Genomic DNA, 57,671 nt, shown 5'->3' on the forward strand with positions numbered 1-57,671 from the left:
ACCGTGATCTCGCCGGTGGCGAACGGTGCGAGGTCCGGTTCGCCAGTGCCTCCGTCAACGGGCACATCGAAGGCATCGACCAGCGCTGGGAAAGTTCGACGTTCGAGCCCTGCCCCGACGGTCAGGTGATCGGCTTCAGCGAGATCGCCGCGATCCGCATCCGGCTGGCCGAACCGGTCGCGGCCGACAGCCTGGTCGACTGCCCGCCGGTCGGCCGGTTCATGCTCTGCGACGCGGCGGGCGAAGCGGTCGGCCTCGGGGTCATCGACCGGGTCGCCGGTGGCGCACCGGTCACCGCAGAGGCACGGGTGCCGCGATGACCGGCCGAGCGGACGACATGCTGGTGATCGGGCTCGACGGCGTACCGCACTGGTTGTTGCGCCAGCTCGCCGACCGGGCGGTCATGCCCCACCTCGCCAAGCTCCTGCCACAGGCGACACTGCGACCGCTGCGGGCGCCGATCCCGGACATCAGCTCCACCTCCTGGGCCAGCTTCCTGACCGGTGCCGACTGCGGGACGCACGGCATCTACGGCTTCGTCGACCTGCGACCCGGCAGCTACCAGACCTACTTCCCGAACCTGCGGGACCTCAGGGCCACCCCCGTCTGGCAGCCCGTGGGCGCCAGCGGCCGGCGCAGCGTGGTGCTCAACGTGCCCGGCACCTACCCGGCACCGCCGATGCGGGGGGTGCTGCTGTCCGGCTTCGTGGCACCCGACTTCGACCGGGCGGTCTACCCGCCCGAGGTGCGCGGACCGTTGCGGGACATCGGGTACCAGCTCGACGTGACCGTCGGCGACGTGCACGCCGACCCGTTCGCCTTCATGGACCGCGTCGACGCGGCACTCGCCGCCCGCCGGGAGGCATTCCGTCACATCCTCGACACCGCCGGCCCGACCGGCGGAGCGGACGCCCAGCTCGCGGTCTGCGTCTACACCGAGACCGACCGGGTGCACCACTTCCTGTGGCGTGACCTGATGGACGAGAACTCGCCGGTCCACGGGCGGATCCTCGAGTTCTACGGCCGGCTCGACACGGCGGTGCAGGAACTCGCCGAACGGGCCGGCGACGGCGCCCTGATGATCGTGAGTGACCACGGGTTCGGCCCAGTGACCACGCAGTTCCACATCAACGCCTGGCTGCGCCAGGCCGGGTACCTCGCCCTGCCACGCGACGCGGGATCGCTGACCGAGATCGACGAGACCACCACCGCCTTCGCCCTCGACCCGGGCCGGATCTTCCTCAACCGCGCCGACCGGTTCCCGCGCGGGCGCGAGCTGCCCGTCGACGAACTCGTCGAGGAGATCACCGCCGGGCTGCTGGCGCTGCGGCGCACCCCCGACGGCGCGGTCACCGACGCCCGGGTCGGCGAGCCGGTCGTCGCCGAGGTGCTGCGCGGCGTCGATCTCTACCAGGGCCCGTGTCGGGAGGCCGCCGCCGACCTCGTCATCGTTCCGGCCCCCGACGTACAGGTACGGGGAAGCTGGGCGGTCGACGAGCTGACCGTCGACGGCCCGCTCACCGGAACCCACACTCGCGAGGACGCGCTGTTCTGGCTCCGTGGCGATCACGGCGCCGGGACGGTGGAGATGCGCGACGTCGCCCCGACGGTGCTCGGCCACCTCAGGATAGCGCCTCCGCCGAGCATGGAGGGCCGCGACGTGTCGAGCCGCGGACGCAGACAGCCCCATCGGACATAGGAGTGGATATGACCGTGGATCTTCCCCTCGTGCCGCGTCGGGCCAAGCCGGGCGAGTTCACCATCGGGTTGGACGAACGGATCACCGACCCCGCGTCGATCCGGGTCAGTTTCATCATCCTGCTCGACGGCGACCTGGTGATGTCGCCCGAGCACCTCGGTGTCGGCTACATGGCCGCGGTACTGCGTCAGGTCGGGGTGACCTGCGACATCCGCGAAGTCGAACACGGTGACTACAGCGCGATCGTCGCCGAGATCGCCGAGGCCCGACCGCAGATCATCTGCTTCACGCTGATGAGCCTCAACGTGCCTAGCTGCGTCGAGTTCAGCCGCCAGCTACGGCTCGCGTACCCCGAGGGTCTGATCGTCTGCGGCGGCCCCGCCGGGACCTTCACCGGGACCGAGGTGCTCCGCGTCAACGCCGACGCGGACCTGGTCGCCATCGGCGAGGGCGAACCGGTCATTCTCGACATCGTCGAGCGCGTCGCGCTCGACGGCGACCTCACCACGATTCCCGGCATCGCCTACCGGGCCGGGGACGGGTCGCTGCGCCAGAATCCCCCTCGACCGCTCATCCACAACCTCGACGTGCTGCCCTACCCGGCCCGCGACCAGCTCGTCGACCACGGCAACAAACTCGAGTACGTCCGGGTCAGCACCAGCCGGGGCTGCGTGGCGCAATGCACCTTCTGCTCGGCACCCAACCTCGGCAACCGGGTGCAGGCCGGCAAGGCGTGGCGGGGCCGCCCGGCATCCTCGGTCGTCGACGAGGTCGAGTTGCTGGTCAACACCCACCGCTTCCGGACGCTCGATTTCGTCGACTCGACCTTCGAGGACCCCGACGGTGGGCGGGTCGGCAAGAAGCGGGTCCGTGAGATCGCCGAGGGCATCCTCGACCGGGGTCTGGACATCTACTACAACATCTGCATGCGGGCCGAGAACTGGGCCGACACCGCCGACGACCACGACCTGATGGACCTGCTGGTCAGAAGCGGACTGGAGAAGGTCAACGTCGGTATCGAGTCGGGCGTCGCGTCCGAGCTGGTGCTCTGGGAGAAGCGCGCCACCGTCGACGACAACGTACGCATCATCCGGATGCTTCGCGAGCACGGCATCTACCTGGCCATGGGCTTCATCCCGTTCCACCCGTACGCCACCGTCGAGACCCTGGTCGAGAACGCCGACTTCCTGCGCGCCCACTCCGGGCACAACCTGCGCCGGCTCACCGAACGTCTGGAGGTCTACCCGGGCACCGGGATCCTGGCCCGGATGACGGAGGACGGCCTGGTCGGGGAGAAGTACGCCGCGACCCTGGACCCCTACGACTACCGGTACGCCGACGAGCGCGTGCAGCGCCTCGGCATCCATTTTGCCTCGCTCTACAACAACGACGACTACCACCAGCGTGGCGTGATCACCGGGCAGTCCGCGGTCTTCGAGTTCGAGACCTTCAACGTGGTCGTGCAGACCTTCGTGTCCCGCCTCTACCGCCGCTTCCACACCAACCCCGCGGCCGTGGAGGTGCTGGAGCGGTTCAAGGACTTCCTGCACACCAAGCGCCAGGCGATGGGGCAGGCCAACTACGAGTTCTTCATGGAGAACCTCACCGATGTCCTCGACGACCGGCTCGACGAGGCCAAGCGCCACCGTCAGGTCGCCGCGATCGAGACGCGGTTCCGCGAGGCCATCGACCGCATCCGGGGCGAACAACTGCGGGTCGGCATGGCGCTGCACCGCCTCGGGCTCGACGTCTCGTCGATCAGCTCGACCATGCCAGAGGTGACCCCGGGCGGAGCGCCACGAAGTTACAACGGCGGCGCCCCGACATGGTGACCGAACCAACCCCACCCGACCACGGGCCAGCGGACGTCGCCGTCTGTACGCTGACCTCGGTGGCGCTCGCCGCCAGGCTGGAATCGGCGTCGAGGGTTGCCATCGCGGCGTCGATGGCAACCGCCAACCTCGGCATCGAACAGCTCGTCATCGGTGCGCTGAGCACGCCGTACCTGCGCCACCTCGTCGTCTGCGGGAGCGACTCGCCGCTCTTCCGCCAGGGGCAGAGCCTGCTCGCCCTCGCCGCGAACGGGTGCGACCGAGACGGGACCATCATCGGGGCGGTCGGCTACCGGGCCCGGGTCGCGGGGCTTCGGCCGACCGTCGTCGGCGAGTTCCGGCGGCGAATCACGGTCCACGACCTGATCGGCACCGACGACCCGGCAACGCTCGTCGGCCGGATCGGGCGACTACCCCGGCTGCGCGCCATCGCGCTGCCCGACGGGCTGGAGGCGGAGCTCGCCGCCAGCGGGAGCCGGCTGCGGCAGGTCACCGGGATGCGACCGCGGGTGCCGATCGCGGCGGCGGGGGAGGGATTCTTCGTGATCGACGTCGACCATTCCACCCGCCGGATCAGGGTGCGCCACTATCGGGACGACCTCGCTTCCGGGCACGAGATGACCGGGCGAAGTGCGGAGGCGCTTCTGCTGCGGATCCTCGGGCTCGGCCTGGTCCGGGAGAACACCCACGCCGGATACCTGGGCGCGGAGTTGACAAAGGCGGAGACGGCGGCCCGGCTGGGGTTGTCCTACCACCAGGATCGGCCGCTGCGCCCGGCCACCGGCCGAGAACCCGACCGGCTCTCCTCGACGGTCTCGCCGCAGACGCCGGCCCGGCACACCGACACGAACCTGTCAGAGCACTTGCGGGCACATCGACGCCCGTGACACCGGATGTTGATCGCGAAATCCTGGATCTACGTCGAACCGATACCCGAAGGCCAGCCGAAGGGAATGGACGTCATGGCTCGCACGCGCGCAAAGACGGTGTTCAGCGGCCTCGAATGGGGATGAACCCAGGGAAAAGGGCGCGGCACACCCGAGAAGGGCAGGCCTTTGCGAACAAGCATCGTGATACCCACCCGGAACAAGGCGGCGGCCCTTCGCACGACCCTGGCCGGGGTCCAGCGTCAGTCCCACACCGACTTTGAGGTTGTTGTCGTCGTGGACGGCGCGACCGACGACACCCTGGCCGTCATCGCCGGGGCCGCCGAGCAGGGCCTCGGTCCTCGGGTCGTCCAGCTCACCGGGGTCGGCCGGGCCGGTGCCCGCAATGCCGGTGCCCAGGCCGCTGACGCTGACCTGCTGATCTTCATCGACGACGACATCGTCGTCCCGCCGCATTTTGTCGCGGCACACATCGCGGCCCACCTGGAGGGCACCGATCAGCCGATCGGGAGCGCGCAACCCGGTGCGGAAGTCGTCGTGCACGGCCCGCTGCGGGAGCTGCCCGGCGCCGCCCGGCTGATCGACGCCGCACCCGACGACCCGTACCCGGCGGCGGTCGGGGGTGGCTTCGGGCGTACCTTCGTCAATGCCCTGGAACGCCTCGTGGTCGACATGGCCGTGGGCAGGGCGCCTGCGGTGGCCCCGTGGCTGGCCTGTGTGGGAGCCAACGTGTCGATGCTCAGGTCGACCTGGCAGCGCCTCGGTGGATTCGACGAGTCGTACGGTCAGCTCTGGGGTTGCGAGGACCTCGAGCTGGGCTACCGGCTGATGCTCGACGGCGCCACCTTCCACCTCGCCGACCGGGCCGACGGCATCCACCTCTCCCACCCGCGCCCCCACCGGTGGGAGGAGCACGACCTCAATCTGCGGCGGTTCATCACCCAGCACCGCGACCCGGCAGTCATCGCCCTACCCGAACTGCTCTCCGGCGACGGCAGCACGGCCGGATACCTGCGGGCCGTTCGCGCGGACCGGTGGCTTCAGTCGAGCAATCGAGGAGAATCATCATGACGCTGGCCATCGACGGTGGCACCCCGGTCCGGCGAGAGCCCTTTCCGGCCTGGCCCTACCACGACGACACCGAACGTGCGGCGCTGATCCGCGCCCTCGAACAGGGACAGTGGTGGCGAGCCGGCGGTAGTGAGGTCAACGAGTTCGAGCGCGAGTTCGCCGACTTCCACGGCGCGCCCGCCGCGCTCGCGGTCAGCAACGGCACGCACGCACTCGAACTCGCCCTGGAACTCATCGGCCTCGCCCCGGGCGAAGAGGTCATCGTGCCCGCGTTCACCTTCATCGCGACATCCAACGCGGTCGCCCGCCTCGGTGGCGTCGCCGTGCCGGTCGACGTGGACATCGACACCTACTGCCTGGACGCCGCGCGGTTGGAGGCCGTGCGCACCCCGCGTACCAAGGCCGTCATCCCCGTCCACATGGCGGGCCAGGTCGCCGACATGGCCGCCATCGGCGACTGGGCCAACCGCCACGGCGTCACCATCATCCAGGACGCCGCGCACGCCCACGGCGCCACTTGGGAAGGCAAGCGGCTCGGCGAACTCGGCAGCGTCGCCTGCTTCAGCTTCCAGAACGGCAAGCTGATGACCGCCGGCGAGGGCGGCGCGGTGCTACTGCCCGACGAGGCATGGTACGAGGAGGCGTTCGTCCGCCACAGCTGCGGGCGCCCGATCGGTGACCGGGTCTACGCCCACCGCACCCCGTCGTCGAACTTCCGGCTCAACGAATTCAGCGCGGCCGTCCTGCGCGCCCAGCTCGCCCGCGTCGCCGAGCAGACCGCGCGTCGCGAGGCCCGGTGGAGGGAGCTTTCCGTGGCGCTGTCGGGCATCGACGGGGTCCGCGCGCAGGGGCGCGACGCCCGCTGTGACCTCAACCCGCACTACATGGCCATGTTCACCCTGGAACACGAGGACGTGGACCGCGCGCTGGTGGTGGAGGCACTGCTGGCCGAGGGCATCCCGGCCTTCGTCAACTATCCACCCGTCTACCGTACGCCCGCGTTCTGGGCCGGACCGGTCCACGGGCTGCCCGGCGTCGAGGACCTCGCCGAACGCTGTCCGGCCAGCGAGAAGATCGGCACGCGGGGCATCTGGCTGCACCACCGTACGCTGCTCGGCTCCTCGGAGGACACCGCCCAGGTCGCCACGGCACTGGCCAAGGTGCTCGCGGGGATCTCGACCCGACAGCCCACGGGGGCCCGATGAGGACCGTGGTCGTCGGGCTGGGCTGGGTGGCCACCGAGGTGTGGCTGCCCCGCCTGCTGGCCCACCCCGCGATCACCGTGGTCGGGGCGGTCGAACCGACCGTCGCCGCGGCCGGGCGCGCGGCCGGTCTCCTCGGCGACCTACCGGTCCATGCCGACTACCGGGACGTGCCCGTCGACGAGGTCGACCTGGTCTTCGTACTCACTCCCAACCACACGCACGCCGAGATCGCCGAGTGGTTCCTGCGGCGGGGGCGCCGGGTCGTCCTGGAGAAGCCGAACTGCACCCGGGTCGACGAGATCGACCGGATCGCGGCCGCTGCGGCTGACGGCGGCGGATCGCTGGCCCTGTCGGCCGCCGCACGCCACCGGACCGACGTGTCCGCGCTGCGCGACGTCGTCGCCTCCGGCCGGCTGGGCACACCGCGACTCGCCGAACTGAGCTGGGTACGCGGCCGAGGAATCCCGCAACGTCACTGGTTCACCGACAGCGCCAGCGCCGGTGGGGGAGCACTCGTCGACCTCGGCTGGCACGTGCTCGACGTGGCCCACGACCTCTGGGGCCCGGTCCGGGTACGCGCCGCCGTCGCCACCGCCACCGCGGACTTCCTGCGCCGACGGGATGGAGCCGCGCTCTGGCAGCCCTCCTCGGCCGCTGCTCCCGCCGGTGCTCGGGCCTGTGCGGGCGATGTCGAGGATCAGCTCACCGGGCTGGTGACCACCGACAGCTACGCGCTCGGGCTACGGTTCGCCTGGGCGTCACACGAAGAGGTCGACCGGACGACGATCACCCTGCACGGCACGGACGCGTCGGCGCGGCTGCGTACCACGTTCGGCTTCAGCCCGCACCGGCTGCCGAGGGCGTCCCTGCGTGTCCGCAGCGCGGGGGAGGTCGAGGAGGTGGCGCTGCCGGACACCACGGTCGGCGCCGAGTACGACCGGCTCCTCGACGACCTCGTGACCGCCGACGACGACACGACAACCAAGCGGTCGCTGGACTGCGTACGCGACGTACTGTCGATCGTGGAAGCCTGCTACTCGTCGGCCGCGCCCGTACCCTGAGCGCAGATCCTGGACCTGCGGGTCGACGGCGGTCCTCGGTCGGTGGCCGGCGCGGTCGGGGTGGCGCGGCGATCCTGGGCCCGACCCGACCGCGCCGGCCGCCGGCCCGTGTCTCGGCCAGGTCGCTACGCCACCCGCCGGGGTTCAGCGATAGTTGTCACGGTGTGGGTGCTTGAAGAGCCGGTCACCGATGACGATGTAGTCGAGCCGCATCGACACGAAGGCGGTGACCGCGTCCTCCGGGGTCTCCACGATCGGCTGACCGGCCACGTTGAAGGACGTGTTGAGCACCACGGGAACGCCGGTACGGGCGGCGAAGCGGGAGATCACCGCGTACAGGCGGGGGTTGGTGGTCTCACCGAGGGTCTGCACCCGGGCCGTACCGTCGACGTGTGTGACCGCGGGGATCGCGTCCGGCTGTAGCACGTTGGCGACGATCAGCATGTAGGGCGATTCCTGCGTGAGATCGAAATACCGCGTCGTCTGCTCGGCCAGGACGATGGGCGCGTACGGGCGGAACCACTCCCGGAACTTCACCTGGTCGTTGAGCCGGTCCTTGACGTCGGCCGGGTACGGCGCGGCCAGGATGCTGCGGTGCCCGAGTGACCTCGGACCGAACTCCGATCCGCCGTCGAACCACGCGACGAAGGCTCCCGCTTCGAGAAGCCCGGCGACCCGGTCGGGCAGGTCGGCGCACTCCTCGGCGACCAGGCCGCCCTTGCTGATCGCCTCGTCGATCCGCGACTGCGGGTAGACCGGGCCGAGATAGGCGTCGGTCAGCCGGGGCAGGTCGGCGATGGCCCGACCCTGGAGCCGGTGCGCGGCGTAGTAGGCGCAGCCCAGGGAGATGCCGTTGTCACCGGCGGCGGGCACCACGAAGACGTGCTCGAACGGCGTCTCGCGCAGGATGCGCCCATTGGCGACGCTGTTGAGCGCCACCCCACCGGCGAGGCAGAGTCTCGTCGCCCCGGTACGAGCGTGCAGCGCGCGGGCGCAGTGCAACAGCGCCCGCTCCAGCGCCTCCTGGGCCGCACGGGCCAGAGCGGCCTTGACCTCGAAGTCACCATCCGCGACAAGCTTGGCGAAGGTACGGTCGACCTCGTCCGCGGAGATCTGCAACTGCCCTTCGGGCAGGAACGAGATGAGCCCGACAACCTCGTCCACGAACCGGGTGTCGCCGTAGGGGGCAAGCCCCATGGTCTTGCCGTCCTCGCTGACCGGGTAGGTCTGCGAGTCGTCGACGCTGTAGGAGAGCCCGATCGCCAGGCTCGCGCTGCGGTAGAACTGCCCGAGGGAGTTGTCGGTCGACCCCGGCTGGTAGTACGCGGACTCGCTCGTCGCCTCCACCTGGTGCGCACCGCTGACCTTGTCGAGCAGCGTGATCCCCTCGGAGTTGCCCTGGTAGTAGCTGATCGTCTCGGCGACCCGGTCTGACCCGCCGACCCGCTGGCCGGAGAGCAGGCTGCCGGAGTTGTCACAGACGAGAATCGCCGCGTCGGGATAGCCGGACGCGACAAACGTGCTGTAGGCGTGGGCCAGGTGGTGGTTGATCCGGACGAGCCGGTCCCGGTAGGCGTGGGTGAACGTACGCGGCACCAGGTCGCAGGCGACCACGTGCCGGACATCGCCGGGCACCTCGCCCAGCGCGTCCAGTACGGTGCGCCGGCTGGCCCCGGCGAGCAGGTCGGAGCCGACGCCGTACTTGTGCCGGGTCAGCCGTTCCTCGTCGATCGCGACGACCCTGTCGTCGCGAATCGCGCATGCCGACCAGTCATGGCCTGAACCGCCTAGACCGAGGACCGTCGTCATCGAAGACTCCCTTGGTATGTCCGCGCGTTCGTGGGTGCGCTGATCGCGTGAGACGTCGCCTCATCAGGTGGGTGGGCTGTGACTTGGATGCTATGAGCTGCGTCGATCGGGTTCAAAGGCTCCGCCTTGAGCGCTTCCACTCACGGCCACAAGCGTCGCGACGAGTCTCGGGCGACAGGCCCGTCGATCGGGGCGTCCCGACGCGGTCACGCAACGACCCGTCCGTACGCGGCGGCGACGGCGCGGGAGAGGACTCCCACGCCGCCGCCGGGTGCCGCCCAGGGTCAGTTGAGCCGGAAGACGGTGAGGACCGCCGCGTGGTCCGAGGTCCAGGCGTTGGCGGACGGGTTGGACTGGGAGGGGCTGCCTTCCCACACGGCGTCGGAGGACAGGACGGTGAGCGGCCCCTTGTAGTGGATGAAGTCGATGCGGTCCTGGGGTTCGGGCTCGCCGGCGTGGGAGTCGTAGCCGTAGCCACCGGTGAAGGTCTTGTAGACGGGGGACCAGGTGGCGCCCGGATCGGTCGAGGGGTTGGGGCGGGCCTGGCGGTAGGAGTCGACGAGGCCGGCGTTGGCGGGGACCGTGGAGGTGGGCCACGGGACGGCTCCGTAGCCGCAGCGGGAGTTCGTCGACGTCCAGTCGAGGTGGGACGGGGCGTTGAAGTCACCGGTCAGCAGCACGGGCGTGGCCGAGGAGCCGCTGAGGTCGGCCGACATCGCGGCGATGATGCTGTTGATCTGACCGGTCCGGCCCGAGGCCGACTCCCGGTTCAGGAGCTGCTGGGTGCTCATGCGTCCGAAGCAGGCGTCGTACGGGCCGTACGGGGTGTAGCCGAGGTGGGCGCTCCAGAGCCGCAGCGAACGGGAGCCCAGGTCGATCCTGGCGGCGACGGCCGAGCCGGCGACGGTGGGCGTCGTGGCGGTGATCGGGTAGCGGCTGAGCACGGCGGTGTCGGAGTTCTGGAAGTACGACCAGCCCAGCGACGCGGCGAGGGTCTGGGCGGCGCTGCCCTGGTTCTCCTGGATGCCGACGACGTCGATGTCCCGTTCGAGCAGGAACTTCAGCTCCTTCTCCAGGCCGCCGGAGACCGCGGTGCCGCCGTGCCAGAGGTTCCAGCTCAGCGCGTTGAACTGCGGGACGAGCGCACCGGACTGCACGCGGATCGTCACCGTCGCGTCGGCGGTGCCGGACGCGGTGGTGGCGCGGATGCCGAGCGTGGCACTGCCCGCCGTGGTCGGGGTGCCGGTGACGGCACCGCTGGAGGAGACCGTGGCCCACGCCGGCCCGGAGGTCTTGGCGAAGCTCAGACGGGTGCTGTCTCCCTGCACGAGCCCCTGCACCGTCGCCGAATAGGCGGCGCCGACCTTGGCGTTGCGCAGGGTGAACACCGAGGTCGGGAAGCGCGGGGCGGCATTGCTGGTCAGCCGTAGCGTGGCGGGCTGGGCGAGCCAGGTGTACCCGTCGTTGAACAGGTAGTAGACGATGTAGTCACCGGCCGCGAGACCCGATGTGGACAGCGCGGCCGATCCGCTGGAGCCCGTGGTGTAGGTCCAGCTCAGCGACGGTCCAACGTACGTCTGGTCAACCGGCCCGTTGCCGGGGTTCCGGTAGAGCCCGACCCAGTTCTTGGCGTTCGGCTTCGACGTCGTGTAAGTGAGCGGGATCGGCGTGCCCGCGGCGACCGTGGTCGAGCCGAGGGTCAGGGTGCCGGGAAGCGCGGCGGTCAGGCGTACCCGAACCGGCTGCGCGAGCCAGGTGTACCCGTCGTCGTAGAGGAGGTACAGGACGTAGGCGCCCGGGGCGAGCCCCGTGGTGGGCAGGGTGCCGGAACCGTTGGCCGAAGGCGCGTACGCCCACCTGGTCGACGGCCCGGCGTTTGTCTCGTTGACGGGTCCGTTGCCCGGATCGGTGTACAGCCCCACCCAGTTCTTCGCGTCGGGTCGGGGCGTGGAGTAGCTGAACGAGAGGTCGGTGCCGACCGCGACGGACGGCGACGTCACCGTCAGCGTCCCGTCGGCGGCGGCCCGGGCGGGCTGGGCCGGCACGGCGACGGAGAGGGCGACGGAGAGGACGGACAGCGCCAAGGGGAGCAGTCTGCGCATCTGGGCTCCTGAGGATCGAACAACGGCAATTACCGTGATCGTCAGCAGCCGGCATGCATGTGGCGTGACATCCCGGCCACACCCGGCCAAACCACAACCCAACGGTGCCGGACGTCCCCACTGACGTTCGCCAACGTCCACCGCCGGTTCGGCCGGCGAACGAAATTCCTGGGCGAACCTGAAAAAGGGCAAACCTCGCTCGGCGGGCACTGGGTGACGTGGCCGACTCTCTGGTCCGGCGAGCCGTGCCGGCGACGGCCACGCGGCTACGATTGCGCACGTCATGCTGCTGCGGGTGCTGGGACCGTTCGAGGTCGAGTTCGACGGGAGCGATCCGGTCGACCTCGGCGGGCCCCGCCAGCGGGCCGTGCTCGCGCTGCTGCTGTCGGCCCGGGGCGAGGTTGTCTCCGTCGACCGGATGATCGAGGACCTGTGGCGGGGCGAGGCGCCGCCCCGGGCGATCGGCTCCCTCCAGGCGTACGTCTCCAACCTGCGCCGACTCCTGGAACCGGCCCGCGAACGCCGGGCGCCGGCGCGCCTGCTGGTGACCACGCCCCCCGGCTACGCGCTCAGGGTGCCCACCGACGCCGTCGACGCCTGGCGGTTCGAGAACCTGCTCGCCCAGGCCCGGTCGATCGGCGCCGCCGACCCGGGGCGCGCCCGCCCTCTGCTCGAAGCCGGCCTGGAACTGTGGCGCGGTGGCGCGTACGGGGAGTTCGCGGCAGAGTCGTGGGCGCGGACGGAGGTGACGCGGCTGGCGGAACTGCGCCTGGTCGCCCGGGAACTGCTCGTCGAGGTGAGCATCCGGACCGGCGGTGCCGCCGAGTCGGTGCCCGAGGCGGAGGTGCTGACAAAGCAGGCGCCGCTGCGTGAGGAGGGCTGGCGGCTGCTGGCGCTGGCGCTGTGGCGTACGGGTCGGCAGGGGGACGCCCTCGCGGCGCTGCGCCGGGCACGCGCGGTCCTGGCCGAGGAAGTCGGCCTCGACCCGGGACCGGCCCTGGTCGACCTGGAGACCGCCATCCTGGGCCAGCGCACCGACCTGCTCCCGCCGGTCGCCGGCACGGTGATCGCCACGCCCCCGGCCGCTGCGCTGACCGCTGCCGCCACGCCGCCTGCTGCCGCCGCAGCCTTGGGCGCGCGGTTACAGGTGGAGGCGTTGCCGACGCCCGACGAGTTGTTCGTCGGGCGGGAGGCCGAGCTGACCACGCTCAGGGCGATCGCCGAGGAGGTGGCCACGGAGGGGCAACGGGTCGCGCTGCTCACCGGGGAGGCGGGCGCAGGCAAGACCAGTTTGCTCGCTCGCTTCCAGCGCGAGCTTGCCGACCACGGCTGGCTGGTCGCGGTCGGCCGCTGCCCCGAGGTCGAGGGCGCACCGGCGGCCTGGGCGTGGGTCGAGGTGCTCCGGCGGCTCGCCGAGGAGACGCCGCCGGGGGAACTGGCACCGGCACTCGCCCCACTGCTCGACGACTCCCAACGTGACCAAGCCCCCGACGTTGCCGCCGGTCGGTTCCGGCTGCACCGGGCCGTCGTGGCCTGGCTGCGTGCTGCCGCCGCGCGCAGGCCGGTCGCCATCTTCATCGACGACCTGCACGCCGCCGACGCGGAGACGCTGCTGCTGTTGACCAGCGCCACCGAGCCGACCGGTGCACCGGTCCTGTTTGTCGCGGCGTTGCGGCCCACCGACAACCGCGAGCGGCTCGGGCAGGCCATGGCGGACCTGGCCCGCCGGTCACCCCGGCGGATACACCTGGACGGACTCGCGACGGCCGACGTCGCACGGCTGGTCCGCGCCTACGCCCGAACCGCCGTCGACCCGGAGACGGTGGCGGCGCTCAGCGAACGCACCGGAGGCAACCCGTTCTACGTACGCGAGTCGGCTCAGCTACTCGCCTCCGAGGGCGCCCTGGTGGCCACGTCGGACGTGCCGGACGGCGTACGTGACGTGCTGCGTCGGCGCCTTTCCCGCCTGCCACCGCAGGCGGTCGCGGTGCTGCGGCTCGCCTCCGTCGTCGGGCGGGAGGCCGACGTGGCGACCCTGGTCGGGGCCGCCGACGCCGACGAGGCCGTTGTCCTCGACTCGTTGGAGGCGGGGCTGGTCGCCGGGCTGCTCACCGAGCCGGTGCCGGGTCGGGTGCGATTCGTTCACGGCCTGGTCCGCGACACGGTCTACACCGACATCTCGCACCTGCGCCGAGCCAGGATGCACGCCCGCGTCGCCGCCTGCACCCGCCGGTTGCGTCCCGACGACTACCCGGCGCTGGCCCACCACTACGCCCGCGCCGCATCGTCCGACACCGCCCGACTCGCGGTCGACTACGCGGTACGCGCGGCGGAGCTGGCCGAGCGACGCTACGCCTACGACGCGGCGATCGAACTGCTCGGCAACGCGGTCGACCTCGCCGACGCGGTCGCCGGGGACCGTGACGCCATGAAGGTCGACCTCCTCGGTCGGTTGCTGCGGGCCCAGGCTCGGGGCGGCGGGCTGGGCACCGCCCGGGACACCCGTGCCCGCGCGGTCGACATCGCCGCCGCATCCGGCCGTGACGAGCTGCTCGTCGCCGCGTTCACCGCGTGGACCGTGCCGACGCCGTGGCAGATTCGCGCGTACGGGGCCGTGGACCACCGGGTCGTCGGGATGCTCAGCCGACTGCTCCGCAAGGCGGACCTCGGCCCGGTCGAGCGCTGCCGGCTGCTGGAGGCACTGGGCAACGAACTCGACGGCGAGGCGGACCCGCGTGGCCCGGCGGCGGCCGTGGAGGCGTTGGCCATCGCCCGCGGGCTGGGCGATCCCGAGCTGCACGCCCTCGCACTGGTCGCCCGTCTACGGACCATGCGGTACGACCTGGAAATGCCGGAGCGCCGGGAGCTGGCGCTCGAGCTGTGCGATCTTGCCGACGGGCACGGACTGGTGACCTACCAGTGGATCGCCGAGCAGGTGCTCGGCAACATCGCCGGCACCTCCAACCAGCCGGACGAGGTACGCGCCAGCATCGACCGGCAGGCCCTACTCGCCCGTACCTACCAGCTCAAGGAGGCGCTGGCAATCGAGCTGTGCTCGCGGGCTGCCCTCGCGCACATCGCCGGTGACTTCGCGACCGCGCAGCGGCTCTATCACGAGGCCGCCGACGGAATGCGGCGGCAGGGTTCGATGCACGCCGCCGGCCTTCGTTACGTCGGGACGGCGACCCTGCTGCTGAGCCAGCGGCGGTTTGCCGAGCTTCTGGAACCGACCCGGCTGGTGCGGCCGTTGCTCGGTCCGATCGTCGACGACCTGTTGGCGCTGGCCCTCTTCGAGAGCGGCCGGGTCGACGAGGCGCGGCAGGTGCCGGTCGGAACACACGCCTACCGTCCCGACTATGTGCAGTCGGCCCTGTTCACGATACGTGCGATGACAGTTGTCAGACTGGGCCGGCGGGACCTGGCCCAGCCCGTCATCGACGCCCTGCTCCCGGTGCGCGAGCAGTTGGCCGGTTTCTCCAGCACGACGGTTGTCATGCGTCCGGTCGCGCTGACCCTCGGCGAGCTGTTCCGCCTCCAGGGCCGTGCCGACGAGGCGGAGCGGCACTTCGCGCTCGCGGCGCGGGTGGCCCGGCGGTGGGACGCGACGTACTGGCTGGCCGAGGCGGAGTCCGCGCTCGCCGGCTGATACCCGGTTGGTGGATTCCAAGTCGGCCGCAAGCGGCACCTGGCACGCTGGCCCGGCCAGGACCGAGGCGCTTTCCGTTCGGGCCCCGCCGGACCGGGTCCGGCCGGGCCGAGTAACCAACACTGGAGCGAAGAGAAATGCCCAGCGCTGCCACACCGATGGCCGACAGTCGTGACATGTACGTGGTGCACAAGGTCTTCCGGCGCGAGTTCGCGGCGGTACCGGGGCTGGTCCGGGAGGTCGCCGAAGGTGACGTCACCCGGGCCGGGCTGGTCGCGGACCACGTCGGACTGCTCACGTTCGTGCTGACCAAGCATCACGAGGGTGAGGACCTGCTGGTCTGGCCGAAGCTGCTCGAGCGGGGAGCGGCCGAGATCACCCCGATGGTCGAGACGATGGAGCACCAGCACGAGGCGCTCCACCGCGCGTTGGCCGAGGTGGACGCGAAGCTCGACCAGTGGCGCCGTACCGCGGGCACCGGGGAGCGGGAGGCGCTCGCCGCCGCCGTCGAGCGGATGATCCCACCGATGGTGGAGCACCTGGACACCGAGGAGACGCACGTACTGTCGTTGATCGACAAGTACCTGACGGCCGCCGAGTGGGAAGCGGTGGCCGCCGCGACGATGGGGAAGATGCCGAAGAGCAAGCTGCCGTTGGTCTTCGGCATGGCACTTTACGGCGCCGAGCCCGAGCAGGTGCGGATCCTGAAGGACACCCTCCCGGCGCCCGCCTGGTTCATGTTCTCGCGCCTCGGTCCGCGCGCGTTCGCCAAGCACTCCCGGCGTATCCACGGCACCGCGACGCCGGCCCTGGTCACGGACTGAGCAGGGCTCCGTGGGCGGCGGCTCTGCCTCCGCTCACGGAGTGCACGTTCATCCACCGGCGGTTACCGAGCCGATGACGACCACCCGCGCCCACTCGGGCGGTGTGTCCGGCACGTGGTCGGGATCGTTCTCGTCCCACGAACCGGACCTCCGTTCCCGGGGGAAGAGACCCACCACGGTCCGGCACGGTGGCCGCCTCTCCGGCCAGGGCGTCTGCCCGTCGGTCAGCACCACCACGACCTCCGGGCGGGGGCGTGCCCGTAGTGCCGTCGCGAAACCCGTACGCAGATCCGTGCCGCCGCCACCTATCAGCGGAATCCCCTCGGACCGGCACAACGAGCGGGCGAATCCGGCTGCCGCGTCGCACGGCAGCACGCTGACCAGGTCGCGTCGGCCGCCGACGGCTCGGGCGATCGCGTTGACCTCGAGCAGCGCGCTGCCCAGCTCGGCGTCGCTCACCGATCCGGAGGTGTCGATGACGACGCAGACCCGGGGCGGCCTGCGTCGCAGGCTCGGCAGGATCACACCGGGCAGGCTCGCCGACCGTCGGGATGGTCGACCGTACGTGTAGTCCTCGCCGACGCCGGAGCCCGAGGCGGCCGAACGGATCGCCACCCCCAGCAGGTCCCGCCACGGCTGCGGTGAGTGGAACGCCTGCGCCGCCGGTGAACCCTGCCCGTGGCGCACGGTCCACCGGCGGCGATGTCACTGGTAGCCGCGGATTTCCTTGAAAACGGCAGCCAGCGCGCCGGTACGCGCGTCGAACGTACGACCGCCGGTGAGCGCGGCGATCTCGGTCATCTCACCCACGTTGCCCTCGCCGAACAGCAGGGCGAACACCGGTACGGCCTTTGCCCGCGCCGGCAGCTTGGCGTGGTAGGACTGGAAGTCCGTGAAGCTCCTCCCGACCGTCCGCTCACCGTCGGTGAGCAGCACGACCGAGGTGATCCGTCCGGGTTCCGCCGCGTCGAGTTGGCGGGCCAGGTCGAGACCGTTCACGAGCGCGTCGTAGACGGCGGTGTCGCCCTCGGCGGCCAACTGCCGTACGTCGCCACGAATCCGGTCGAGCGCGGGTTCCCGGTTCGTCTCCGGTACGTCGAACCGGCGCGGAGCCGACGGTTTGGTGCTGAACGGAATCAGGATCACCTGTTCCCGGCCGTTGAACCGGGTCAACTCGCCGGAGATCGAGGTGTCGGCGCCGGAGAGGCCGAGCAGCGCGGACCTGAGCCCGTCCAGCCGGGCCCCGCGCATCGACCCGGAGACGTCGAGCAGGTAGATCGTGCGCGCCGGTCGGCGCAGTGCGTCGCCGAAGCCGGTCACCAGCGCGGTCGCCGCGTCGTACCGGGACGGGAACGGCAGCTCGACCAGGCCGCCTTCGAGCGGACCGAGCGAGTCGGCGAGCGGGACGCCCGGTACGGCCGGTCGGCGGTACGTGGTCTCCATGATCCGGCGTTGGGTGCTCGGCCGGCGTAGGAAGTCGGCGATCGCCGCGTAGTTGGTCCGGGCCTGCTCCGATGCGCCGGAGAGCAGCGTCAGCGGGTAGTCGGCGGTGACCACGCCGTCGGCGGGGTGGACGATGGTCAGCGGCTCGGCGAGCTTGCCGCCGTGGTTGAGCGACACGAGCACCGACTCGTAGTTGATCAGCCCGTCCACCGGGGCGTCGCCGCCCTGCCGCTTGACGTAGGCGTCGGCCAGCCAGCCGGACGAGCCGGCGGTCAGCGACTGGCCGGCGAAGAAGGGCCGCAGCCGGGGCGTGAGCGCGTTGATCTCGGCCGTGCCGAGCGCCCGACCCGTACCGGCGAGGGCGGCGGCGACGCTCACCAACGCGGAATAACCGGAGTTCGAGGCCGCCGGATTGGTCATGCCGTAGGTGAACTTGCCCTCCCCGGCGGCGGTGGCGATCTCGCTCCAGGTCGGCCGGTGCGCGTCCCAGCCCAGTTCCCGTGCCACCGAGGTACGCAACCCGAGCACCACCGGGGAGTTGGCCACCTTGGTACTCACGTCGATCTTGCCGGTGGCGTTCGGGTGCAGCTCCAGGTAGCGGTTGCTGGAGAACCAGGTCGCGTCCTGGTCGGCCGAGGCGGCGCCGGAGACTACGCGCTCGATCCCGTCGAGCGTGCCGATCTCGGTCAGTTGCACCCGTACCCCGGTCGCCGTCTCGGCCTGGGCCAGGATCGGACCCAGATCGGCCAGTTCCGAGCCGGCCAGCACCCGCAGCACGCCCGAGCCGCGCTTGTACGGGGCCTCCGAACCCTCGGCGGGCTCGGGGCCGGTCTGGCTGGTGCACCCGGCCACGGCGGCGAGCAGCACCACCAGGGTCAGATATGCGGTACGGCGCACTCGTCGTCTCCTCGTCGTCACGGTCGTAGGCGTACATCGAGAGTGGTGAGCAGTGATTCGATGGTCGCCGGTGGGGGCGGGTCCACCACGTCGCTGATCCGGCCGGGCAGCGCCGCCCCACCGGCGGAGAGCCCGGCGAGCACGGCCGCGGAGACCGACTCGTCGGCGGTACGGAAGCCGTGCTCGGCGGCGAGCCGGACCAGCCCGGCGTCGGTGTTCAGCAGGCGCCCGACCTTGTCGCCCGGGTCGGTGAACGCGACCAGGGTGTGAACCGTGCGTACGGTCGGCGAGAGGTAGAGCAGGGTTCCGTTGCGGGGCAGGAGGCCGCTCCGGGTCGCCTCGACGTACTGGGCCTCGTAGGCGAGCACCAGCGGCGCGAAGTCCAGTGACTGGGTCAGGTACTTCTGGAACGGGTCCTCGGTGGACCGTTCCAGGCCACCCTGGTCGGCGAAGAGCCGGACCACCTGGTCGTCGACGGACTCGTGGTCACCGAGTTGCCGGGCCGCCAGCCAGGCGTAACTCGCCGCGGAGCCGGAATCACTGGGATGGGTGGTGGTGAGCAGGATGTCCCGCCGGGCCGGGTAGACCACGTTGCCGGGAAGCTGGTCCCAGCGCACGTCACGGCGGGCCAGGTCGAGAAATCTTGTCAGGTCGAGCACCCGGTGACCCTCGGCGGCCCGACGTACCACCCCCTGGGCGGCGAGCAGGTCGACGATCGGGGTGAAGGTCGCGACCGCGAGCGGCGAGGCGAACGGTGCGTACGAGCCGACGGCCGGGCGGACCTGACGTACCCGCTCGGCCGCGTGCCCACTGCCGGGGAAGGCGAAGTCGTACCGTCCCAGTGGCACGGTGGTCGACATCTCGCCCGAGCCGCGCGCGTCGACCTCCACCCGGAGCCCGTGCCGGGCGAAGGTGTCCTGTACGCGCGGGTCCGCGAAGAACGCCGCCTTCTCCGACCCGACCACACCGTGGACGGTGTCCGGACGTCCGGGTAAGCCGAAGTGGTATCCGATCCCCGCGCCGAGGGCGGCGAGGATGACGATTGCGATCACGAAGATCCAGGGGCGCCTCACGGGCCGATGGTGGGGTCGGATCGCGTCCAGGACGGGCAACGCCCAATGAACGTCTGGCGAACGCTGGCGGTCCGGCCTCGGCTCCGGTGGCCGGGAACAGCCGAGGCATTTCGACTCACCACACACAGTGCGGTCGGTGTCGTACCCGTCTGGCATTGTCGCCGTGTGCGGCAGATGACCATTCTCAAGGGTGACGCGACCAGCCCGCAGGCCAGCGGACCGAAGATCATCGCGCATGTCTGCAACGACCTCGGCGGCTGGGGCAAGGGCTTTGTGCTGGCCGTGTCGCGGCGCTGGCCGGAGCCGGAGCGGGACTACCGCCGCTGGCACCGCGAGCGCGCCAGCAACGACTTCGGGCTCGGCGCGGTCCGCCTGGTCCAGGTCCGCCCGGATGTCTGGGTGGCCAACATGGTCGCGCAACGCGGCATCAGACGCGGCAGTGCCGGCCCCCCGATCAGGTACGAGGCCGTCCAACGGTGCCTGGAAGCGCTCGGCCGGCACGCGCTGGAACTGCGTGCGTCAGTCCACATGCCACGGATCGGCACCGGGCTGGCCGGCGGTCGGTGGGACCGGATCGAACCCCTTGTGGTCGACGCCCTCTCTCAACGGGACATCGAGGTCGTGGTCTACGACGTCACCTGATCGTGCCCGTCGCGAGGAGGGGAATACCCTCCCCATATGACGTACCGGAGGCCGATCGGATTCCCGGGACGACCCTGAACGCCACGTGACAACCGGACAGCCTCGTGTCTCCGGCTGCCGGCGGCGCCACCGAGCGGCGCGTTCGGCGGTCGTCGCGGGTGGTTACGTCACTTGACAACATGCCGGGTCCTTATCGATTATCGAGATATCGTTAATCGATAAGTGGGAGGTGTCATGAGCATTCGCCACCCTGACTGGCTCGCCGAGTTGCAAGGACTCGTCGCGCTGGCGCTGACCGTCCAGGCCGGGGCCGTCGTGTTCCACATCGTCACGTTCGCCAGCGGCGGCCCCGTGGTCGCGCAGGTGCCGGTGGAGGCGGTGACGGGGGTGGCCGGTGCCTCCGGGGGCCTCCGGGCCGGCGCGGTCGTCGACGGTGAGGTCGACGTGCTCGTCGCCGACCCCACGCCGGGCCAGGCGGCGATGTACCTGCTGACCACGCTGCCGACGCTGACCCTGGTCGCGGCGGTGCTGGCCCTGCTCTGGGCCGCGCTGCGCCGTGCCCGCCGCGCGGACCCGTTCACCGACGGCACCGTCCGGCGGTTGCGGCTCATCGGTTGGGTCGCCATCGTCGGCGGCATCCTTACGCAGGCCGCCCAGACGGTCGCGTCGCTCGGGCTGACCGCGCGGGTCACCACGGACGGCGGCTGGTCGGCCACCCTGAACCTGACCCGGATCGTGCTGTTCCTACTGGTCGGCTTCGGGTTCCTCGCGATCGCCGAAATCCTCAAGCGCGGGTCGGCGATGCGGACCGAACTGGAGACGGTCATCTGATGCCGCCCGAGGACGAGCACCGCGTCGATGTCCACCTGGACAAGCTCCTGGCCGAACGCGGCCTCACCCTGACCGAGCTGGCCGACCGGGTCGGCCTGACCCTCGCCAACCTCTCCGTGCTGAAGAACGGACGGGCACGGGCGATCCGGTTCAGCACCCTGACCGCACTCTGCCAGGAACTCGACTGCCAACCCGGTGACCTGTTCACCGTCCGCCGCTCCTGAGAAGGAGTCGGCCGGGCCCTCGTCCGGCGTCGGCTCGTGGACGTACCGAGGACGTCCGGTCGGGTCCCGGTCGCCCAGTTCGGTGGCGGGCGGCCGGGACCCGACCGGGGTGCGTCAGCCGCCCTTGACGCCCCGGGACGGCTACGCGGTCGGGCGCCCGTACGCCTCCAACAGCCGCAGCCAGACCTCGCTGACCGTGGGGTACGAGGGCACGGCGTGCCACAGCCGGTCGATCGGGACCTCGCCGACCACCGCGATCGTCGCAGCGTGCAGCAGTTCGCTCACCTCGGGGCCGACGAAGGTCACCCCGAGCAGGACCTTGCGCTCCTCGTCCACGACCATCCGAGCGGTGCCGGTGTAGCCGTCGGCGTGCACGCTCGCGCCCGCGACGTTGCCGATCTCGTAGTCGACCACCCGCACCTGGAAACCGGCGTCGCGCGCGGCCTGCGCGGTGAGGCCCACCGAGGCCACCTCGGGATCGGTGAAGGTCACCTGCGGCACCGCCCGGTGATCGGCGGTCGCCACGTGCGTCCCCCACGGGGCGTCGGAGACGGCTGCCCCGGCCGCGCGGGCCGCGATCACGTCGCCGACCGCCCGAGCCTGGTACTTGCCCTGGTGGGTCAGGAGGGCACGGCGGTTGACGTCACCGACGGCGTAGAGCCAGTCGAAGCCCGGCACGAGCATCGTGTCGTCGGTGCGCAGCCACTCACCCGGGGTCAGGCCGATGGAGTCCAGGCCGAGGTCGGTGGTGCGCGGGGTACGACCGGTCGCGACCAGGACCTCTTCGGCGGTGATCGTCGCCCCGCCGCTGGTCTCTACCGTGACGTGGGCGCCGTCCCGGACCACCCGGGTCGTCTCCGTGTCGAGCAGTACGGTGACCCCCTGCTCGCGCAGTGCCTTGGCGACCAGCTCACCGGCGAACGGCTCGGCCCCGGGCAGCAGCCGACCGCGCACGATCACCGTGACCGTGGTGCCGAAGCTCGCGTACGCGGTCGCCATCTCGGCGGCGACGACACCTCCGCCGATCACGACAAGACTCTCGGGTACGGTCTTCGCGCTGGTCGCCTCCCGGCTCGTCCACGGGTCGGCCTCGTCCAGCCCCGCGATGCCGGGAATGAAGGCATCCGAACCGGTGGCCACGGCAACCGCGTGACGTGCGGTGAGCACGGTGGTCGTCCCGTCCGGCCCGGTGACCGTGACCCGCTTCGGCCCACTGATCCGGCCGTGGCCGCGTACGAGGGAGATCCCCGCCCCCTCGACCCACTGCACCTGACCCTCGTCGGACCAGTTGTTGGTGAACGAGTCGCGCCGGTTGAGCACGGCCTGCACGTCCAGCGCGCCGGTGACGGCCTGGGCGGCGCCGGGCACCTGCCGGGCGGCGCGCAGCACCTGGGCCGAGCGGAGCAGCGCCTTGGAGGGCATGCAGGCCCAGTAGGAACACTCGCCGCCGACGAGTTCGTGCTCGACGAGCACGGTGGTCAGGCCGCCCCGGACGGCGCGGTCGGCGACATTCTCGCCGACCGGACCGGCGCCCAGCACGATGAGGTCGTATTCGGTGGTATCCATCGCTGACATCTCTTCCCGTACCACTCGCTCGGCGCCAGGTGTGGGTCGGCCGCCGGGCCTGATCATGAACTCGGTCGTCGCCACGATCCTAATTCAGCGCTCGGCGGGACCTTCGCTGGCGCCGAGGGCCTCGTTCAGGATGCGTACGGCCTTCGGACCGACACCGTGCATCGCCAGCAGTTGCGCCTCGGTCAGCTCGCCGACCTGGGCGAGTGTGGTGATGCCGGCGCTGGCCAGCGCCCTGGTGGCGGGCCCTCCGATCGTCCTGGGCAGGTCGCCGACCGCACCGGGGGCCGAGGTGTCGGCGGCGGCCAGTTGTGCCGCGAGCCGCTTCGGTGCGCGCGCGAGCCAGGCCCGCCGGACCCAGTGGTTGAGTTGCTGGCCGTTGATGTCCCGGAGTGGGACACGTACGCCGATCCGTGCCGTGCCGTGGGTCAACCACTCGGCGGTCGGGTGCTCGGCGAGGACCCTGTCGGCCTCCGCTTCCGGTAAATGGAGCCGCACGTGGTTGTCGTCGCTCGTCGAGGCGAACGGCTTGTCGCGAACGCTGAACACGACCGTGCCGTCGCGGACGCCCTGCTCGGCCGTCTCCGGCAGGGAGAGGGCGGTCTTGCGGAGTTGGGCCAGGGTGGTCATGGGTTCACCCTGGCACGACGACCGGGAGTCGGGTCGCTTCGAGCGGCGACGCGAGGATAAAGATTCCGACCAACCGCCTGTGAAAATCTGCTAGTCCGGCATATCCGTCTGATGCTCGTATTGCCGGCCTGATGCTGATTGGCTATGACATCAGCCACAGGGGGACCTGATGCCGTTGCGTGCCGGTGCGGGTACCGGGCAGGGTCAGGTCCGCTCCACTGACCACGGCTTTCACCGCCCACCCGTACGGGAGTCCTCGTGCCTGCCCACCGTCGTCCGCAACCGCCCCCGTCCCGGCCGGCGATCGGGGTGCTCGCGGCCATCCTCGTCGGCAGCGCCGGGCTCGGCGTCGCGCTCACCGCCGTCGACATCCCGGGGCCGCAGCGGACCCCGGTCCGTCCCGGTGGCCGGACGGTCCAGAACATCGGCGCCGCCGCGCCGGCCGGTCTCGCGAACACGCCGAACGGCGACCCGACCTCGGTCAGCCCGACCGGCATCACCACGACGATGACCCCGACCTCGGTCGAGAGCACCCTGGTCACCCCGTCGGCGCCGGGCAGCAGCGGCGGTGGCGGAGCCGCGCAGTCGATCACGCCCCCGGGTCTCGTGCCGAACCCGAACCCGAGGCCGTACGGCACCGGTGGAGGTCCCCGCCCGGTGAAGACCCCGCACAACCCCGCCTCCGGCGGCCCGACGCAGACGCCGACGCGGACCCCGCCGGTCAGCAGCTCCCCGACCGGCAGCCCGTCCGCGACGCCGAGCACCACCCCGTCGCCGTCCACCTCACCCACCGTGGAACCGACCCCAACCCCGACCCCGAGCACGTCGCCGACCCCCGACCCGACCCTCAGCGGGTCGCCGGACCCGGAGTCGACGGGTGCGGGCTCGGACACCCTCGGCTGAGCCCGGTCAGCTCCGGGCGTCGGTGCCCCGTCTAACCGGGTCGCCGGACCGGGCCATGGCGCGGGCCAGCCGACGCACCCCCTCGACCAGGGTCTCCGGCCCGAACAGGGAGTACGACAGCCGGACATACTCGTCCCCGGAGTCGGTCACGAAGAAGTGCGTGCCGGGCAGGTACGACACCCCGTCTGTCTCCGCGTACGGCAGCAGCGCCGAGGCGGTGACCGGACCCGGTAGCCGCAGCCAGAGGAACCAGCCGCCGGACGGGACGGCGAACGTGACCTCCGGCAGGTGCTGCCGCACGGCCGCGACCAGCGCGTCTCGCTGCTCGCGATAGCGGAGCCGAACCGATGCGAGGTGCCGCTCGTACGACCCGAGCCGGGCGAACTCCGCCATCGCCAGCGCGGTGGCGTGGTTGACCCCGCCGCCGCTGTCGACGTAACCGCGCCGGGCGAGCGCGGCGACCAGCGGCGGCGCGGCGGTCAGCCAGCCGAGCCGGAGCCCCGGCGCCACGGTCTTGGAGAACGAGCCGAGCCGGACCACCACCCCGTCCCCGGCCAGGCTGTACAGCGACGGCGGTGCCGGCCCGTCGTAGCCGAGCTCCCGGTAGGTGTCGTCCTCGACCAGGACCAGCCCGGTCCGCTCGGCCACCGCGACCAGCTCCGCTCGGCGTGGCCCGGCCAGCGAACGCCCGGTCGGGTTGCCGAAGGTCGGCACGAGATACAGCAGCGGCACCCGGTGCCCCTCCCGGCGCAGCCGCTGCACCAGCTCACCGGTTGCCGAGGGATCGATCCCGTCGGGGTCCGACGGCGCCGGCAGCAGGGTCACACCGTGGTCGGCGAGCATCCGGAACGCCAGGTGGTAGGTGGGCGCGTCGACCAACACCGTGTCCCCGCGACCGCAGAGCAGCGCGGCGACCAGCTCCAACCCGTGTGACGCGCCCGCGGTCACGAAGATCTGATCGAGGTCGGGTGCCCGCCCGTCGGTGTGTCCCAGGCGCTCGGCCAGCCACTCGATTAGTGGGCCGGGCCCGTTCGCGTAGCCGTACGTCAGCGCGGAGCCGCCGTACCGTCGCAACGCCCCGGCGTACGCGTCGGTCCACTCCGCCATCGGCAGGCTCGCCGGGTCGGGATGGCCCCAAGCAAGATCCACAGTCTCCGGTCGGCTGTGGAACTGCACGATCGGCGGCACGGGGAGACCGGTGGGCGGCATCCGCACAAGATAACCACCACCACCGAACAGCGCTTCCGCTCGATCGGGACAGCTTGCGTAACGTGCGGGACTCGTGACGTGCCGTTACGATGTCGAGCGGTTCAATCCGTACGAGGATCATCGCCCGGCCGGCAGCGAGATCGGGAGGCTTCGTGATCCGCGTGCTGATCGTCGAGGAGATCGGGCTGCTCCGGGGTGCTCTGCGGATGCTGCTCGCCAGCGAGGGCGACCTGGAGGTGGTCGCCGACCTGGCGCCCCGCGCCGACCTCGTCGCCGTCGTCCGGCGTGAGCGGCCGGACGTCGTACTGATCGACATCGAGCTGACCGGGCTCGACCCGCTGCCCGTGCTGCGGCAACTCGGTCAACGGGCGCGGGGCAGCGCGGTGCTGGTGCTGACCACCCGGCGCTGCCCGCAGACCCTCCAGGCCGCGCTGGCTGCGGGCGTACGCGGATTTGTCGACAAGGACCTCCCGCCGGCCGAACTGCTCCGGCTGGTCCGACTGGTGGCGGCGGGGGAGCGGGTGATCGACCCGGCCACGGCGGTGGCGGCGCTGAGCCCACCGGTCGGACCGCTCACCGAACGGGAGCGGGAGGTACTGCGGGCGGCGGCGGAGGGTCTGCCGGTGCGGGAGATCGCCTGCCGGCTCTACCTGGCGTACGGGACGGTGCGCAACCATCTGACGGTGATCCTGCGCAAGACCGGTGCCCGTAACCGGTTGGAAGCGGTCCGCCGGGCGCAGCGCGACGGGTGGCTCTGAGCGTTGCGCGACGGTGGCTCTGCATGCCGCGCGACGGGTGGCTCCGTACGACGGATCGTCGTGCCACCGGGCGGCGGACGGAGTCCCGTGTTTAAATCCCTACATATGGTGACTCTGTCGAACCCGGAAGAGGCGACGATAGATTGATCCGCACACTGCTGGCTCTCGACGGCGCGCTCGTCCGTGGCGCGCTCGCCTTTGTACTGACCGTTGAGGACGACATCGACGTCGTCGCCGAACTCGACCGGATCGAGCAGGTCGAGCCCGCCATCCGGTCGAGCCGCCCCGACGTGGCGGTGGTCGACTCCGGGTTCTACGGGCCGAGCCGGGCGGCCGAGACAGAGCGACGCTACGACCACCCCTGTCCGGTGCTGGTCCTGGTCGACAGTCGCCGGCCCCGTACGCTCGGCGGCGCGCTGCACAGCCGGAGCCGGACCGTCGGCTTCCTCGGCAACGACGTGCCGCCACAGCGGGTGGTCGACGGGGTGCGCCGGCTGGCCCGTGGCGAGCCGGTGGTCGACGCCGAACTGGTCGCGGCGGCGCTCAGCACGGAGAGTCCGTTGACCGCCCGGGAGACCGAGGTCCTGGAGATCGCCGCCGACGGGTCACCGGTGGTCGAGATCGCCGCCCGGGTCGGCCTGTCACCGGGGACCGTACGCAATCATCTGTCCCGGATCGCGACCAAGGCCGGCGCGCGCACCCGGATCGAGGCGGTGCGCAAGGCCCACGACGCCGGCTGGATCTGACCCCGCCGACCAGGACAACAACCCTGGGTGGGGTATCTGCGGCCCCACCCAGGGCCCGGTTACGACCCGGTCAGTTGCAGGTCACCAGGGACAGCGAGCTGTCGCCGCAGAGCAGCAGGCTCGCCCGGCTTCCACCCGGGTCGCCGCCCTTGAGCTCGGCCGCGGTCAGTTCCAGGCCCTGCAGGTCCAGAAGCGCCATGTCGTGCCACCTCATTTCGGTTCGATCGGTTGTTCGCCCCCGCGGACGCGAGGGAGCTTCGGGTGGTGCCCGCCGGGTGAAGTCGGCGACGGTGGGCGCCAGGGGCGCAGGAACGGCAGCGACACCGGCTGCGTCGACCGGGCCGAGGCGATGGCGAGCAACACCCCGGCCGTGCCGGTGGCGAGGTCCATCGACAGGCGCAGCAACTGCTCACCGGGAAACGCGAGGCGCCCCCGGTACGGCATCGCGTGCCAGGACAGCCGTCGGAGTTGACCGTCCAACTCCGACCGGTCGTCCCCCGCCGCCCCCGGCCCGGATCCCGCCGCGCCGTATCCCACCGAGTCGGGTCCCACCGAGTCGTATCCCGCCGTCTCCGGCGTCGTCGCTGCGATCCGGGCGGCGAGGTAGACGACGATCCCGGCCCGGCCGGCGAAGAGGCCGGACTGGACGTAGAGGGGCGACCGGGCGGCCCGGCGGATCGCCGTGGCGGCTCGGGCGAGTTCCTCGTCCGGGCGGTGTCGCAGATACTGGTCCAGCACGAGCCCGATGCCGACGCTGCCGTGGGCCAGGTACGGCATCGTCCGCCAGCCCTCGTCCACCTCCATCGCCCCGTCCGAGCGGATCACGCAACGCCGCAGGTCCTGGCGCAGCGCGGTGCCGGCGAGGTCGAGCAGGGTCGGGTCGCCGGAGATCTCGTACAGGCGCAGGAACATCAACGCCGGCCCCGACAGGCCACGGGTCAGCCCCGCGTACGGCTGTCGGCCGCCACTGCTCCCCGTGCCGGTCCCGGTGTCGGTGTCGGTGTCGGCTTCGCCAATCCGTCGCGTGACCAGGTCGGCGGCCTGCCACGCGGCATCCCAGAGCGTCGGCTCACCGGTCCGCTCGGCCAGTTCGGCCAGGTTGAGCGCGATCCCGGAAAGTCCACCGGCCAGGTCGTGACCGAGTCGTGTCCACGGCTCACCCAGACAGATGTCGAGTACGTCCAACGCCCGCTGGCGGTGACCGAGATGCTCCAGCGCGTACGCCACCCCGTGCAGCCCGTCGTAGAAACCACAGCGGCTGCCGGAGGGCGGGTCAAGGGCTCGTTCGACCAGCCAGGTCTCGTGTTCGGGGTAGCGGCCGGCGCCGCTGACCGCGAGCGCGTACAGCACACCGGCCGCACCGTGGGCCAGGTTGAGGCCGCCCGACCTGAACTGCTCGATGTCGCCGGGAAAGAGTCGGTCCGCTCGGTCCGGGGTGGCGCTGGCCAGGATCGCGCCGGCAAGCTGCTCCCGCAACCCTGGCCAGCCGGTCGGGTCGGGCCGGAAGCCCGCCGGGTCACCACCGCCGTCGGTGCTGTCCAGCGGGTGGCGGTCGTGGGCGGGAAGGGGCTCGACCGGGCCGGTTATCTCGTCGACGGCCGCGTCGAGCCATGGCCCGGAGACCGGGAAGTGAGCGGCGATGATGTCGGCGAGGTGCCGGGCCTTGGCCGGGGCGAGCCGGACGAGCGAGGTCAACGGCAGGAACAGCGCCAGCCGCAGGCAGGCCAGCGCGTACCGGTCGACGGCGAACCCGGCCCGGTCGCGTGGCGCGGCGAAGCCCTGGTTGCGCAGTCCCGGCCGCGTGGTCTCGCCGATCGGCGCGGCCACCTCGAAGTCGACCAGTGTCACCCGGTCCTCAGCATCGATCATGACGTTGAACAGGTGCAGGTCGCCGTAGACCACACCGCGCTCGTGGATCGCCTCGATGGTCGCCTCGACCTGCCGGTACACGTCCTGCGCCCAGGTCACGTACCCGGCGAGCCGGTCGGCGTCCGCGTCGGCGTCGATCAACGGGTAGCGCTCGACCAGGACCTTGTTCAGCGCACGACCCTCGACGAACCCGAGCGCCAGGAACCGGTGCTCACCGAGGCCGAACTCGTCGTGCACCCGGGGCAGGCCCGGGACGTCGGCCAGCCGGCGCAGCATCTCCGCCTCCCGGGCCAGCCGGGTCACCGCGTCCGCGCCGGTCGCGTCCAGACCCGCGTACGGGCGAGCCTCCTTCAACACCACCGGGGCATCGGTGCGCAGGTCACGCCCGACGTAGAGCCCACCGCCGTTCGAGAAGTGGATCACCCGTTCGATCCGGTACGGCAGCTCGTTGGTGGTGGTGGCGTTGCGGGCGGCGAGATGCGGGGTGAGGAAGTCCGGCAACGTCACCCAGTCCGGCACGTGCAGCACCGGCTCGCGGCGGTCCGGCACCAGCGTTCCGTCGGCATCCGCGATCGCCGGCACCACCTGCCCGTGCGGCGAGAGGCAGTACCGCGCGGCGAAGCCGCCGTAGCGTACGAAGACCGGGCCGGCGCCGTAGCGCAGGTCGCTCAGGATGTACGGCCCGGCCTCGCCGGTGAGTAGTTCGTCCAGTTCCTTGCAGGCCAGCTCCAGCTCGGCTTCGTCACGGGGGTAGATGGTGACAAACTTGCCGCTGGAACCGCGCGGGGCGTACTTGGCGTTGCGGAGCAGGAGCAGGCGCGGGCCACGGAGGAACTTGAACGACAGTCCGCGCGCCACGCAGTAGTCCCAGGCCGTCCCGAGCACCCGGTCGGCGTTCTCCAGGCACGCGGACAGGTGGACCTTCCAGCCCTGCGGCGGTAGGGCCGCGTCGGCGGGACCGTAGACAAACCAGTCGTCCTTCGGTTCGCGTTGCCAACCCGCCGGCACGGAACGGGCGGCCACGGCGAATTCGGTGGTCGGGGCGCTGGTGGTGGCGACGGAGTCGTAGAAGAGCGGGTCGGCGGCGCAGTACGCGTCGTAGCGTTCGTCCATCGTCGGCGACTCCTCCGGTGGACCCGCATCCGGATCCAAGACTCGATCAACGCTTCGAGTCTCGTGTACGGGACCGTGACGGCTCTAGTGCGCTAAGTCATCACCGCCCATGCCGTACGCACGCTCATCCGTGACAAATGTCAGCGCGGCCTTCCAGCGAGCCAAGCCATGGCGTCGGAACCCAGTTGGCCAGCGGGCCAACCCGTGGCGTCGGAACCCAACCGGCCAGCGGGCCGGCACACGGGCGGGGCTCCCGTGTGCCGGCCCGCTGGCCGGTGCGCCTGGTTGGAGGTCCGTCACCTGGACGGCTGCGGTACCTCGCAGTTGACCTTTGGGTTCAGCCCGACGTAATTCAGCGGGCCGGCAATGATCGTCACGATCGTCGTACCGGCCTCGGCGCAGCTTTCGTTGTCGTTGTTGAAGTAGCCGCGCTGTCCCGCCGCAATCGCGCCGATGATCAACCAGATGACAAGGATGGCCGCTCCGGCCGATGTACCTCTACGCATTGCTGTCTCCTCGCCTGAGAGCCTGGCACCGGTACGGCGTCAGTACCCATCCGGGCGTGTCGGCGAAACACGCCGCCAGCGGGAAGCGCAGCCTCGGCTACTGATTCTCCGTCCGGGTCGGATGTTTGCCGCTCATCACGTTCTGCGCACCGGTATCCAGCCCATGAAGCGGTCGAAGATCGCGCGGGGTGCCGGCGGGTCGCCCAACCCCGGATCGATTGCCGACAGGTCGTTAAGGGCCTCGACGAAGAGCGGGGCGAGGTAGAGGTTCAGGGCGAGCGTCCGGCCCTTGAAGCCCGCGAGCAGGTGGAGGCGGGCGTCGGCGCATGGCCACGGGTGGGCATCGATCCGGCAGATCCAGAGTTCCGGTATCGGCGTGTGCTCGGCGAGTGTGGGCGGCTGGGGCGCCGGCCCGTTCACAGAGGCGGACATGGGGCACACCCAAAGGCGCATGGGGGCGGGCGGTAGCCGGGGAGTGCGGCCGTGCGGATGACGCCGACCCACTCCGTCCCCGCGTCGCCGTCCGGCGCCAGCGCGACGCCGACCAGGGCAACCCAGTTGGTACGGCCGAGAGCGACGTGTACGGGGTAGTGCGTGACCCGCAGTGTCAGAGGGTCGGAGCCGTCCGACCACTCAAACGGCCCGTGGCCGTTCATGTAGGCGGTGGCGTCGACCGTGAAGACATCACCGACCTTGACCAAAGGTCTATCGGACATGGTGGCCCCCGTTCCGTGGGGTGCGGCGGGCGACGAGCGGCGGAAACCATCGCAGATTGCCCGCGCGCCTGTCGGCCCACGCTTGGCCTGTCGGAGGCGGCATCGCCTCGGGTGGGATCGGGAGCGCGGACCCGAGGATCCACGGCCACCCGGACCACCACCGACGGAACACGAACAACACGGCACCTCCTCGGTTGCGGGAGGGGGCGCTCCCACCCTTCCCCCTCGGGAGCGCCCCCGCTGACGCAGCCGCCGGGCTCGAACCTCCACCGGCCACGCCTCCTCGCAAACCACCTTGCCCCTCGTGGCCGGACATGCACACTCCGTTGATGTATGGTCGTCGGATATCACGGACGTCCATTGGGGAGGCAAGATGAACCATGCGCTTCTGGCGGCGATGGCTGAGGCAGGGGAGACTGCCGAATCTCTCGCAGCTCAGACAGGTGTAGATCCAAAGACGGCAGGTCGCTGGATTACGCCGGGACGGATCCCGCAGCCCCGACGGCGTGCCCAGGTCGCCCAGATATTGAACAAGGACGTCGGTGACCTATGGCCGGACGTCCTGAAACGCAAAGAGCCCGCCTGGTTCCGGCAGTGGGCAGACATTGAGCGCGAGGCGATATCCTTGCGGTGGTTCGAGCTGGCCTGGGTGCCGGGCCTGCTGCAGACGGAGGGGTACGCGAGGGCAACCCTCGCGGGCGAGACCCTGAGCGCGAGCACCATCGACCAGCTCGTCTCGGCCCGGATCGAGCGACAGGTAGTCCTCAACCGTGACCAGGCGCCCTTATTCATCGCAGTCGTTGACGAGCTGGTTCTTCGTCGTGCACCGCACGGTGACCGCGCGCTGATGCGGGAACAGTGCGGCCGTCTGGCCGAGTGCGCCACGCTCCCATCGGTGTCGGTGCACGTGGTGCCCCTGTCTGTCGGCATGTATCCAGGCCACGGCGGGCCGTTCATCCTCGCCGAGCTACCGGACGGTGGGCGAACCGCACATGTCGATAGCCAGGCAGAGGCACAGGTTCTTAACCAGCCGGACCACGTTGCTACGCTTGAGCGACGGTGGGAACGCATCCGTGGGGAAGCCCTCTCGCGGTCGCAATCCCTAGATCTGATCAGGGAAGCGGCGACATCATGGACGTGACGGGCGCGCGGTGGCGCAAGAGCACGAGAAGTGGCAACAACGGCGGGGCGTGCGTGGAAGTGGCCGACAACCTCGCGGGCGTCGTGCTCGTTCGCGACACGAAAAACCGCGACGGCGGCACGCTGACCATCGCCACCGAGGCATGGCGAACCTTCGTCGGCTTCGCGAAGCAGTCCTAGTAGACCTCGTCCGCCCCCGTGCCGCCCGGTACGGGGGCGTTGCTGTACCCAGATCCCGGGCAGCGACGCTGTGCGCCGCCCCGCAAGGCGTCCGGCCGCGTTCGGTCCGAAGTTGAGGTGGTGGCTCCTCTCGTAATCGTCTGGGACTCTGTGCGTGGGTAAGCACTCTCGCGTGATTCGTCGACCGGGTTCATGAAGGGCAGGCCATGACGCAAGTAGACAACACCCCCAAATGGCACAAGAGCAGCCGCAGTAACGGCGCGGGAGGGCAGTGCGTCGAGGTCGCCGACAATCTGGCTGGTCGCGTACTCGTGCGCGACACCAAGGACCGCGACGGCGGCACCCTCAGCTTCGGCCCGGACGCGTGGCTTGCCTTCGTTGGCCTGGCGAAGCAGCACTGACCGCACCCCGACGCCCGACGTCGTTCCGACGCCCCCGTGCCCACCGGCACGGGGGCGTCGCCGTGGGTGCCCTACCCGGAGTATCGGCCGGGCCAAATCCTGGTCCTGCTCGACGGCACGGGTCGGCGACCGGGGTGAGGCCGACCGGGTGACGTGTTAGGAAGGGCCCCCAGTACCACCAAAAGCGATAACAAGGGGCCCTTCCTTACACCTGGATCTGCCGTGCCGTGATGCCCTGGAGCGCAGGTTGCACGGACGCGCTCCGTTACGGTGAGTGGGTGGGCGGGCAGGGGGAATCGGTGGCGCACCGCGCGTGGTGGCAGGGCGAGATCCGGGTACGGCTGCCGTCGCCGTTGACCGAGTTGGTGGACGAACGACTCGCCGGTCACGGCGTACGGCTCCTGCTCAAGCGTGACGATCTGATCCACCCGGAGTTGCCCGGTAACAAGTGGCGGAAGCTGACGTACAACCTGGAGGCGGCGCGGGCACGGGGCTTTCGCACGCTGGTGACGTTCGGCGGGGCGTACTCGAACCACGTTCGGGCGGTGGCGGCAGCCGGTGCGTGCTTCGGGTTCGACACGGTTGGGGTGATCCGGGGTGAGGAGCACCTGCCACTGAATCCCTCGTTGACGTACGCGATGGAGCGGGGGATGCGGCTGACGTACCTGGATCGGGGTCGCTACCGCGACAAGACCGCGCCGGAACTGCTGGCCTGGCTCCGGGAGGAGTTCGGCGAGCACTACCTGATTCCGGAGGGCGGCAGCAACGCCCTGGCCGTACGCGGCTGCGCCGAGATCCCGGCCGAGATCACCGAGCCGTTCGACGTGATCTGCGTGCCGGTCGGCACCGGCGGCACACTCGCCGGGATCGCCGCCGGTCTGTCGCCGGGCCGGGAGGCGATCGGCTTTTCGGTGCTGAAGGGCGGGCAGTTCCTGGCGGCCGAGGTCGAGCGGCTGCAACAGGCCGTGGGTCGGGTGACCGGCAACTGGCGGGTCGAGTACGACTTCCACTTCGGTGGCTACGCGAAGGGCAACGCCGAGCTGGACTCCTTCGCGGCCGACTTCACCGCCCGACACCGGCTCACCCTGGACCGGATCTACCCCGCGAAGATGATGTACGGCATCTTCGCCCTGGTCGCGGCGGGCCGGTTCGTTCCGGGTACCACGATCGTCGCGGTGCTGACCGGCTGAGGGGCCACGGACGGTCCCGGGCGCTCACGTGGTTGCGTGAGCGCCCGGGGTCGTTCAGGCGACCGGAATGCGGTTCAGCGCGGCCGTACCGATGACGGTGAAGGTCTCACCGGCCTGGAGCGTCACCGCGGTACGGGTGCCACCGCTCAGTCGCCACATCTGCGGCGAGTTGGCCGACCGGACGAGGGTGCCGTCACGGGGCCCGACCAGGGTGCTGAGGTAACGGGTCGGGACGGCGGTGACTCGATTGTTCGCGTACCCGGCCTCGCTCAGCTCGGCCACCGAGGCGAACGAGAACGAACCGCCCCCGGCCAGAACGTGGACCGAGCCGTCGTCTGCGCGGATCAGCGTGCCGTCGCGGGGCACGTCCGGCACGCCGCCGAGGTGACGGGTCGGCATCACGGTACGGGACTTGCCGCCGTAACCAGCCTGGTTGATTTCCTCGGTGGAGTTGAACCAGATCTTCGCGCCACCCGCGAACACGTAGACCGAGTTGTTCGGGTCCCGGACGAGTGTTCCGTCCGCCGGGACGGTCGACATGCCGTTGAGGTGCCGGGTCGGGATGACGGTCAGCGGCGCGTCCGCGTACCCGTTCGCGACGATCTCGTCCCAACTAGCGAAGTAGATCTTCGCGCCGCCGACGACGACATAGACGTTGCCCTGCGGGTCGCTCACCAGCGTGCCGTCGCGGGGAATGCTGGTGACGTCCTGGACGTAGCGGGTGGGCAGGTTCGTCAACGGCTTGCCACTGTGGCCGGTCTCGACGATCTCGGCCGGGGAGCCGAACCAGATCTTCGCCCCACCGACGAACAGGTAGATGCTACCTCCCGGGTTACTGAACACGGTGCCGTCGCGCGGCGTGCTGGCCAGCCCGTCGACGTAGTGGGCGGGCAGGGGGATGATCGGTTTTCCGCCGTGGCCGGTCTCGGTGATCTCCGATGGGGAGCCGAACCAGATCTTCGCTCCGCCGGCCGTGAGGTAGACCGACCCCTGCCGGTCGACGATGACGGTGCCGTCGCGGGGGGTCCTCGGCAACAGCCCGAACACACCGGCGGGCGCGTCGGTCCAGTTCGTGCCGTAGCCCATCGCCTGGAGTTCCTCCATGCTGACGAACCAGGCCGCCGACCCACCGGCGATGACCGCGATCGCCCCGGGCGCCTCGCGATAGAGCTGGCCGTCGTGGAACGGCATCTCGATCACGTTGCTCCGGATCCAGTCGGCCAGGTCGTCGACCCGCGCCTCGACCGCGCCCTTACGGGTCTCGGTCTCGACCAGGCAGCCGTTCTGCCACGACGTGCTGTTGACCGCCACCAGCTCCGCGACGCCGTTTCGCTCGCGGAATGCCGGTCCACCGGCATCACCCTTGCAGATGCTGGCGTTTGCGGGCTCGCGGCCGTCGATCTCGACCGTGGCGCCGTCGAACGACGATTTTGAGGTGAACGTCGCCGTCTGCAACTGGTTCGGCACCCACTCGGTGGCGGTGCGGCCGTAGCCGGCCACCCGGAGCACCTGCCCGTGACGCGGCGCGTAGGTCTCGAACCTGATCGGATCGACGTCGTTGACGGCAGTCGTCAACCGGGCGAGGACCACGTCCCGGTCCGGATGCGGCACCAGCCGTTGCACCGACACCGTCTGACCGGGCGAGGTGGCCAGGTTGGTCTTGCCGACGGTTGCCGTCGTCGCCTGTGGCGGCGGGCCTGCCACCACTGCCGACCCACCGAAGCAAGACTTCGCGGTGATCACCCACTGTGGCGCGACCAGCGCGCCCGAACAGCCACGGCTGGACGGACCGTGCGGGTCGCCGACCAACAGCTTGACCACGAACCGGTACGTGTTGTCAGGTGCGGGAGTGCCCACCACGGCCTGCGCCGGTGCCGCCGTGAGGGTCGCGGCTGTCAGTGCCAGGACCAGCGGCGGACCTATCCGCCAGACCGAACGATTGTGTCGCAAGAAGACCATCCCCATGTTTCGTACCAGCCAGATTACGTACGGACTGCTGATCGATCTCGTGTGGAATGCACGCCGGACCTCCCGGCGGACGATGCGACGCCGAGCGTGGAAACGACAGTGCCGGCGAACAGCGAGCGCCGGATCGCGCGAGTACACGAACCCGCAGGGCGCGGGCGATTCGCCACCGCCCAGCGGTGTGGTCAGGACTGGTAGGGGAACCGAAGCTCCAAGATCGTCGCCTCACCACGGCTCTGGCTCTCGCCGACCGGCTGCCACTCCCCGGGATCGACCCGCTCCACGTCGATGACGGTCGGCTCGTCCTTGGTCTCTACCTTGGCCGAGATGGTGCGGCCGTTCTCGCCCCGTACGAAGTAGGCCTGGGCGATCTCCAACTCGAGGTAGCCGCTCGACCCGGTTGCCTTGAAGCAGTAGTTCGGGTTCCCGGGCACGTTCAGGTTGTAGCTCTGGACCAGGATGAGGTCGGGTGGAGGGTTGTTGGGATCAGCACCACAATCGGCGAGCATGATGTGTCCGTCCCCTCGGTGAAGCTTGATGCCGCGCTCAGCCAACACCTGGGCGGCTCCGGGGTACGAATAGTCCTCCACCGTGGACGGCATTGCGTCGTCCGCTGTGGCCGCGACGCCGCTCGCTTCGGCACTCACCGCGTCGCCAAACTTGGCAACAACGCCCGCGGCCAGCATCACCGCGAACGTCGCGCCGCCTGCCACCATAACTGCCAGATTCCGAAAATTCGCGCCCACCAATGTTCTCGCCTTCATGAATTGTGTGTCGGATCGACGGGCTTGCTGGGCACGAGTCCACCCAGGATGCTGCCAAGAGGAATTTCCCACAGACCTCCGGACGATGGCGGCCCCGCGACCAGTTTGCTGGTCACGGGGAGTGGTGGCGACCGTCGCACAATCCGATCCCCCGTACGACGAACATCTGCCTCGAGATCGCCGGGCGATCAAGGGCATCGAGAGGATAAAGATCATCGAAGCCCGCTGTCAAGGCCGAATCACGTACGGTGATGGTCGTCTGGGGTATAGGCGGACAAAGGGCACGGGAGCATCGCTGGGTGCGACCGACCAAGACGACGGGTGCTCGCCGGGGGCCATCACCTGACCCGAACCGCCATAACCATCCCCGGGCATCGTCACTACTGCGCGGGGTCTCTCCGTGAGCGTCCCGCGTCCTTCGATGCCGCTTCCTAAGTCAGTGTTCATGACGAATTTGACGCGGCCACACCTTCACAGAGTGAGGCACGACCCACTCGTCTCGGTTTTCATCTACCGGATCCGGTGCGACTTGCGTAGTCTGCCGTCTGTCGATTTCATGTCCACGATGGAGCGGCCGACACCCTCCGTGGATTTCCGGATCTGCCATCTACTCGACGGGCCCCGGAGAGCACGCAAGCGTCGGCGTGCCACTCGTGGACGACAGCAGCCGAATACGGGGAGACTCATGCCGAGATCGAGAAAGCGCCGCTCCGGGTACGCGTATCGCACCACCCGACTCGCCGTGGCGGTGATCGTCGCCACGGCGATGTCCGCCGGTCTACTCGCGGTGCCGCCGGCGGCGGTAGCCGACACCGTGGTCGTGGACCAAGCTCTCATCGCCGACTACCGGCACGATGTGCTGACGCTGATGCGCCTCGGCGGCACCAGCGTCGCCCGGGAGGCCGAGGTCGCCCTGGTCGGCCCCGATGAGGACGTCGTCGAGTTCCTGGAGACGGGGTACGCCGAAGCACAGCGGCGCGACGACCTCGTGCGGATCGAGGAGTACGCGGGGCTGGGCGGCCCGGCGATGAAGCAGGCGGCGACGGCGGCCATGACCGCCTCGGAGGAGGACCAGGTCGTCTTTCTCGACCGGGGTTGGCAGACCGCCTGGGCACTCGACGAGCGGGTGCGGGTCGGCCAGGTCATCGCGGTCGGCGGCGCCCGGACCAAGGCCGCCGGTCAGGCGGCGCTGAGTGGTACGGAGGACGACATCACCGCGTTCCTGTCGAAGGGACGCTACGAAGCTCAGGCTTTGGACGACCGGATCGCGGTCGGGCAGCTTATTACCACCGGCGGTCCGGCGCTCAGGGCCGCAGCCCAGACGGCACTGAGCGGTAGCAAAGCGGACATCCGCGAGTTTCTGCTGCATGGCCAGCACGTGGCGCGGGCCCGGGATGCGGAGATGTTGACCGTCTCGCAGTTGGCCAGCGCCGCAGCGGAATCTGGTGCGTTGGCAGCCCAGGAGACGCTTCTGGCGGAGGAAGCCTCGGACCGGGCGGTACAGTCGGCCGCCCTCGCCAAGGCCGCAGCGCAGCGTGCGGCGGCCGAGGCAGCGGCAGCCGGAAGCGAGGCGGGCAAGGCGGCGTCGGCGGCGAGCCGGGCGGCAAAGGCCGCCACCCGCGCGGCGGACGCGGCCCAGCAGGCGATTGGTGCGGCGAACGCGGCGAGCTCGGCCGCGCGGGTCGCCTCGGGCGCCGCTGCCCGGGCGGCACAGGCGGCGGCGCTGGCGGGTAGCGCGGCGGCGCGGGCGAACACGGCCGCGTCGGCAGCGGCGGGTGACGCGACAAAGGCCCAGCAGGCGCGGGACTCGGCCCGGGTCGCCCGGGACGCGGCGGTGCAGGCACGCAAGGCCGGCGACGCGGCCGAGGCATCCCAGCGTGCGTCCTCGGCAGCGAACGCTTCGGTGCTGGCGGCGGCGAGCGCGGCGGCGAACTCCGCCGCAGCGGCCGACGCGGCGGACCAGGCGGCCGGGGCGGCTGGGGTGTCCGAGGCCGAGGCGGCCAAGGCCCGCAGGGCGGCGGCGCAGGCCCGGCGGAAGGCTCAGGAGGCGCAGCGCGCGGCGAACGCCTCGGCCCAGCAGGCTCGGTTGGCTTCGGATGCGGCTGGGCAGGCGGCTGTCGCCGCTCGCCGGGCGGCAACCCACGCGGACAACGCGGCGGCGGCGGCCGACGAGGCTGCGGCGCATGCGGGCGATGCCGCGTACGCGGCGCAAAAGGCCAGCCTGCACGCGACCAACGCGATAGCGGCGGCGGACGCGGCGGCGGCGGCCACCGAGCAGGCCACTCAGGTGGAGGCCGCCGCGCGGATCGTCGACGAGCAGCGGCTCGCGGCGCAGACCGCCGAGGCCGTGCTGATCGCGGAAGCCGAGCGCGCGGAGGAGCAGGAGCGCCTTACCCAGGCCGCCTGGGACGAGGCGGAGCAGGACCAGCGGGACGCCGAGACCCGGCAGTGGCTGACCGAGGCGACCGCGCCCGGCGCCGCACCAGAATTGGTGGTACGAAACGGACGACTCATCGCGGCGCGGCTGGTACAGACCGGCGGCTCGTGGACGCGGTTGGCTGCCGAGGACGCGCTCGTCGGTACCGAGGCAGCGGTCGAAGCGTTCGTACGGTCCGGCATCGGACTCGCGGCGGCGCAGGACAACCGGGCAATTGTCGGTCACCTGGCGGACACCGCCCCGAAGCCGGCGTTCAAGACGGCGGCCGAGGCAGCCCTCGCCGGGTCGGACGCCGAGGTGGAGCAGTTCCTGGCCACCCGGGAGTACGTGGGCAAGGAACAGGACGACCGGATCCTGATCGGACAGTTGTTGTCGGCCGGCGGGCCGGCGATGCGACAGAGCGCGCAGACGGCGCTGAACGGTACGCCCGCGCAGCGGGAGCAGTTCCTCCGCGAGGGGCGGTACGCCGCAACCGAAGCGGACGATCGAATCGCGGTCGGACAGGCCATCACGGCCGGTGGCCCGGAGGTCAAGGCCGCCGGTACCGTCGCGCTGGCCGGCACGAGGGCGGCGCTGCGGCACTTCCTGCAAGTGGGGATGCACGCCGCCCGCCAGCGCGACGAAGAGACGACGGCGCACGTCACGAAGGTCAAGGCGCTGATTGCCGACGCGGCACGTGTCACGGCCACGGCGCGCGCAGACGCGGCCCGCGCGGCCGAGGCGGCGGCACGTGCTCGCAACGCGGCGGCCGAGGCCGCCGCATACGCCCTGCAGGCGGAAGCCTCGGCCTTACAGGCCGACGGGTACGCGCAGCAGGCGAGCCAGTCGGCGGCAGCGGCAGCCCAGTCGGCGCAGGCGGCGGCGGCCTCCGCCGCGCAGGCGAAGGCGGCTGCGGCGTCCGCGAAGGCGTCGGCGCAATCCGCGAGCCAGGCCGCCGCGAACGCCACCGTTTCGGCCGCGCGGGCACAGAACTACGCGGCGCAGGCAGCCGCGTCGGCCGCAGCCGCGAAGGCGTCGGCAGAGGAGGCAGGCAAGAGCGCGGCGGAGGCTCAGCAACTGGCCACCGAAGCGTTGCAGGCCGCGATCGCCCGGCAGCGGGAGGAGGCCGAAGCGCGTCGCGCCGCCGGCCAGCCCGATCCGGGCAGTACCAAGTGCGACCTGCGGCTGTACCTTTCCGGCCTGTGCCACGACCCGTTGCTGGACGCACTCAACCGTGACCAGAACTGGTGCACCATCCAGTTCGGCTCCCGAGAGGTCTGCGAGGGAGTGGTCGCGTACTACGACCAGAAGAATGACGCGGAGGGCAAGCTCGTCCTGCAAGTCGTGCTCGCGGTCTGCGGCTTCATCCCGGTTGTCGGCGAGCCCTGCGACGCCATGGACGCGTTCATCGCCTACTTGCAGGGTGACACCGAGGGGGCGATCACCTCGCTGCTGGCCATGGCGCCGGTCGCTGGCTGGTTGGCGGGTGGCAAGCGCGGCACCGACCTGCTGCGCGAGCTGTACCAGTTTGGCTCGAAAGCCTGCAAGAAAACCGGTAGCCGGGGTTTGGTCAAACTGGCCCCGCAGGCGTGCAAGGTTACCAAGAACGCGATGGAACCGCCGGAGCCCGAGCAGGCGCAGGAGATTGGCGACCACCTCGGAGCAAACGAGTTCGTCGGGCAGTTGCAGAAGGACACGCCGGGCATCGATGGTTTCATGGATGGCGTACCGACGAGTTTGAAGGGAACGATCAGCAGGAGCCCGAGCGCGGTCCTGCATCACCTGTCCAAGGCCGAAGATCAGCTACGGAACGCCAATTACACTAACGCGATCGTTTACATTCAGGCACCCAATGTGGATTACGATCGGCTGCTGGACTATTCCCAGACGAAGATCGCCCTGATCACCACTCAGGGGATCGTGAAGGATTTCTACGTCAAGACGAGCGGCGATAAGTGGATTCACTGCGCTGCCGGCAGATGCGCTTAGGGGCCGCGTGATGGCTATTGAATGGTCCACCCGGGCAAACCGGTCCTTCAGCCTGGCGGAGGCGGCCCAACGCACGGAAGTACTCGTCGCGGAGTTGCTGGGGCGGCCGGCGGGCCGCCTATCGGTCCAGGTCCAGGAGGCCGACCGGGAGCGGCTCGCGGACAGCCGCCCCAGCCCTATCGCAACCGAGGAGCTGACCAGGCGTCGCGATCCCTTCGGGGAGCCGGAGCCACGCAGCACGCACGTCCGTCTGACGGTGCCCGAGCTGCCGGCGCTGGCCTTCGTGCTGATCGGGAGGTACATGCCCCGGATAGAGGACGACCCGCACACGGGCATGGTTCTGACGGTGTCGAGCGCGCGGACCAACGAGTCCTATGTGCTCAGCATCGCCGCGATAAGCGCGTTCGCCGGCTTGACTGGCAGTGAGGTGATGGACGAGTCAGGTTATCTGAAAGGTGAGTGGCTTACCCCGCCGGGTAGGCTCATCGAACGGCTCCGGGTCGTCGAGCCCGCGCCCTCGCTCGCGGCGGCGGTCGATGCTGTGTTGGCCAAAACGAGCCTTCGGCGAGACCACGAGCCGCTGACCGTCGAGCAACTCTGAGCAGACACATCTTTACGTAGCTCTCTGGCAGGTAACTGAGGGTCGGGGGAAATTTCCTCCGACCCTCAGCCTCATCAATGACGTTTGATGGATGTTGCGCGATTACCGGGGCGTGTCGTGCAACAGATCGTCTGGGTGCTCCGCCACGTACCCGGCGATGCTGCCCGTGTCGAAGGCGTGCCAAAGCCGAAAGCCGCGCTCCGACCCGATCGCTTCGTTCCCGATCGACGGCGGGGCGGTGAGGAACCAAATTTTTCGGGCTTCCACCAGGGCCGCCGATCGGGCAAGGTCGCGCAACTCTTCGCCGCTGAACCGGTCGTCCACGGAGACCGCCCGGGTGACTGCGGCGAGCAGCCGGTAGTTCTCCAGGGCGTCGACGTCGAACCGGGTGGTAGCGGCCCTGGTCAACAGCGCCCGCAACAGGTTCTGCTGGCGCTCGACCCGGTCGACCGTTCCCTCTGGCAGTTCGTCCGGCTGTCGCAGGTAGGCCCGCGCTCGGTCGGCGTCAAGCTGGTTGGCACCGGCCCGGAAGTGGGTTCCGTTCCGGCCGGTCACGTCGGCCGCGACGCTGACGTCGACACCGCCGAGTACGTCCACAGCCGCCGCGAGTTCCGCGAAGTCGATCACCATGAAGTGGTCGATCCGAACCGAGGAGAGCTGTTCGACCGTACGGATCAGCAGCGGTGGCCCGCCGAGAGCGTGCGCGGCGCCGACGGTGACCACTCCGTGTCCGGGCACGTCCACCTCGGTCCGGTCCGGGATCGACACCACCGAGACGGAGTTCTGGTCGGGGGCGAAGCGCATCATCATCACTGCGCCGCGTGGCGCCTCTGTCCTGCTGGGTGGCTCTGTGACTGCCGTCCCAACCGGGTCGCCGACTTGTTCCGCGCCCGACTGCCCGGTCTGGTCCGGCTGGGAGCGGTTGGTCGACGGTGAGTCGACGGGACCGGCAGCCCGGTGCAGGTCCGCGCCGATGGCGAGGATGGTCCGACCGTTCGAGGTCGTCGTGGCGCCGACCGGTCGGGTGAGAGCCTCCACCGGGGCGAAGACCTCGCCGACCCGGTGGACCCGGCTGGTCAGGTCCGAGCTGGTGAAATAGCCGGTCGCGAGCACCCCGACCGTGGCGGCCGAGATCAGGATGACGCTGGCCAACCCGAGGCGACGTAGCCGTCGGGTCCAGCGGTTCGTGCGGGTCTCCGGCGTCGACGGGTCCGAAGGATCTTCGGACCGCGCGTTGCTTCCCGTCATGATGTTGTCGATTTCTCCGTCGGTTCGGGCATGGAAGAGGTCAGCTTCGGGCGTGGGAGGGGTCGGCTCGGGTGTGGAAGAGAGAGCCGGTCAGCCCCGGACGGTGTCCCCGGCGTGAGCCGGCGCGGGCGCGGGCGTCCGTTGCGCGTGCCGGGCCGACCGTCCGTATCCGGACGGCACCTGCATCAGCGCCACGATCAGGAGCACCACGGCGCCGATCGTCCCGAGCAGCGCGGTGCTGCCGGGCACGACACCCGCCGACACCAGCACCGCGACCAGGCCGGCGGTGGAGCTGACGAGGAAGAGGGTGCCGAGCAGTGCGTGTGGGCCGACCCCGGTCCGCAGCAGCCGGTGCGCGACGTGGTCGGTGCCGCCCTGCAACCACGAGCGTCCGGCCAGTTGCCGGGAGGTCAGGACCAGCCCGGTGTCGACCGCCGCCACAAAGATGATCAGCAGCAGGATCGAGGACCGGTCCACCGGTGCCCGTCCGGGCGCGACCATCGCCGCGCCGGTGGCGATGAGGAAGCCGATGAACAGGGAACCGCTGTCGCCCATGAAGATCCGGGCGGGCGCGGCGTTGTGCAGCAGGAATCCGGTGCAGGCGGCGGCGAGGCAGAGCAGCAGTACGGCGAGGTCCGGCGCCCCGGCGACGACGGCGAAGACCGACAGTGGCACCGCCGTCGCGCAGGCGACCGTGGCCAGTGCTCCGTCGGTGTTGTCCAGCAGGTTGAACGAGTTGGTGACGACGATGATCCAGCCGACGGTGAGGACCAGGTCCACCTGCTCCTGTGCGACGAGGTGCAACCGTACGCCGCCGATCGCCACGGTGGTGGCCAGCAGCGCCTCCACCGCCATCCGGGTGCTGGGTCGCAGCGTACGGGCGTCGTCGACCAGGCCGAGCAGGGCGATGGCGAGGGCGGCGCCGAGGATCAGCCAGATCCGGGAGCCGGTGAGGTCGACCGCGAAGGCGGTCGGGACCAGGGTCGCGACGACGATGGCGGCACCGCCGAGGTACGGCGTGACCTTGCGGTGCGCCTTGTGTGGTGCGGGTCGGTCGGTGAGGCCGTAGTGGAGCGCGACCCGGCGCGCCGGCTCCACGAGTACGGCGATGAGCAGCAGTGCCGCGACGGCCGCGAGCACCGTTCCGGTGGCCGGCAGTGGGACGTTCACGCCGGGAGCATCTGGGTACGGGCAGCCTCTTCCGCTCGCGCCTCGGCGACGGTCTCGCGCAGGATGTCGTCGAGGGTGCGGGTCGGCGACCAGCCGATCATGCGGTTGAGTTTGCTGATGTCCGGGACGCGGCGGAGCATGTCCTCGAAGCCGTTGCCGTACGCGGTCTCGTAGGGGACCAGGCGCACGTCGGAGGTGCTCTGGGTGGCCTTCACGATCCGCCAGGCCAGGTCGAGGATGCTGATCTCGGCGGGGGAGCCGACGTTGACCGTCTCGCCGATCGCCGCCTCGCAGTCGAGCAGGCCGATCAGGGCGGCGACCACGTCGGTGACGTGTGCGAAGCAGCGGGTCTGTGCGCCGTCGCCGTACACGGTCAGGGGTTGGGAGCGGACCGCCTGGCGGACGAGCCGGGGGATGACCATGCCGTACGCGGGGCTCTGCCGGGGTCCGACCACGTTGAACAGCCGGACGACCATGCTCGGCAGGGACCGCTCCCGGTGGTACGCGTTGGCGAGGATCTCGTCGACCGCCTTGGCCGTGCTGTACGCCCAGCGGACCACCGCCGGGCTGCCCAGGATCCGGTCGGCGTCCTCGCTGAGCGGGCCGCGTGAGTTCTTGCCGTACACCTCCGAGGTGCTGGCAATGAGGATCTTGCGACGGTAGCGGTGCGCCGCCTCGATGACGATTTCCGAACCGCGAATATTCGTGGTGAGCGATTTCAGTGGTTGTTCCACGATCAGTTTGACCCCGACCGCGGCGGCCAGGTGGACCACCGTGTCACAGCGGTGCACCAGCTCGTCGACAACCAGTTCGTCGAGCACCGATCCTTGGACGAAGTGCAGGTCAGGGTGGGTTGACGCCTGATCCAGGTTGGCGATCCGTCCGGTGGAGAGGTTGTCGAGTACGACCACCCTGTCGCCTCGGGCGAGCAGTGCGTCCACCAGGTGTGAGCCGATGAAGCCGGCCCCGCCGGTGACCAGAATCGTGCCGCTTGGCATGAAACGTCCCCTCTGTATCGCTCGCCGCCGTGCCGCGAGTCTCGTTGGTATTCGGCCCCGTTGAGCACGATAGGGCATATACCATCGCTAGGACGACGAATACTGATTTCGCCTGACATGATCGTTTCAGGGCACCCGGAGCTTCATGGGGACGGATAAGCGTGATGTCCGCCTGTCGTCCAGGTTGTCTAACTGTCTGACGCAGAGAGGGATATCGGGTGAGAGTCCTCGTTACCGGAGGTGCCGGCTTTATCGGTGCCAATACCTGTCGAGAATTGGTTGATAGGCCAGAAATCGGACAGGTGATCGCGCTGGACGATCTCAGTACCGGCTTCGCGGCCAATCTGGACGATCTTCCGGTCCGACTCGTCACCGGATCGATCCTGGACCGCGCCCTGCTCGACGAACTGGTCGGCGAGGTGGACGCGGTCATCCACCTGGCCGCACGCCCGTCGGTGCCCCGGTCCCTGGTCGACCCGGTGGCCAGCCACGAGGCCAACGCCACCGGCACCCTCTACCTGCTGGAGGCGTGCCGTCGGGCCGGGACCTACCTGGTGGCGGCCTCCTCGTCCTCGGTCTACGGATCCGTTCCGCACCTGCCCAAACACGAGGACCTGGCGACCCGCCCGATGAGCCCGTACGCGGCCAGCAAACTCGCCGCCGAGGCCCAGGTGCTGGCGTACCACTCGGCGTTCGGCGTACCCACGCTGGCGCTGCGGTTCTTCAACGTCTACGGCCCGATGCAGTCGGTCGGGCACGCGTACGCGGCCGTCATCCCGGCGTTCGTCGACGCCGCGTTGCGCGGCGAGCCGTTGACCGTGCACGGCGACGGGGCACAGAGTCGCGACTTCACCTACGTCGGCACCGTCGCCCAGGTGCTGGCGGACGCGGTCGTACGCCGGGTCACCTCGACGGTGCCGGTGAACCTCGCCTACGGCAACCGGGTGTCGCTGCTGACCCTGATCGGCAAGCTCGCCTCGCTGGTGGGCCGCCCGGTGGAGGTCGAGCACGCGTCGGCGCGGATCGGCGACGTACGCGAGTCGCAGGCCGACTCGACCCGGCTGACCGCCCTGTTCCCCGAGGTGCGCCCGGTGCCGCTGGACGACGGGCTGGCCCAGACCGTCCGTTGGTACGCCGACCTTGTCCAGCGCGCCGACGACCCGCGACCGGAGCCCGTCGCCGCCGGGTAAGTCACGGGGTGTGTCGTACCACCGGGTTAGGCTGCCCCGGTGTCGGAGATCATCGAGGGTGAGACGTTCCGCAACGAGGACTGGTACGGCGAGGAGTTCGCCGACCGCGTCTACCGGGGATGCACGTTTCTACAGGTCGACCTGACCGAGTCCACCACCCGGGGCACGGTTTTCGAGGGCTGCACCTTTGGCAACGTGAAGTTCAACGCCTCCCGACACACCGACGCGGCCTTCACCCGGTGCACCTTCACCCGGTGCAATTTCTTCGAGGCCGAGTTCACCGGTTGCAAGCTCGTCGGCAGCACGTTCGCCGAGTCGGCGTTGCGTCCGCTGCGGGTCTCCGGCGGGGACTGGTCGTTTGTCACGCTGCCCGGTGTCGACCTGCGCGGGGTCACCTTCGACGGCGTACGGATGCGCGAGGTCGACCTCACCGGGGCCAACTGCGCCGAGGCGACGATCGTCGACGTCGACCTCTCCGGCGCCCAACTGCGCGGGGCCAGTCTCGTCCGGGCCGACCTGCGCGGCAGTGACCTCAGCGCGCTCGACCCGGGCGCGGTCCAGTTGGCCGGAGCCATGATCGACCCGGCCCAGGCGATGGTGGTCGCGCAGACGCTGGGCCTGGTGATCCAGGAGACGGTCCGGCGGTGACGCCGGCGCGAAGCGTCGCCGGCAGCCGGGTCCGCCGTGGTCAGAGGCGTTCGACCGTACGGCCGGAGCAACGGTTGCGGCTGTCGAAGACGTACTTCGCCGACCGGCCGATCATCTCGTAGTCCAGTCCGTCGTGATCGGTCACGACCAGCACCGCGTCGGCCGCGTCGACCTCCGCCTCGGTCAGCTCCACCACGGTCACCCCGGCCGGGATGTGGTGTGGCTCGGCGTACGGCTCCACCGCGCGGATCTCCGCGCCGAGTGCCCGCAGCCGGGCGGCGACCTCCACCGCTGGCGAGTCCCGCATGTCGGCCGTGTTCTTCTTGTACGCGAGCCCGACCATCAGCAGCCGGGAGCCGTTGAGCGTCCGGCCCTGCTTGTTCAGCCCGACCATCAGCCGCTGCACCACGTGCTGTGGCATCTCGTGGTTGATGTCGTTGGCCAACTCGACGAACCGGAACTGCCGACCCAGCGTCCGCTTGACCTGCCAGGACAGGTAGCAGGGATCGATCGGCAGGCAGTGTCCGCCGACCCCGGGTCCGGGCTTGAACGGCATGAAACCGAAGGGTTTTGTCGACGCGGCGTCGATCGCCTGCCACACGTCGACGCCCAGTTCGCTGGCGCACATCGTCAGCTCGTTGATCAGGGCGATGTTGACCTGCCGGAAGGTGTTCTCGATCAACTTGGTCAGCTCGGCGACCCTGGTCGAGTCGACCGCCACCGTCTGCTCCACGATCCGCCGGTAGAAGCCGTCGACCCGGGCCAACGCGTCCCGGTCCACCCCGGAGACCACCTTCGGGGTGTTCTCCAGGCGCCAGGTGGCGTTGCCGGGGTCGATCCGCTCCGGGCTGTAGCCGAGGTGGAAGTCGCCCGGACTCTGTAGCCCCGTGGCCTCCTCCAGCAGCGGACGCAGCAACTCCTCGGTGGTGCCGGGATAGGTGGTCGATTCCAGGATGACCGTGCAACCAGGACGCACGTACGGGGCGATGGCCGTACCGGCGTGCTCGACGTAACTCAGGTCGGGTGCGCCGTCGCGCAGCGGGGTCGGCACGCTGATCACGCAGACGTCGAAGTCCTTGGCGTCGCCGTAGTCGCTGGTCGGACGGTACCGGCCGGTGGCGAGGGCGGCGGTGAGCCGGGCGGTGGAGATGTCCTCGATGAAGGAATCGCCGGAACCCAACCGCTTGATCCGGCTGTCGTCCAGGTCGAGGCCGACAACGTCGAGGCCGGCCTCGACCGCGCGGATCGCCAACGGCAAACCGACATAACCCTGACCGATGACGACCAGCTTCTCAACGCTCATGTGGGGCTCCTAGGGCATGTAACCAGGTAACCCGCACTTTAAAGCGACTTATGGCCTCACAAGCGTGAAACCGGATTAATAGCGCTCAAGCGCTGGAACAGGCGCCAGCCCGTGACCTGCCCGGCCGGGCGGCTCGGGCTCAGGCTGGACCGGCACCTCAGGCTCAGGCTGGACCGGCACCGCCGGCTCGGGCGCCGTCGGACGGATCCGGCCGGGCGACCGGGGCCACCGAGGTGCCGGGCTCCTCGGGAGCATCCGGCGTGGCGGGCGGCGGCTCGCTCGCCGGGGGCGGGGAGTCGTCGTCCGAGGTCGGGCTCGGGGTGGATGCGGCGGTGGTGGGCGCCGTGCTGGGCGCGCCGCTTGTCGCCCCGCCCGACCGACCGGGTGAGCCGGTGACAACAGGCGCCGAGGGCGTGCCGGGCGCGGAACCACCGGAGGGCCGGTCCGACGGCCCGCCGTCGTCGTCGGGCTTCTCCTGCCGGTCCGCGCCCGGACCGGCGGCGGGAGTGCCGGACGGGGCCGGCGGGGCGGGTGCCTTCCCACCCGGTTCGCCGTCGAGCAGGCCGAATCCGAGTACGCCCGCCAGCGCCCCGACAACCAGCAGTGACACGCCCCCGGCCAGCGCGTACGCGCGCACCCGCGAGGGTGGCGGCGTCCCTGCCGCCCCGGAGGGGAAATGGTCGGCCGGCACGACCGGCAGGTCTGGCAACGTACCCGGTCCGACCCGGTCGCGTCCCGACCCGGCGGCCCCGGCGGCCAGCCCGGCCAGCGCGGCGCCGGCTCTGGCTTCGCCCGCGGTGCCGGTCGGGGAGGTGAGGGGTGGTGGAGCGGCGCCCCGGAGTGTGCCACCGGTTGTGGCGGTGCCGGTGGCGGCGGTGCTGGTGGCGGCGAGGGCGGCGTCCGCCTCGGTGGCGAGCGCGGCGGCACTCGGGTGGCGGTCACCCGGTGCCTTTGCCAACGCTTTGTTGATCAGTGCGGCGACCGGCGCGGGCAGATCCTCCGGGGGGACCGGCGGCTCGTCGTGCAAATGTTTGATCGCCACTTCGAGCGGCGTCTTCCCGGAGTAGGGTGGCTCGCCGGCCAGGCAGTGGTAGGCCACCGCGCCGAGGGCGTAGATGTCGGTCGCGGCCGACACCGGTCGTCCGGCCGCCTGTTCCGGTGCCATGTACAGGGCGGTGCCCGGTACGGCGTTGGTGCTGGTGATCCGGGCCATGTGCGAGGAGCGGGCCACCCCGAAGTCGACCAGGACCACGGTGCCGTCCGGCTGGATCAGCAGGTTGCCGGGCTTCACGTCCCGGTGCACGATCCCGGCGTGGTGTGCGGCGTCCAGGGCGCGTGCCGCCTGCGCCACCACGGAGAGGGTCTGCTCGACCCCGAGTCGGCCGGAGTCCTCCAGCCGCTGGGAGAGCGGTTCACCGGCGACGTACTCCATCACCAGGTAGTCGGCCCGGCCGCCCTCGGGCAGCGGGTGCTCGCCGCAGTCGTACACCGCGACGATGCCCGGGTGGTGCAGGGCGGCCATCATCTGGGCCTCGGCCCGGAAGCGGGTGATGAAGTCGGACTCGGTCACCAGACCCGGCAGCAGCACCTTCACCGCGACCTGGCGTCCGAGCAGCAGGTCGGTCCCGCGCCACACGTCGCCCATCCCGCCGGTGGCGAGGCGCGCGTCGAGTCGGTAGCGGTCGCTGAGGAGGACACCGGGAGCCAGCACGTGTGACTCCCTACCCAACCCCGCCTCCGTCCATACGTCCGCGAGGGGGTTGTGTCCGGTTCGCCGCAGACCAACACCCGTCATCGAGAGTCACATTTTGCGTACGAACAGTGAAATAGTTTCGTAATGAAGGGTCGAATTTGTCTGGTAGACACGAAGACGTGGCGCTTTCGACAAGCCGTAGGAAGAGGGTCGGATTGATCGAAGACGATCACGGGTAGTTCCGGGCGATCGAACGAGGGGAGATCGATGTCGTGATACCGACCGACCTCAACACGCCGGAGGTCCTGCGCGAGCTGTCCGACGCGGAGGGATACCTGGCGAAGATCTGTTTCAAGACCGGACCGCCGCTGCTCAGCGGCGTCGAACTCGAATGGACCGTGCACGACCGCGACAACCCGGCCGCGCCGGTCGACCCGAACCGACTACGGCAAGCCCTCGGACCACACGCACCATCCACCCTCGACCCGGTCGGCCCCCGGTCGCCACTGCCGGGCAAAGGCACGGTCAGCGTCGAGCCCGGTGGGCAGGTGGAGATCTCCTCCGCTCCACACCGCTCACTGCGCGAGCTCTGCGAACACACCAGCGCTGACGTCGACCGGCTCACCGGACTCCTGACCACCGCCGGTCTGGTCCTCGGCGACAGCGGCATCGACCCGTACCGCCCACCTCGTCCGGCCCTCGACACGCCCCGCTACCGCGCCATGCGCACCGCCTTCGACCGACGCGGCCCGGCCGGACGAACCATGATGTACAGCACCGCCGGCCTCCAGATCTGCGTCGACGCCGGCACCTCCGAACGGTTCGGCGCCCGCTGGGACGCCGTGCACGCGCTCGGACCACCACTGCTCGCCGCCTTCGCCACCGCCCGGCACCACGCCGGCACCGACACCGGCTGGGCCTCGGCCCGGATGGCGGCCTGGTTCGCCATCGACCCGCCCCGGACCCGACCCGCCTGGACACCCGTCCGCGCCGGCCTCGACCCGGTCGGCGTCTGGACGGCGTACGCGCTCGCCGCACCCCTGCTCTGCGTACGGCGGCCGGACGGTGACTGGCTCGTCCCGGCCGGCATCACGTTCCGCGACTGGATCGGGGGTGCCCTGCCCGAACCGCCGACCGCCGACGACCTCGAATACCACCTCAGCACCCTGTTTCCCCCGGTACGGCCCCGTGGCTACCTCGAGCTTCGGTTCCTCGACGCGCAACCGCCCGGCGAGTGGATCGCCCCGGTCGGTGTGCTCGCCGCGCTGCTCGGCGACGACACGGCACTGGGCCTGGCCCGGGAAGCCTGCGAGCCGGTACTGGACCGCTGGAAGGCCGCCGCCCGGTTCGGGCTCGCCGACCCGGAACTGGCCAGGGCGGCCGCCGCCGTACTGCGGGTGGCGCTGGCCGCGCTGGACCGGACCGATCTGCGGCCGGCGACCCGCGACGACATCACGACCATCGTGCAGCGGCGACTGGCCGCCGCGGACAGGAGAACGTCATGACAACACCGGGATCGGACCAGGATCTCCGGCGCAGGATCGCGGGCGAGTTGGAGCGGGCCCGGTCCCGGAGCGCCCTGCTGACCGAGGTGGTCGACGAGACCGAACTGATGCGCCAGCACTCGCCGATCATGTCGCCGCTGGTCTGGGACCTGGCGCACGTCGGCAACCAGGAGGAGCTCTGGCTGATTCGGGACGTCGGTGGTCGTGAGCCGGTCCGCCGCGACATCGACGACCTGTACGACGCGTTCAAGCAGCCGCGCAAGGACCGGCCGGCGCTGCCGCTGCTCCGTCCCGACGAGGCGCGCGGTTACCTGGCCACGGTCCGGGACAAGGTGCTCGACCTGCTCGACGGGATCCGGTTCGACGATCGGCGGCTGGTCACGGACGGATTTGCCTTCGGCATGATCGTCCAGCACGAGCAGCAGCACGACGAGACGATGCTCGCCACGCACCAGTTGCGGGTCGGTCCGGCCGCGCTCTCCGCCCCTCCGCCGCCCGCGTCCGCCGTCGGAGTCTCCGGCGAGGTACGGGTACCGGGCAGCCGGTTCACCATGGGCACCTCGACGGACCCGTGGGCGTTGGACAACGAGCGCCCGGCGCACGTGGTGGACGTACCGGAGTTTTTCATCGACGCCGCTCCGGTGACCAACCGCGAGTATCTCGCGTTCATGGACGACGGCGGCTACGACGACGAGCGTTGGTGGAGCGGACCGGGCTGGGAGCACCGGCGCGACGCCGGCCTGACCGCGCCGCTGCACTGGCGCCACGACGGGGTGGAGTGGGGCTACGTACGGTTCGGCCGGTACTCACCACTGATCATGGACGAGCCGGTGGTGCACGTCTGCTTCTACGAGGCGGAGGCGTACGCGGCCTGGGCCGGTAAGCGGCTGCCGACCGAGGTGGAGTGGGAGAAGGCGGCCCGGTGGGACCCGGCCACCGGTCGGTCCCGCCGGTACCCGTGGGGGGACGAGGACCCCGCGCCGGAGCACGCCAACCTGGGCCAACGGCATCTCGCCCCGGCCCCGGTCGGTGCCTACCCGGCGGGCGCCTCGCCGCTCGGCGTACACCAACTCGTCGGCGACGTGTGGGAGTGGACCGCCAGCGGGTTCGAGGGCTACCCCGGGTTCGTCGCGTTCCCGTACCGGGAGTACTCGGAGGTCTTCTTCGGCAACTCGTACCGGATGCTGCGCGGCGGCTCGTTCGGCACCGACCGGTCCGCCTGCCGGGGCACGTTCCGCAACTGGGACCTGCCGATCCGCCGGCAGATCTTCAGCGGGTTCCGCTGCGCCCGCGACCCCCGGCCGGGGGAGACGGGCGCGTGAGGCGTACCCGCGCGGCCGTTTGTCCGAACACCGTCACGGTGGTCCGTTGATGTGCCGCCACCTGGTCTACCTGGGGCCGGCGGTGCCGCTGGCCGCGCTGCTCTTCGATCCGCCGCACGGGCTGGTCCGCCAGTCCTGGGCGCCCCGGGACATGCGCGGCGGCGGGACCGTCAACGCCGACGGCTTCGGCGTCGCCTGGTACGCCCCCGTCCCCGTCGGCGGCATCGCCGTTGCCTCGGGCGCTCCCGTCCTCGCCGGCGGCATCGGCGTTGTCTCGGGCGCTCCCGTCCTCGCCGGCGGCATCGGCGTTGTCTCGGGCGCTCCCGTCCCCGTCGGCGGCATCGGTGCCGCCTGGGATGCTTCCGTCCCCGCCGACGACCACAACCGGGAGCCGGTGCGGTACCGCCGGGCGACACCGATCTGGGCCGACGCGGCGCTGCCGGCGCTGGCCGCGTCCACCCGCTCCGGTGCGGTGCTCGCCGCGGTCCGGTCGGCCACCGTCGGGATGCCGGTGGTGGAGACGGCCGCCGCGCCCTTCGGCGAGGGTCGGTGGCTGTTCAGCCACAACGGCGCGGTCCCCGGCTGGCCGGACTCGATGGTCCCGCTCGCCGCCGCCCTACCGACCCGGGACCTGCTCACCCTCGACGCCCCGTCCGACGCGGCGCTGCTCTGGGCGCTGGTCCGGCACCGGTTGCGCGAGGGCACACCGCCGGACCGGGCGATCGCGGAGACGGTCGACGCGGTCGCCGCCCTCGTGCCGGGGGCGCGGCTGAACCTGCTGCTCACCGACGGTCGTACGGCGGTGGCGTCGACCGCCGGACACGCCCTTTCCGTACGGGCCGGCGGCGGGTCGGTGCTGATCTGTTCCGAACCACTCGACGACGACCCGGCCTGGGCCGGGGTGCCCGACAACCACCTGGTCGTCGCCACCACCGACGACGTGCAGCTGCGACGAATAGGAGAGTTGGTGTGAGCGCGGATCCGTTGGAGATCTATCTGGAGGAGCGGGACCTGGCCCGGACGCTGCGGGAGGACGTCCGGAACGGACTGACCGCGACGCCGAAGTCGCTCCCGCCGAAGTGGTTCTACGACGCGCGGGGCAGCGAGCTGTTCGAGGAGATCACCCGGCTGCCGGAGTACTACCCGACCCGGACCGAACGGGCCATCCTGGACCGGTACGCCGACGAGATCGCCGTGACCACCGGCGCGAAGACCCTGATCGAACTCGGCTCGGGGTCGTCCGAGAAGACCCGGCTGCTGCTCGACGCGTTCACCCGGAACGGCAACCTGGGTACGTTCGTGCCGCTGGACGTGTCGACCAGCGCCCTGCGCCAGTCCACCTCGGACATCGCGGCGGCGTACCCGGGTCTGCGGGTACGCGGCATCGTCGGCGACTTCACCCGCCACCTGGACCGGCTGCCGACCGGTGGTCGACGGCTGGTGGCCTTCCTCGGCGGGACGATCGGCAACCTGCTGCCGGCCGAACGGGGGGAGTTCCTCCGGGCGATGCACGCCGCCCTGGAGACCGACGACTGGTTGTTGCTCGGGGTCGACCTGGTCAAGGAGCAGGAGCGGCTGGTGCCGGCGTACGACGACGCGGCCGGGGTGACCGCCGAGTTCAACCGCAACGTGCTGGCGGTGGTCAACCGCGAGCTGGGTGCGGACTTCGACCCGTCCGCGTTTGACCATGTCGCGATCTGGGATCCGCAGCGGGAGTGGATCGAGATGCGGTTGCGGGCACGGCGGGCGGCTCGGATCAGGATCGACGAGTTGGATCTCGAGGTGGACTTTGCCGCCGGAGAGGAGATGCGTACCGAGGTGTCGGCGAAGTTCCGGCCGGAGGGGATCGCCGCCGAGCTGAGCGACGCGGGGTTCCGGGTCCGCTCCCGCTGGACCGACGAGCAGAATCTCTTCGCGCTGCTGCTCGCCCAGGTCGTCTGAGCCGTACCCCGCGGGTCTGTCCGACCTCGCCGGGCCGTCCGCTGTCGTGGGACCGCGACGCTGATCGTGGCCCGGCGGTCCGTCGCCGGACCGGGTCGGCTAGGCTTGGTTCCGCGAAGGGGAGTAGCTCCCAACGTCGTGGTCGACATACTGGTGCGCTTGCGCACCCGGCCACACGGCCTCACCGCGAGTGAGGCGGGCGAGACCTTCGACCAGGCTGTCAAGCCGGGTCGAGGTCGCTCATGCCCTGGACCCGGTCCCGACCGGGGAGGGTATTTGTGGAAGGCTTCTTTGTTGCTCTGGTGGTCAGCTTCGGCGTGATCTTCGTTGCCGAATTGGGCGACAAGTCGCAGCTCATCGCGCTGACCTTTGCCACCAGGTTCAAACCGGTGCCGGTGCTGATCGGCATCACCATCGCCACCGCGCTGGTCCACCTGGCCTCGGTGGCCATCGGCTACGGTCTCGGCGCGACGCTGCCCACCGGGTGGATCGCGCTCGGCGCGGGGGTGGCGTTTCTCGGCTTCGGCGCGTGGACGTTGCGCGGCGACACGCTGACCGAGGAGGAACGGGCCAAGGCGGAGCGGACCAAGCGGTCCGCGATCGTCGCCGTGTCGGTCGCGTTCTTCCTGGCCGAGCTGGGCGACAAGACCATGCTCGCCACCATCACGCTGGCCACCCAGTACGGCTGGTTCGGCACCTGGGTCGGCTCCACCGTCGGCATGGTCGCGGCGGACGCGCTGGCCATCCTGGTGGGGCGGATGCTCGGCCGTCGCCTGCCGGAGAAGGTCATCAAGTACGGCGCCGCCGCGCTCTTCGCCATCTCCGGTCTCTGGCTCCTGCTCGACGGTATCGAACAGCTCACCTGACCCGAACCGGTTAGGAAGGGGCCCTTCCTCTACAAAAAACGATAAGAAGGGGCCCTTCCTTACTCCTGCGGTGGTGGCGGGCCTAATCGGGCTGTTGCGGGGTAACCGCGCCCGGTCTGGTCGCGGGCGACGGCGCGCCGGTCGGGCGGGAGGGGGCCGGGCGTGTCCGAGGAGCTGCTGCGCGACGTCTCCGACGTGCTGGTGACCCTGGTGGAGGCGGCTGGCGCGCTGGTGATCTTCGTCGGGGCGCTCTGGGCGGCGGTACGGTTCCTGGTGCTGGGAGTGCGGCGCCGTACCAACGCTCACTTCACCCCGGTCCGTTTGCTGCTCGGGCGCTTCCTCACCCTCGGTCTGGAGTTCCAACTCGCCGCCGACGTGCTGCGCACCGCGATCACCCCGAGTTTCGACCAGATCGGGCAACTGGCGGCGATCGCGGCCATCCGAACCGCGCTGAACTACTTCCTGCACCGGGAGATCGAGCGGGAGCGGCGGGAGTTGGTGCCCTCGGATCCCACCGCCGCGACGGGGACCGGGCACGCGGCGGCCCAAGCCCGGCCGGAGGGGGCATGATCCGGTCCGAGCTGGTCCAGGTGATCACCGCGTTCGCGCTGCTCACCGGGGTGGTGACGCTGCTGGCGGTGCGGTCCTGGCGGATCGCGCTGCGGCTGACGCTGGACCTGCTGACCGCCGCGAGTCTGGTTCGCCTCGCCGGAACGCAGCACTGGCGGGAACTCGCCACTGCGGCGACGATCGTGCTGTTGCGTACGGTCATCGGCGCGATTCTGGCCGGTCCGCAAGCCCGAGCCGGGAGTGGGTCGAAAGCGGCACCTCGGCCACCGGAACCGCCGTACCCGGCCTCGGCGCGGTGAACCGGATGACCGACGCCGAGACGCCTCGTCCAGCGGGAGCGCACCCCCGATCCGCGAGCCCGACGAGCTGACCGCCGAGGGCTGACGCCTCGTCCAGCGGGAGCGCACTCCGGGTCCGCGAGCCCGACGAGCTGACCGCCGGGGGCTTCGGTTATCCGGCGGGCCGCTGTGCAGGGCCGGCGGACGACCCTTCGTGGAAACGTCTGTTGACGTCGCGCGCAGCATCCACGCCCGTACCGCCGGTAACCCGTCCGGCCGGCACGAGAGCCGAGGTCGAGCCGGCGCTCGGTGTGGGCAAAGCGGACGTTTGCCAGTCGATGCTCCTCGTCCTGCCTACCGTGAATGGTGTTCGGGCCGTTCCGGCCCGGCCCGCGTTCGGAAGCGGGCGGTTGACGAAGACGTACAGGGGGTCGATCGATGGACGACGGGCAGCCCGGCGACGGGGGTCGGCACGACGAGCCCAACGACTACGGCTTCGCCGGTGACCCCACGGCGCCGCAACCGGAGCGGGGCAACCGCCCCGACGAGCTCGACGAGGCCGAGCGGGTGGCGGTGCCGGGGGACGACCTCACCGAGGGGTTGAGCGAGTCGCTCGAAGAGGAGCGTCTGCGGGAGTGGGAGCGGCAGCACCCTGACCCAGACCAGCAACGCGAGTAAACCCCACCCGCTCCTCAGAGCCCGTTGATCATGGAGCTGTCGCATCCCCGAGCGCCGGGGTGTGGCGACAACTCCATGATCAACAGGGCCCTGGGTGAGGGCGCGGTGGTGGCGCGACGGTCTGTGTGGTGTGGCGCGGCGGGATGTGGCGGGACCGCATCCCGCCGCGCCGTCGTGTCGTTGACCTCTGCGGCCAGGTCGGCCCGGCGACCCTCGCTGGCCGGGTCGTCAGCAATATCGGTCGTGTTACGCCGATTCCAGGCAGAAGTACGGTTCGTTCCTCTACATTTTGTTCGGCTATGAATGCGGCTGGTATGGATCTTTTTCATACTGTCTGACTTTCAGTA

The 57,671-nt window shown here is 70.5% G+C and carries 49 protein-coding genes and 1 pseudogene (1 of these 50 running past the window's edge); 31 read left to right on the top strand and 19 right to left on the bottom strand.

Annotation, left to right across the window (positions count from 1 at the left end):
* The 7 genes from ACI2K4_RS03480 to ACI2K4_RS03510 form a co-directional block, all read left to right on the top strand.
* On the top strand, positions 1-320 hold the final stretch of the coding sequence (locus ACI2K4_RS03480; protein ID WP_404508386.1) for a GTP-binding protein. 979 nt of this gene lie to the left of the window's left edge; only the last 320 of its 1,299 coding nucleotides appear in the window; its start codon lies beyond the left edge, outside the window; it ends in the stop codon at positions 318-320.
* Positions 317-1,699, top strand: a complete 1,383-nt coding sequence (locus tag ACI2K4_RS03485; protein WP_404508387.1) for an alkaline phosphatase family protein — start codon at positions 317-319, stop codon at positions 1,697-1,699. The genes ACI2K4_RS03480 and ACI2K4_RS03485 overlap by 4 nt, the downstream gene beginning before the upstream one ends.
* Positions 1,700-1,713: 14 nt before the next feature.
* The gene (locus ACI2K4_RS03490; RefSeq protein WP_404508388.1) at positions 1,714-3,531 is read left to right on the top strand and encodes a B12-binding domain-containing radical SAM protein; all 1,818 of its coding nucleotides are present in this window, start codon (positions 1,714-1,716) and stop codon (positions 3,529-3,531) included.
* Positions 3,525-4,418 (top strand): hypothetical protein, encoded by an 894-nt coding sequence (locus ACI2K4_RS03495; protein WP_404508389.1) that lies wholly within the window; start codon positions 3,525-3,527, stop codon positions 4,416-4,418. Before ACI2K4_RS03490 ends, ACI2K4_RS03495 begins: the two co-directional genes overlap by 7 nt.
* A 183-nt stretch (positions 4,419-4,601) precedes the next feature.
* Positions 4,602-5,489, top strand: a complete 888-nt coding sequence (locus tag ACI2K4_RS03500) for a glycosyltransferase family 2 protein (RefSeq protein WP_404508390.1) — start codon at positions 4,602-4,604, stop codon at positions 5,487-5,489.
* Positions 5,486-6,694, top strand: a complete 1,209-nt coding sequence (locus tag ACI2K4_RS03505; RefSeq protein WP_404508392.1) for a DegT/DnrJ/EryC1/StrS family aminotransferase — start codon at positions 5,486-5,488, stop codon at positions 6,692-6,694. The genes ACI2K4_RS03500 and ACI2K4_RS03505 overlap by 4 nt, the downstream gene beginning before the upstream one ends.
* Complete coding sequence (locus ACI2K4_RS03510; protein WP_404508393.1) at positions 6,691-7,755, top strand: Gfo/Idh/MocA family protein; 1,065 nt, start codon at positions 6,691-6,693, stop codon at positions 7,753-7,755. Before ACI2K4_RS03505 ends, ACI2K4_RS03510 begins: the two co-directional genes overlap by 4 nt.
* Positions 7,756-7,899: 144 nt before the next feature.
* Here the strand turns inward: ACI2K4_RS03510 and ACI2K4_RS03515 are convergent, their stop codons facing one another.
* Together ACI2K4_RS03515 and ACI2K4_RS03520 are read right to left on the bottom strand one after the other, a co-directional pair.
* On the bottom strand, positions 7,900-9,564 hold the full coding sequence (locus ACI2K4_RS03515; RefSeq protein WP_404508394.1) for a carbamoyltransferase: 1,665 nt from the start codon (positions 9,562-9,564) through the stop codon (positions 7,900-7,902).
* A 284-nt stretch (positions 9,565-9,848) separates the two neighbouring features.
* A complete protein-coding gene (locus tag ACI2K4_RS03520) occupies positions 9,849-11,666 on the bottom strand; it encodes an endonuclease/exonuclease/phosphatase family protein (protein ID WP_404508395.1) in 1,818 nt (605 codons plus the stop codon).
* A 283-nt stretch (positions 11,667-11,949) separates the two neighbouring features.
* On the opposite strand from ACI2K4_RS03520, the gene ACI2K4_RS03525 reads away from it, so the two are divergent.
* Entirely contained in the window at positions 11,950-15,312 is a 3,363-nt protein-coding gene (locus tag ACI2K4_RS03525; protein WP_404508397.1) for a BTAD domain-containing putative transcriptional regulator, read from the top strand.
* Between the two features lie 158 nt (positions 15,313-15,470).
* Positions 15,471-16,136 (top strand): hemerythrin domain-containing protein, encoded by a 666-nt coding sequence (locus ACI2K4_RS03530; RefSeq protein ID WP_404508398.1) that lies wholly within the window; start codon positions 15,471-15,473, stop codon positions 16,134-16,136.
* A 48-nt stretch (positions 16,137-16,184) separates the two neighbouring features.
* Here ACI2K4_RS03530 and ACI2K4_RS03535 read toward each other — a convergent pair.
* The 3 genes and pseudogenes from ACI2K4_RS03535 to ACI2K4_RS03545 all read right to left on the bottom strand — a co-directional run.
* Positions 16,185-16,799 (bottom strand): annotated as a pseudogene (locus tag ACI2K4_RS03535) (VWA-like domain-containing protein); the annotation flags it as partial.
* A gap of 42 nt (positions 16,800-16,841) precedes the next feature.
* A complete protein-coding gene (locus ACI2K4_RS03540; protein ID WP_404508399.1) occupies positions 16,842-18,476 on the bottom strand; it encodes a hypothetical protein in 1,635 nt (544 codons plus the stop codon).
* A 17-nt stretch (positions 18,477-18,493) separates the two neighbouring features.
* Entirely contained in the window at positions 18,494-19,549 is a 1,056-nt protein-coding gene (locus ACI2K4_RS03545) for a hypothetical protein (protein ID WP_404508400.1), read from the bottom strand.
* A 174-nt stretch (positions 19,550-19,723) separates the two neighbouring features.
* Here ACI2K4_RS03545 and ACI2K4_RS03550 point away from each other — a divergent pair, with 174 nt between their 5' ends.
* The 3 genes from ACI2K4_RS03550 (at position 19,724) to ACI2K4_RS03560 (ending at position 21,246) form a co-directional block, all read left to right on the top strand.
* Positions 19,724-20,191 carry a macro domain-containing protein gene (locus tag ACI2K4_RS03550; RefSeq protein WP_404508401.1) on the top strand — a complete coding sequence of 156 codons (468 nt, stop codon included), beginning with the start codon at positions 19,724-19,726 and terminating at the stop codon, positions 20,189-20,191.
* A 234-nt stretch (positions 20,192-20,425) separates the two neighbouring features.
* Positions 20,426-21,022 carry a DUF2975 domain-containing protein gene (locus tag ACI2K4_RS03555; protein ID WP_404508403.1) on the top strand — a complete coding sequence of 199 codons (597 nt, stop codon included), beginning with the start codon at positions 20,426-20,428 and terminating at the stop codon, positions 21,020-21,022.
* On the top strand, positions 21,022-21,246 hold the full coding sequence (locus ACI2K4_RS03560; RefSeq protein ID WP_404508404.1) for a helix-turn-helix domain-containing protein: 225 nt from the start codon (positions 21,022-21,024) through the stop codon (positions 21,244-21,246). Before ACI2K4_RS03555 ends, ACI2K4_RS03560 begins: the two co-directional genes overlap by 1 nt.
* 141 nt (positions 21,247-21,387) lie before the next feature.
* Here the strand turns inward: ACI2K4_RS03560 and ACI2K4_RS03565 are convergent, their stop codons facing one another.
* Positions 21,388-22,812 carry a dihydrolipoyl dehydrogenase family protein gene (locus tag ACI2K4_RS03565; protein WP_404508405.1) on the bottom strand — a complete coding sequence of 475 codons (1,425 nt, stop codon included), beginning with the start codon at positions 22,810-22,812 and terminating at the stop codon, positions 21,388-21,390.
* Positions 22,813-22,905: 93 nt separating this feature from the next.
* Positions 22,906-23,448, bottom strand: a complete 543-nt coding sequence (locus ACI2K4_RS03570; RefSeq protein WP_404508406.1) for a hypothetical protein — start codon at positions 23,446-23,448, stop codon at positions 22,906-22,908.
* Positions 23,449-23,706: 258 nt separating this feature from the next.
* Between ACI2K4_RS03570 and ACI2K4_RS03575 the strand changes: the two genes are divergently transcribed.
* Positions 23,707-24,351 carry a hypothetical protein gene (locus tag ACI2K4_RS03575; protein ID WP_404508407.1) on the top strand — a complete coding sequence of 215 codons (645 nt, stop codon included), beginning with the start codon at positions 23,707-23,709 and terminating at the stop codon, positions 24,349-24,351.
* Positions 24,352-24,357: 6 nt separating this feature from the next.
* Here ACI2K4_RS03575 and ACI2K4_RS03580 read toward each other — a convergent pair whose 3' ends face one another.
* Entirely contained in the window at positions 24,358-25,560 is a 1,203-nt protein-coding gene (locus tag ACI2K4_RS03580; protein ID WP_404508409.1) for a PLP-dependent aminotransferase family protein, read from the bottom strand.
* 152 nt (positions 25,561-25,712) lie between these two features.
* Between ACI2K4_RS03580 and ACI2K4_RS03585 the strand changes: the two genes are divergently transcribed.
* Together ACI2K4_RS03585 and ACI2K4_RS03590 are read left to right on the top strand one after the other, a co-directional pair.
* Positions 25,713-26,318, top strand: a complete 606-nt coding sequence (locus tag ACI2K4_RS03585) for a response regulator (RefSeq protein ID WP_404508410.1) — start codon at positions 25,713-25,715, stop codon at positions 26,316-26,318.
* A 143-nt stretch (positions 26,319-26,461) separates the two neighbouring features.
* A complete protein-coding gene (locus ACI2K4_RS03590) occupies positions 26,462-27,064 on the top strand; it encodes a response regulator transcription factor (protein ID WP_404508411.1) in 603 nt (200 codons plus the stop codon).
* 70 nt (positions 27,065-27,134) lie between these two features.
* Here the strand turns inward: ACI2K4_RS03590 and ACI2K4_RS03595 are convergent, their stop codons facing one another.
* The 4 genes from ACI2K4_RS03595 to ACI2K4_RS03610 all read right to left on the bottom strand — a co-directional run bounded on the left by ACI2K4_RS03595 (position 27,135) and on the right by ACI2K4_RS03610 (position 30,984).
* Complete coding sequence (locus ACI2K4_RS03595; RefSeq protein WP_121153817.1) at positions 27,135-27,263, bottom strand: SapB/AmfS family lanthipeptide; 129 nt, start codon at positions 27,261-27,263, stop codon at positions 27,135-27,137.
* Positions 27,264-27,274: 11 nt separating this feature from the next.
* On the bottom strand, positions 27,275-30,046 hold the full coding sequence (gene lanKC, locus ACI2K4_RS03600; protein ID WP_404508413.1) for a class III lanthionine synthetase LanKC: 2,772 nt from the start codon (positions 30,044-30,046) through the stop codon (positions 27,275-27,277).
* Positions 30,047-30,342: 296 nt separating this feature from the next.
* On the bottom strand, positions 30,343-30,552 hold the full coding sequence (locus ACI2K4_RS03605; protein ID WP_404508415.1) for a hypothetical protein: 210 nt from the start codon (positions 30,550-30,552) through the stop codon (positions 30,343-30,345).
* A gap of 135 nt (positions 30,553-30,687) precedes the next feature.
* Positions 30,688-30,984, bottom strand: coding sequence for a hypothetical protein (locus ACI2K4_RS03610; RefSeq protein WP_404508417.1), 297 nt, complete (start codon positions 30,982-30,984; stop codon positions 30,688-30,690).
* A 657-nt stretch (positions 30,985-31,641) separates the two neighbouring features.
* On the opposite strand from ACI2K4_RS03610, the gene ACI2K4_RS03615 reads away from it, so the two are divergent.
* From ACI2K4_RS03615 to ACI2K4_RS03630, 4 genes are all read left to right on the top strand, one after another.
* A complete protein-coding gene (locus ACI2K4_RS03615; protein ID WP_404508418.1) occupies positions 31,642-32,409 on the top strand; it encodes a DUF5753 domain-containing protein in 768 nt (255 codons plus the stop codon).
* Positions 32,406-32,588 carry a DUF397 domain-containing protein gene (locus tag ACI2K4_RS03620; protein ID WP_404509170.1) on the top strand — a complete coding sequence of 61 codons (183 nt, stop codon included), beginning with the start codon at positions 32,406-32,408 and terminating at the stop codon, positions 32,586-32,588. The genes ACI2K4_RS03615 and ACI2K4_RS03620 overlap by 4 nt, the downstream gene beginning before the upstream one ends.
* A 206-nt stretch (positions 32,589-32,794) precedes the next feature.
* The gene (locus ACI2K4_RS03625) at positions 32,795-32,989 is read left to right on the top strand and encodes a DUF397 domain-containing protein (RefSeq protein WP_404508419.1); all 195 of its coding nucleotides are present in this window, start codon (positions 32,795-32,797) and stop codon (positions 32,987-32,989) included.
* Positions 32,990-33,267: 278 nt separating this feature from the next.
* Positions 33,268-34,179, top strand: a complete 912-nt coding sequence (locus ACI2K4_RS03630; protein ID WP_404508421.1) for a 1-aminocyclopropane-1-carboxylate deaminase/D-cysteine desulfhydrase — start codon at positions 33,268-33,270, stop codon at positions 34,177-34,179.
* Between the two features lie 54 nt (positions 34,180-34,233).
* Here the strand turns inward: ACI2K4_RS03630 and ACI2K4_RS03635 are convergent, their stop codons facing one another.
* Both ACI2K4_RS03635 and ACI2K4_RS03640 read right to left on the bottom strand, forming a co-directional pair.
* On the bottom strand, positions 34,234-36,129 hold the full coding sequence (locus ACI2K4_RS03635) for a S1 family peptidase (protein ID WP_404508422.1): 1,896 nt from the start codon (positions 36,127-36,129) through the stop codon (positions 34,234-34,236).
* A gap of 200 nt (positions 36,130-36,329) precedes the next feature.
* Positions 36,330-36,908: a hypothetical protein gene (locus ACI2K4_RS03640; RefSeq protein ID WP_404508423.1), complete on the bottom strand. Its 579-nt coding sequence runs from the start codon at positions 36,906-36,908 to the stop codon at positions 36,330-36,332.
* Between the two features lie 742 nt (positions 36,909-37,650).
* On the opposite strand from ACI2K4_RS03640, the gene ACI2K4_RS03645 reads away from it, so the two are divergent.
* Positions 37,651-41,313, top strand: coding sequence for an ALF repeat-containing protein (locus ACI2K4_RS03645; protein ID WP_404508425.1), 3,663 nt, complete (start codon positions 37,651-37,653; stop codon positions 41,311-41,313).
* A gap of 10 nt (positions 41,314-41,323) precedes the next feature.
* A complete protein-coding gene (locus ACI2K4_RS03650; RefSeq protein WP_404508427.1) occupies positions 41,324-41,914 on the top strand; it encodes a hypothetical protein in 591 nt (196 codons plus the stop codon).
* A gap of 102 nt (positions 41,915-42,016) precedes the next feature.
* On the opposite strand, the gene ACI2K4_RS03655 is transcribed toward ACI2K4_RS03650, so the two are convergent.
* The 3 genes from ACI2K4_RS03655 to ACI2K4_RS03665 all read right to left on the bottom strand — a co-directional run bounded on the left by ACI2K4_RS03655 (position 42,017) and on the right by ACI2K4_RS03665 (position 45,330).
* A complete protein-coding gene (locus tag ACI2K4_RS03655) occupies positions 42,017-43,162 on the bottom strand; it encodes an LCP family protein (protein WP_404508428.1) in 1,146 nt (381 codons plus the stop codon).
* A 90-nt stretch (positions 43,163-43,252) separates the two neighbouring features.
* Positions 43,253-44,332 (bottom strand): glycosyltransferase family 4 protein, encoded by a 1,080-nt coding sequence (locus ACI2K4_RS03660; protein WP_404508430.1) that lies wholly within the window; start codon positions 44,330-44,332, stop codon positions 43,253-43,255.
* Complete coding sequence (locus tag ACI2K4_RS03665) at positions 44,329-45,330, bottom strand: NAD-dependent epimerase/dehydratase family protein (protein WP_404508431.1); 1,002 nt, start codon at positions 45,328-45,330, stop codon at positions 44,329-44,331. Before ACI2K4_RS03665 ends, ACI2K4_RS03660 begins: the two co-directional genes overlap by 4 nt.
* A gap of 218 nt (positions 45,331-45,548) precedes the next feature.
* Between ACI2K4_RS03665 and ACI2K4_RS03670 the strand changes: the two genes are divergently transcribed.
* Together ACI2K4_RS03670 and ACI2K4_RS03675 are read left to right on the top strand one after the other, a co-directional pair.
* A complete protein-coding gene (locus tag ACI2K4_RS03670; RefSeq protein WP_404508432.1) occupies positions 45,549-46,520 on the top strand; it encodes an NAD-dependent epimerase/dehydratase family protein in 972 nt (323 codons plus the stop codon).
* A gap of 39 nt (positions 46,521-46,559) precedes the next feature.
* Positions 46,560-47,168 carry a pentapeptide repeat-containing protein gene (locus ACI2K4_RS03675; RefSeq protein ID WP_404508434.1) on the top strand — a complete coding sequence of 203 codons (609 nt, stop codon included), beginning with the start codon at positions 46,560-46,562 and terminating at the stop codon, positions 47,166-47,168.
* 40 nt (positions 47,169-47,208) lie between these two features.
* Here ACI2K4_RS03675 and ACI2K4_RS03680 read toward each other — a convergent pair whose 3' ends face one another.
* Both ACI2K4_RS03680 and ACI2K4_RS03685 read right to left on the bottom strand, forming a co-directional pair.
* The gene (locus tag ACI2K4_RS03680) at positions 47,209-48,471 is read right to left on the bottom strand and encodes a nucleotide sugar dehydrogenase (RefSeq protein ID WP_404508436.1); all 1,263 of its coding nucleotides are present in this window, start codon (positions 48,469-48,471) and stop codon (positions 47,209-47,211) included.
* Between the two features lie 163 nt (positions 48,472-48,634).
* On the bottom strand, positions 48,635-50,182 hold the full coding sequence (locus ACI2K4_RS03685; protein WP_404508438.1) for a protein kinase: 1,548 nt from the start codon (positions 50,180-50,182) through the stop codon (positions 48,635-48,637).
* 245 nt (positions 50,183-50,427) lie between these two features.
* Between ACI2K4_RS03685 and egtA the strand changes: the two genes are divergently transcribed.
* The 8 genes from egtA to ACI2K4_RS03725 all read left to right on the top strand — a co-directional run bounded on the left by egtA (position 50,428) and on the right by ACI2K4_RS03725 (position 57,324).
* The gene (egtA, locus tag ACI2K4_RS03690; RefSeq protein ID WP_404509171.1) at positions 50,428-51,669 is read left to right on the top strand and encodes an ergothioneine biosynthesis glutamate--cysteine ligase EgtA; all 1,242 of its coding nucleotides are present in this window, start codon (positions 50,428-50,430) and stop codon (positions 51,667-51,669) included.
* On the top strand, positions 51,666-52,991 hold the full coding sequence (gene egtB, locus ACI2K4_RS03695; RefSeq protein WP_404508439.1) for an ergothioneine biosynthesis protein EgtB: 1,326 nt from the start codon (positions 51,666-51,668) through the stop codon (positions 52,989-52,991). Before egtA ends, egtB begins: the two co-directional genes overlap by 4 nt.
* A gap of 49 nt (positions 52,992-53,040) precedes the next feature.
* On the top strand, positions 53,041-53,964 hold the full coding sequence (locus ACI2K4_RS03700; RefSeq protein ID WP_404508441.1) for an ergothioneine biosynthesis protein EgtC: 924 nt from the start codon (positions 53,041-53,043) through the stop codon (positions 53,962-53,964).
* Positions 53,961-54,932 carry an L-histidine N(alpha)-methyltransferase gene (gene egtD, locus ACI2K4_RS03705; RefSeq protein WP_404508443.1) on the top strand — a complete coding sequence of 324 codons (972 nt, stop codon included), beginning with the start codon at positions 53,961-53,963 and terminating at the stop codon, positions 54,930-54,932. Before ACI2K4_RS03700 ends, egtD begins: the two co-directional genes overlap by 4 nt.
* A 278-nt stretch (positions 54,933-55,210) precedes the next feature.
* Positions 55,211-55,798 carry a TMEM165/GDT1 family protein gene (locus tag ACI2K4_RS03710; RefSeq protein WP_404508445.1) on the top strand — a complete coding sequence of 196 codons (588 nt, stop codon included), beginning with the start codon at positions 55,211-55,213 and terminating at the stop codon, positions 55,796-55,798.
* A 162-nt stretch (positions 55,799-55,960) separates the two neighbouring features.
* Positions 55,961-56,368: a DUF1622 domain-containing protein gene (locus ACI2K4_RS03715; protein WP_404508446.1), complete on the top strand. Its 408-nt coding sequence runs from the start codon at positions 55,961-55,963 to the stop codon at positions 56,366-56,368.
* A complete protein-coding gene (locus ACI2K4_RS03720; protein WP_404508447.1) occupies positions 56,365-56,667 on the top strand; it encodes a hypothetical protein in 303 nt (100 codons plus the stop codon). The genes ACI2K4_RS03715 and ACI2K4_RS03720 overlap by 4 nt, the downstream gene beginning before the upstream one ends.
* Before the next feature lie 417 nt (positions 56,668-57,084).
* Positions 57,085-57,324: a hypothetical protein gene (locus ACI2K4_RS03725; RefSeq protein WP_404508448.1), complete on the top strand. Its 240-nt coding sequence runs from the start codon at positions 57,085-57,087 to the stop codon at positions 57,322-57,324.
* The last annotated feature ends 347 nt before the right edge of the window (positions 57,325-57,671 follow it).

Source organism: Micromonospora sp. NPDC050397 (assembly GCF_044901685.1).
In the GTDB taxonomy this organism is placed as follows: Bacteria; Actinomycetota; Actinomycetes; order Mycobacteriales; family Micromonosporaceae; genus Micromonospora_G.

Coding starts and splice junctions, on each gene's coding strand:
- ACI2K4_RS03485 (WP_404508387.1), top strand. CDS start 317: ATGACCGGCCGAGCGGACGACATGCTGGTGATCGGGCTCGACGGCGTA.
- ACI2K4_RS03495 (WP_404508389.1), top strand. CDS start 3,525: ATGGTGACCGAACCAACCCCACCCGACCACGGGCCAGCGGACGTCGCC.
- ACI2K4_RS03505 (WP_404508392.1), top strand. CDS start 5,486: ATGACGCTGGCCATCGACGGTGGCACCCCGGTCCGGCGAGAGCCCTTT.
- ACI2K4_RS03510 (WP_404508393.1), top strand. CDS start 6,691: ATGAGGACCGTGGTCGTCGGGCTGGGCTGGGTGGCCACCGAGGTGTGG.
- ACI2K4_RS03515 (WP_404508394.1), bottom strand. CDS start 9,564: ATGACGACGGTCCTCGGTCTAGGCGGTTCAGGCCATGACTGGTCGGCA.
- ACI2K4_RS03520 (WP_404508395.1), bottom strand. CDS start 11,666: ATGCGCAGACTGCTCCCCTTGGCGCTGTCCGTCCTCTCCGTCGCCCTC.
- ACI2K4_RS03525 (WP_404508397.1), top strand. CDS start 11,950: ATGCTGCTGCGGGTGCTGGGACCGTTCGAGGTCGAGTTCGACGGGAGC.
- ACI2K4_RS03530 (WP_404508398.1), top strand. CDS start 15,471: ATGGCCGACAGTCGTGACATGTACGTGGTGCACAAGGTCTTCCGGCGC.
- ACI2K4_RS03550 (WP_404508401.1), top strand. CDS start 19,724: ATGACCATTCTCAAGGGTGACGCGACCAGCCCGCAGGCCAGCGGACCG.
- ACI2K4_RS03555 (WP_404508403.1), top strand. CDS start 20,426: ATGAGCATTCGCCACCCTGACTGGCTCGCCGAGTTGCAAGGACTCGTC.
- ACI2K4_RS03560 (WP_404508404.1), top strand. CDS start 21,022: ATGCCGCCCGAGGACGAGCACCGCGTCGATGTCCACCTGGACAAGCTC.
- ACI2K4_RS03565 (WP_404508405.1), bottom strand. CDS start 22,812: ATGGATACCACCGAATACGACCTCATCGTGCTGGGCGCCGGTCCGGTC.
- ACI2K4_RS03570 (WP_404508406.1), bottom strand. CDS start 23,448: ATGACCACCCTGGCCCAACTCCGCAAGACCGCCCTCTCCCTGCCGGAG.
- ACI2K4_RS03580 (WP_404508409.1), bottom strand. CDS start 25,560: ATGCCGCCCACCGGTCTCCCCGTGCCGCCGATCGTGCAGTTCCACAGC.
- ACI2K4_RS03595 (WP_121153817.1), bottom strand. CDS start 27,263: ATGGCGCTTCTGGACCTGCAGGGCCTGGAACTGACCGCGGCCGAGCTC.
- lanKC (WP_404508413.1), bottom strand. CDS start 30,046: ATGGACGAACGCTACGACGCGTACTGCGCCGCCGACCCGCTCTTCTAC.
- ACI2K4_RS03605 (WP_404508415.1), bottom strand. CDS start 30,552: ATGCGTAGAGGTACATCGGCCGGAGCGGCCATCCTTGTCATCTGGTTG.
- ACI2K4_RS03610 (WP_404508417.1), bottom strand. CDS start 30,984: ATGTCCGCCTCTGTGAACGGGCCGGCGCCCCAGCCGCCCACACTCGCC.
- ACI2K4_RS03615 (WP_404508418.1), top strand. CDS start 31,642: ATGAACCATGCGCTTCTGGCGGCGATGGCTGAGGCAGGGGAGACTGCC.
- ACI2K4_RS03625 (WP_404508419.1), top strand. CDS start 32,795: ATGACGCAAGTAGACAACACCCCCAAATGGCACAAGAGCAGCCGCAGT.
- ACI2K4_RS03640 (WP_404508423.1), bottom strand. CDS start 36,908: ATGAAGGCGAGAACATTGGTGGGCGCGAATTTTCGGAATCTGGCAGTT.
- ACI2K4_RS03650 (WP_404508427.1), top strand. CDS start 41,324: ATGGCTATTGAATGGTCCACCCGGGCAAACCGGTCCTTCAGCCTGGCG.
- ACI2K4_RS03655 (WP_404508428.1), bottom strand. CDS start 43,162: ATGACGGGAAGCAACGCGCGGTCCGAAGATCCTTCGGACCCGTCGACG.
- ACI2K4_RS03665 (WP_404508431.1), bottom strand. CDS start 45,330: ATGCCAAGCGGCACGATTCTGGTCACCGGCGGGGCCGGCTTCATCGGC.
- ACI2K4_RS03680 (WP_404508436.1), bottom strand. CDS start 48,471: ATGAGCGTTGAGAAGCTGGTCGTCATCGGTCAGGGTTATGTCGGTTTG.
- egtB (WP_404508439.1), top strand. CDS start 51,666: ATGACAACACCGGGATCGGACCAGGATCTCCGGCGCAGGATCGCGGGC.
- ACI2K4_RS03700 (WP_404508441.1), top strand. CDS start 53,041: ATGTGCCGCCACCTGGTCTACCTGGGGCCGGCGGTGCCGCTGGCCGCG.
- ACI2K4_RS03720 (WP_404508447.1), top strand. CDS start 56,365: ATGATCCGGTCCGAGCTGGTCCAGGTGATCACCGCGTTCGCGCTGCTC.
- ACI2K4_RS03725 (WP_404508448.1), top strand. CDS start 57,085: ATGGACGACGGGCAGCCCGGCGACGGGGGTCGGCACGACGAGCCCAAC.